The following is a 56,351-nucleotide window of genomic DNA, read 5'->3' as shown; positions in this document are numbered from 1 at the left end:
ATGGCATAATCCATGGCAGATGAACCTTTTACCAGTGAAGCTGTCTCACGCGAGTTCATGAAACAACCACAACCAATCCAGAGGTGCCTGATGGGTATTGTCCGATCTCTTGCCGCCGGCATGATTGCCGCCACTGTCGCGTTTTCCGCTTCCGCCCAGGAGCAGTGGGTAGAGGGTCAGCATTACGAGCGCCTGCCAACGGAAGTCTCGGCCTCCAACGATGAGGGCATCGAGGTGGCAGAGGTCTTCTGGTATGGCTGCGGCTACTGCAATGAATTCGAGCCGTTCCTGCAGTCCTGGAAGAAGGATATCGCTGACGACGTCAACGTGGTGCTGTTGCCAGCCCCCATGAACAAGGCGGCGGCCCAGCATGCTTACGCCTATTACGCGACCAAGGCGATTGGTGCCACCGACAAGACCCATGATGCCTTCTATACGGCTCTTTCCGGGGAGCGCCGGGATCTGTCCAGCGCATCTGACCTGGCCGATTTCGTGGAAACCCAGGGCGTCGACCGCGAGGCGTTCATGAAGGCGTTCAACAGTTTCGGGGTCAAGGCCCAGGTTCAGCGTTCCATGTCCATACTTCGTGGTGCCCGGGTGGGTGGCACGCCCACCATGCTGGTGGCGGGCAAATACAAGACCGGGCCCGGTATGGCCGGTGGCTACGAGGAAGTCCTGGAAGTTGTCGACTATCTTGTTGAAAAGGAGCGTAGCGAGCGCGCCGAGTAGAGATTCGGGGCGGGCCTGACGTCTGCCTGTCAGGCGCTTGGTCCGGTGCCACCATGTTTCCGGAGCCTTATTGATGTATCGAAGGTTGAAACAGGGGTTCAGCAACATTTCCGGCGGGGCATCGCCCTCGCGAGGAGCCTGTTCCGGTACGGATCACGTTCCGGACTTCGAGCCCCGCCATCATATCCGGCTGTTGACCTTCAACATCCAGGTGGGCATCAACACCGCGTCCTACCATCATTACCTCACCCGGAGCTGGCAGCATGTGCTGCCGCACCGGGGTCGTATCGAAAATCTCGACCGTATCGCCACGCTGATCCGTAACTATGATGTGGTCGCTCTGCAGGAGTGTGATGGCGGCAGTTTGCGTAGCGACTATATCAATCAGGTCCAGTACCTGGCTGAGGCGAGTGGCATTCCCTACTGGCGTCAGCAACTGAACCGCAACCTGGGGCCGTTGGCCCAGCACAGCAACGGTCTGCTAAGCCGGTTCCGGCCGCTGGATGTGACCGAGCACCGCCTGCCGGGCCTGTTGCCGGGGCGGGGCGCGATCATTGCCCGTTTTGGTGACATCGAGGACCCACTGGTGCTGGTCATCATGCACCTTTCGCTGAGCAAGGCAGGCCAGACCCGCCAGCTGGCCTATGTTAATGAGCTGATTGCGGATTATCAGCACGTGGTGCTGATGGGGGATCTCAACAATCATGCGGACGAGCTCCTGACCAATACGCCACTGAAGCATGCCAACCTGATTCCATTGCCGGACACGGCCCACAGCTTCCCCAGCTGGCGGCCCGAGCGGGCGCTGGACCATATCCTGGTCAGCCCCAGCCTGGAGATCCGCAATTCCGAGGTGGTAAGCTATCCGCTGTCCGACCACCTGCCCATCGCCATGGATATCGCCCTGCCCAAAGGCTATCTGGAAACCTTCTGAGCGTGTTTGTCCGGTGGAATCCGGGTTTCAGGCATAAAAAAACCCGGCCGGAGCCGGGTTTTTCGGTAAGCAAAGACCTTACTTGATCTTGGCTTCCTTGTACGCAACGTGCTTGCGGACAACCGGATCGTACTTTTTGATCTCGATCTTTTCCGGCGTGTTACGCTTGTTCTTCTTGGTCGTGTAGAAGTGACCAGTACCTGCTGATGAAACCAGTTTGATTTTTTCGCGCATGATGCGGCTCCTTATGCTTTCTCGCCGCGGGCACGAATATCGGCCAGCACAGCGTCAATGCCTTTCTTGTCGATGATGCGCATGCCCTTGGTGGATACGCGCAGCTTCACGAAGCGCTTCTCGGACTCAACCCAGAAGCGGTGATTCTGCAGGTTGGGCAGAAAACGACGCTTGTTGTGGTTCATCGCGTGAGAAACGTTGTTACCGGATACCGGTCGCTTACCGGTTACCTGACAGACTCTGGACATGTTTGCCTCCGACCTGAGCGTTGGTCCTGAATACGAAATCGTTTTTAAAAGTAAAGGAGCCTCTGGAAAGGGCAGATCCCCTTTTCGGGGGCTCCTTACTATCGGGTCTCTGGTTGCTCTACGTGTCTGCAGATTGCACGGTGCTCGCCAGACGCCGCCAGAAAGGGACGCTTTTATACCAGAACAGGCCCCCTAACGCAAAAAATTGTTGGGAAATTGTGCAGCCGCCGGACGCTCACATCAGGCCTCGTTCGGCCAAAGAGATGACCTCGCCATGGCCTACAACCATATGATCCAGCACGCGAATGTCCACCAGCCCAAGGGCTTCCTTCAGGCGCCGGGTGAGCGAAATATCCGCCTGGCTGGGTTCGGCAATCCCTGATGGGTGGTTGTGGGCAAAGATCACTGCCGCCGCATTGAAGTCCAGGGCGTGTCGCACCACTTCCCGCGGATAGACTGCCGCGCCGTCAATGGTGCCGCGAAACAGTTCCTGATAGCGGATGACCCGGTGACGGTTATCCAGGAACAGCCCGGCAAATACCTCGTGGTGCTGGGTGCCCAGGCGGCTGCGAAGGTAGCGCCGGGTCTCTTCCGGCGATATCAGCGGGTCGCCCTGGCGTACTGGTTCATCCATCACCCGGCGAGCCATTTCCATGGCGGCCTGGACCTGGGCGTACTTGGCCGTGCCCAGGCCTTTTACCCGGCAGAATCCGTTGTGAGACGTGGTCATCAGGCCGCGCAGGCTGCCGAACTCATCCAGCAGGTGGCGCGCCAGGGCCATGACCGGCATGCCGGTGGTTCCGGTACGCAGGAAGATGGCCAGCAATTCGGTGTCCGAGAGGATTTCCGGGCCGTGGGCGAGCAGTCGTTCCCGGGGGCGTTCATCCCGGGGCCATTGGGTCGTTGTCATGACATTCCCTGTGTAATGTGTCGATGCGTCCTGCATTAGTGTTCCGTTTGGTTAATTCGCAGTAGGTCAGCGAATTAACCAAACGGAACACTCGTCTATTCTAACATGAGCGCCGCACTGTCGGGGAGATTCCGGCAATGCTATCTTATAGCCCCTCGAAGGGGCTCGTAATCGGGCCCGGGCAGCGGTAAACGATGGAGACGCTATGGTCAGCCAGAAGATCCTGCTTGGCATTACCGGTGGCATTGCCGCCTACAAGACCGCGGAACTGGTCCGGCTGCTGAAAAAGGCCGGCCACGAGGTGCGGGTTGTCATGACCCGGGGCGCGGAAGCCTTTATCACGCCGATGACCTTCCAGGCCCTCAGTGGCGAGGCGGTACGTACGTCACTGCTGGATCCGGAGGCAGAAGCCGGCATGGGGCATATCGAGCTGGCCAAGTGGGCGGATCAGGTGGTGGTGGCGCCGGCGTCGGCCGATTTCATGGCGCGGCTGGCCCACGGCCTGGCCGACGACCTGCTGGCCACGGTCTGCTGTGCCACCGAAGCACCGATCGCACTGGCCCCGGCCATGAACCAGGCCATGTGGGGCAACCACCGGACCCGGCGGAACGTTCGCCTGTTGCAGGACGATCCCCAGATCAGCCTGTGGGGGCCGGATCAGGGCAGTCAGGCCTGTGGTGATGTGGGGGCAGGGCGGATGCTGGAGCCGGAAACCCTGTTTGGTCTCATCGAGCAGGCCGCAACACCGGAAGTGGCCGCGAACACCCGGCTGGCGGGCCGCCGTGTGGTTATTACCGCCGGCCCTACCCGCGAGCCCATCGACCCGGTCCGCTATATCACCAACCACAGCTCCGGCAAGATGGGCTATGCCCTTGCCGAGGCAGCCCGCGCGGCCGGGGCGACCGTGACCCTGGTCAGCGGTCCGGTCAACCTGGCGGCCCCGGTGGGGGTGGATGTGGTTCCGGTAGAGACCGCCGAAGACATGCTGCAGGCCGCCTCGGCAGAAGTGGACAGGGGTGCCGACCTGTTTATCGCCACCGCCGCCGTGGCGGATTACCGGCCCGCCTCCCGGGCTGACCAGAAGATGAAAAAATCCCGTGAATCCCTGTCTCTGGACCTGGTGCGCAATCCCGATACCCTGGCGGCCATTGCCGCTCGCGAGGATGCGCCCTTTACCGTGGGTTTCGCGGCGGAGACCACCGATGTGGAGCATTACGCCACAGACAAGATGAAGCGGAAGAAGCTGGGAATGATCGTTGCCAACGACGTCTCCGCCCCGGGTATCGGTTTCAACAGCGACGACAATGCCGTGACCGTGTTCTGGCCCGGTGGACAGCAGGCCATCGGCCCCGCCGCCAAACGGGAGATAGCCGCCTCGTTGATCGGGCTGATTGCTGATCGCATGGCCTGAAGAACCCTCTGTATGGATTCCTGGCGTCCGGCGCTCAGGGTCCGTTAACCTCCGACATGCCCAAAAAGGACGCATTATGAGTCAACAGCCAGTGCAGCTGAGAGTTCTGGATGCACGAATCGGGGATGAGATCCCCATGCCCGCCTATGCCACTGACGGTTCCGCCGGCCTTGACCTGCGGGCCTGCCTGAAGTCGCCGCTGACCCTGGCGCCGGGGGAGTCGACCCTGATTCCCACCGGCCTGTCCATTTATATCGAGGACGCCTCCCTGGCGGGGATGATCCTGCCCCGCAGCGGATTGGGGCACAAACACGGCATTGTCCTGGGAAATCTGGTGGGGCTGATCGATTCCGACTACCAGGGTGAGCTGATGGTGTCCTGCTGGAACCGGGGCACCAGCACCTTTACGGTCAATGTAGGCGAGCGCCTTGCGCAACTGGTCCTGGTGCCTGTGGTGCAGGCCCGCTTCGAGGTGGTGGACGAATTCCAGGCCACTGGCCGTGGCGATGGTGGCTTCGGGTCAACCGGGCAGCACTGAGAGTCTGCTGCGCAGACTTCGGGAAAGTTGCCAATACGCCGAATGTGTCATTATCCGATTCATGTAAACATCTATACTGACAGCACATTAACGAACTGACTGTCAGCGCAAATAACAACGAAGCAGCCGTCAAGACGGAGCCGACTATGAAATTTGGCAAGAAAAAGGGGAGTTCCGGATCCGAAGAGGCCCCGGTGGAGGCGTCCCCCGAAAACAAGAAAGCCGTCGGTAAGTCCGACAAGGGGAAGGCCGGGAAAGACGCCGGCAGCAAGGTGCGCAAACTGTCCACCGTCGCGGCAACACAGGCGTTGGTGGTGCTTCTGATCGGGGTGGCTGTTGCCGTGGTGCTGCAGGTGGGTGTTTTCCAGTCGGCAGAAAGCGAACGCCGTCAGCAGGCTGCCGAGGCCGGCGCCGAATCGGCAGCCGCCAGGCTGGAGAATCGCGTGGAACTGCTGCAGACGCTGACCAAAGGCCTGGGTACCCAGGCCACCGTGCGGGAGGCTCTGGAAGAGCTTGGTGGAGAGCGCCAGCTGGCGGAAGAGCTTCAGACCCTGATGCCCGGTATTCGCAAGGTGTTCCTGTTCCCCTATCGCAGCATACCGCGCCGGGCCGACGACGAGGCCGGTCTGGGGTTTGCGACCCTGGATCTGGCACGGCGGGCCGAGTCCGGCCGTGACGTCAACCCCGACGCCTTCCCCCGCGATGGTCAGTGGCTGGTGCAGACAGCCACCCGCGTGCGCAACCCGTCCAGCCAGGTGATCGAGGGAACGCTGGTAATACAGTTCGATGCCAGTGTGCTGGCCCCCGTACTGAGCGGCACCGGTGGCCGTGGCACCCTGGTACAGACTGTTGGTGGCCAGGCGCGGGATGTGATTAGTGGCGGGCAGGGCAACGGGCCGGAAGTATCCCGCGCGCTCTCCATTCCGGGCTGGAGCCTGAGCTATCGCCCGCAGGTGCCATCACCCACCCTTGATCCCATGATCATCCTGGCCCTGGTGGTGGCCGGCTTCCTGGTGGCGGCCGTCATTGTCTGGCTGATGCTGTCGTCGGCCCAGAGCGCCCTGCGCAAGGAGACCACCCGTCTGGTGCAATGGGCCCACAAGGCGTTTGCCGGTGAACGTATCGCTCCACCTGAATTGCGCTGGGAAATTCCGTCGGTCATTGCCGACGTACTGCATCGCATCAGCAAGGTGGTGGAAAAACGGCTTGAGGGCAATGGCCGCAAGGCGGCGGCGAGCACCAAACGCCCCGCTCCGGAGCCCGAAGCAGACGAGCCGCTGTTCCAGGATCGGGACATACCGGATATCGACATGCTGGACGGTGATGAAGACGTGCTCGGCTTCGGTGAGAGCCCCGCCGGGGCAACGCCTGAAGTAGGCGAGACCCGGGCACCGGCGGCGATGTCGCCCACCATTTTCCGGGCCTACGATATCCGCGGCATTGTCGGCGAGACGCTGACCCCGGACATTGTCCGGGTGATTGGCCAGGCCATCGGGTCGGAAGCCCTGGATCGCAGCCAGGACACCCTGTGCATCGGCTACGATGGCCGTCATTCCAGCCCGGAACTGTCGGAAGCCCTGGCCGCGGGCATCATGGCGACCGGCTGTAATGTGGTCAGTGTCGGGGCGGTGCCGACACCGGTGCTGTATTTTGCCACTCACCACCTGGGTACTGGCTCCGGGGTCATGGTTACCGGCAGCCATAACCCGTCCAACTATAACGGCCTGAAAATCATGCTGGGCGGCGAGACCCTGTCGGAAGACAGTATCCAGAAGCTGCACCAGCGCATCCGGAACGGCGACCTGCACCAGGGTCAGGGCAGTGCCTCCAGTGAAGACGTGCGCCGGGATTACCTGGACCGGATCGTGGGCGATATCGCCGTGGCTGCGCCTCTCAGGGTGGTGGTGGATGCCGGCAACGGCATTGCCGGCGAGCTGGGCCCGCTGCTGCTGGAAGAACTAGGCTGTGAGGTCATCCCCCTTTACTGCGAAGTGGACGGCAACTTCCCCAACCATCACCCGGACCCGGGCAAGCCGGAGAACCTGCAGGATCTGATTGACCGGGTCCAGCAGGAGGGGGCGGACCTGGGGATCGCCTTCGACGGCGACGGTGACCGCCTTGGCGTGGTGACCAATGAGGGCAAGATCATCTGGCCCGACCGACTGATGATGCTGTTTGCCCGGGACGTGGTGTCCCGCAATCCCGGGGCGGATGTGCTGTTTGATGTGAAATGCAGCCGCCGCCTCAGTGGCATCATTTCCTCGGCCGGTGGCCGACCGGTGATGTGGAAGACCGGACACTCGCTGATGAAGGCAAAGATGAAGGAAACCGGCGCGTTGCTGGCGGGGGAGATGAGCGGTCACATCTTCTTCAGTGAGCGCTGGTACGGCTTTGACGATGGCCTGTACTCCGCCGCCCGGTTACTGGAAATTCTGGGCATCGAGGACCGGCAGACCAGCGAGGTATTTGCCGACTTCCCGGAAGACATCAGTACACCGGAGCTGAACCTGGAGGTAACCGACGAGGGCAAGTTCCGTATTATCCAGCGGCTGGCGGAGCTGGCGGATTTCGGAGAGGCCAATATCACCACCATCGATGGTGTGCGGGTGGATTATCCGGACGGCTGGGGCCTGTGCCGGGCATCCAATACCACGCCGGTGCTGGTGCTGCGGTTCGAGGCCGAGAACGAAGCCGCCCTGGAGCGTATCAAGCAGATTTTCCGTGGCCAGCTCAAGGCTCTGGCCCCGGACGTGAACATCACTTTCTGACCAAGGCCCGGGCGTGACCGGGCGACAACTGTAAAGGCAGGTTGAATGGCACTGGATCGTAATACAGCAATGCAGGTGGCAGACGTACTGAGCAAGGGGCTGCCCTATATCCAACGGTTTACCGGCAAGACCGTGGTGATCAAGTATGGCGGCAACGCCATGGAGAACGAGGACCTCAAGAGCAGCTTCGCCCGCGACATGGTGCTGATGAAGCTGGTGGGCATCAACCCCATCGTGGTCCACGGCGGTGGTCCGCAGATTGGTGATCTGCTTGACCGCCTGAACATCAAGTCCCACTTCGTCAACGGCATGCGGGTCACCGACTCGGAAACCATGGATGTGGTGGAGATGGTGCTCGGCGGCCAGGTGAACAAGGAAATCGTCTCGCTGATCAATTCCCACGGCGGCACCGCGATGGGTCTGACCGGCAAGGACGGCAACCTGATCCGGGCCCGCAAGCTCGAGGTAATGGGCCAGAACGATGAGCTGAACCGGCCGGAAATCATCGATATCGGCCACGTGGGGGAAGTGGAGCAGGTCAACACCAAGGTGATCGACATGCTCACCCACAGCGACGTGATTCCGGTGATTGCGCCCATCGGAGTGGGGCCGGATGGTGCTTCCTATAACATCAATGCGGATCTGGTGGCGGGCAAGGTGGCCGAGGCGGTCAATGCCGAAAAGCTGATCCTGCTGACCAACGTGTCCGGGCTCAAGAGCCGGGACGACAAGGTGCTCACCGGGCTGACCGCGACCCAGGTGAACGATCTGATTGAAGACGGCACCATTCATGGCGGCATGCTGCCGAAAATCCGTTGTGCTCTGAGCGCGGTGGAAAACGGTGTCAGAACCGCTCATATCATCGACGGCCGGGTTGCCCACGCCACCCTTCTGGAAATATTCACCGACGAAGGTGTGGGCACACTGATTTCCCGCGACTGAAGCGGCCCGGAGCACCAGGCTACCAGTGCGGAGATAGATAGGCAGGGAGAGGGAACCTTGAAAAAACTGTTGTCGCTTATCATCATCCTGGCCCTGGTGGCCTGGGGAAGTTACAAGGGCGCCGTGTGGTGGCTTGCCGATCAGACCCTGACCGAGGTGCGCCGCTCGCTGTCCGACCATGGCGCGCTGGAGCGGGGCGAGATTGCGTCCACCATTGGTGGCGAGCTGGTATTGAGCGGAGCCCGCTTCCAGTCCTTCCAGCTGACCCAGCCACTGGATATCGAGCGTCTGACCTACCGCGCCGGGTCTGCCATGGCCCTGCTGACCAGCCTCTATGGTGGCCACGACCTGCCGCGGAGCTGGCGGCTGGATGTGGCCGGCTGGCGCTTGCCGCTGGACTCGGCCATGTTGCGCAACTGGGTTACCGATACCGATGAACAGGCGCCCCGACCTCTGTTCGCCCCGGTTTGTGGTCCAGACGCCCGCCAGCAACTGGGCAGTGGTGACCTGATCCGCATGGGCATGACCGAGCTCGCCGGCGACGCCCGGCTCCGGCAGACCTCCGGTGGTGTCGGTCTGGAACTGTTCACCACCGAATCCGGCAGTGTTGAGGTCGAGTGGGACAACGCCCGCCTGCGATTCGACGGTGACAGCGTCAGCCTGACGCCAGGCGCCGACAGCGTGAAGGTGGTGGTGCGCGATGGCGGCCTGATGCGGCGCGTGACCGCCTACTGCGCCCGGGAAACCAGCGTATCGGAATCGGCCTGGGCCGATCTGGTGATCACGGCCTTCAGCGAGGGGCTGGCCAGTCGTGGTCTTGAGGCGTCGCCCCAGTTGCTGGCGCTGTACCGCCAGTGGCTGACGGAGGGGGGTGAAGTGTCGGTGACCCTGGATCCCTCCGCCGGCTGGCCGTGGCTGCCGGTGCGGGAAGGCGGTGCCGGTGACGAAGAACCTGCTGAAGACGGTGCCCCGGCTGGAGGGTCACTGGCGGTGTCCTACAACGGCTCGACCGTACCGGATATCTATCTGAGCCGGGTTGAAGCAGCCTCCCCGGAAGTGCCCGAGGAGGCGCTGGAGCCGCTGGTAAGCCCCCAGCAGGCGCAAGTCATTGCCGGCTGGCAGCAGGTGGCGCTGGACCAGGCGGAAGGCTGGCTCGAGCACACGGTGCGGGTTACCCTGAGCAATGGTCGCACCGTGGAGGGCCGGCTCACCCGCGTCGATGAGAAGCAGGTGGAAGTGGCCCGCCCCGTCGATGGCGGTGAGGTGGCCTACCCCATGGCACGTCGCGCCGTTGACCGGCTTGAGGTGTGGCGCCGGGGTGCCCGGTCACAGGAGTAATCATCAGGAGGCTGCGCGGCGGATTACCGGGCAACATCTTCCTACAAGCGTTTTCAGCAGGAGCCCGTCACCATGACCGATCAACAGACCAATGCTTCAGGGGCCGGCAAGGCACCACCGGATGTCCGCACCATGATGTCGCAACTGGTGGCCATCCCGTCCATCAGCAGCGCCTCCCCGGACTGGGATCACAGCAACGAGGCCGTGGTCCGTTTGCTGGCGGAATGGCTGGAGCCCCTGGGCTTCCGCAACGAGATCCTGCCGGTACCGGGCATGCCCGGCAAGGTCAACCTGGTGGCCACTCTCGGGACCGGCTCCGGCGGTCTGGTGCTGTCCGGTCATACCGATACCGTGCCCTATGACGACAAGCGCTGGCAGAGCGATCCCTTCACCCTGACCGAAAAGGACAACCGCCTTTACGGTCTGGGCACCTGTGACATGAAAGGTTTTTTTGCCCTTGCCATTGAGGCAGCCCGGGAAGCGGCGCAACAACCGCTGAAGCAGCCACTGATCATCCTGGCCACCGCCGACGAGGAAAGCTCCATGAACGGCGCCCGGGCCCTGGCCGAGGCCGGTTACCCGAAGGCGCGTTATGCGGTGATTGGTGAGCCCACCACCCTCAAGCCCATCCGCATGCACAAGGGCATCATGATGGAGCGGCTGGTGTTCGAGGGGCAGTCGGGGCATTCGTCGGACCCGTCCCTGGGCCGCAATGCCCTCGAGGGTATGAACGAGGCCATGAATGAATTGCTGGCGCTGCGGGCACAGTGGCAGGAAAAGCACCGCAATCCGCATTTCGCCGTGCAGTATCCGACCCTGAACCTGGGCTGCATCCACGGCGGTGACAACCCCAACCGTATCTGTGCCCGCTGCGAGCTGCACTTCGACCTGCGTCCGCTGCCCGGCATGGATATGGCCGAGTTGAGGCAGACCATACTCACGCGCCTGCAGCCCCTGGCCAGCCGCCGCGAACTGTCACTGGAATTCCAGCCCCTGTTCGATGGCGTGCCGCCCTTCGAGACTTCAGCCGAGGCTGAGCTGGTGAAGGTGTGCGAAAAACTCACCGGCCAGCAGGCCGATGCCGTGGCCTTTGCCACCGAGGCACCGTGGTTGCAGCAGCTGGGCCTGGAAACCCTGGTGATGGGGCCGGGGTCCATCGATCAGGCGCACCAGCCGGATGAGTACCTGGACCTGTCACAGATCGACCCCACCATCACACTATTCAAACAACTGATCAGGCATTTCTGTTTATGAGCGTCTCCGACTGGCTGCACAGCTTTCGCCACTCGTCCCCCTACATCAATACTCACCGGGGCAGCACCGTGGTGCTGGTGCTCGGTGGTGAGGCGCTGGCCAGCGATAACCTGCTGAACATCATCCATGACATTGCCCTGCTCAGCAGCCTGGGCATCCGCCTGGTGGTCACCTTCGGCGCCCGTCCCCAGATCCAGCAGCGGCTTGACCAGGCCGGACACCCTTCCGGGTTTGAAGGCGGGCTGCGCATTACCCAGGAGCAGGATCTGCCGCTGATCATGGAGTCCGTGGGCGGGCTTCGCAGCTGGCTGGAGAGCCGCCTGTCCATGGGGCTGGTGAACTCACCCATGCACGGAGCAAAGATTCGGGTCAGCAGTGGCAACTTCGTCGCCGCACGCCCGGTCGGGGTGCTGGAGGGCGTGGATTTCGGTTACACCGGGCGCGTGCGCCGGGTGGATACCGACGGTATCGAGCGCCTGCTGGAGCTGGGGCATATCGTACTGATGCCGCCCCAGGGCTATTCGCCCACCGGTGATATCTTTAATCTTTCCTATGAAGATGTGGGGAGTCAGGTGTCTTCCGCCCTGAAGGCGGACAAGCTGATCGTGTTCACGGATGACCAGGGGGTGCTGGACGAAGATGGCTCACTGATCCGCGAGCTGACCGTGCGCCAGGCGATGCAGAAGGTATCGGATCATGTGGTCTCCGGCCACGATGCCGATTTGCTGCGGGCGGCCTGTGATGCCTGTACCTGGGGCGTCCGCCGGGCTCACATCATCAGTTACCTGCGCGACGGTGCCATTCTTGAAGAACTGTTTACCCGTGACGGCTCCGGCACCCTGGTCAGCGACGACAACTATGAGCAGATCCGCCGCGCCCGGGTGGAGGATATCGGCGGTGTGCTGGAACTGATCCAGCCCCTGGAGGAGCAGGGTATCCTGGTGCGTCGCTCACGGGAGATGCTGGAGACGGAAATCGATCAGTTCGTGGTGGCGGAACGGGATGGTATGATCATTGGTTGTGCCGCCCTTTACGTGTATCCCGAGGAGCAGGCCGGTGAACTGTCCTGCTTTGCCGTGAATCCCGATTATCGTCGGGGCGGGCGCGGCGACGATATCCTCTCGATGGTGGAGCACAGGGCACGGGCCCAGGGCCTGGCAAGGCTGTTCGTGCTGACCACCCAGACCGAGCACTGGTTCCTGGAGCGGGGCTTCGAACCGTCGTCTGTGCAGTCGCTGCCGGGGCCAAAGCTGGCCTCCTACAACACGCGTCGCAACTCCAAGGTATTCGTCAAGCAGCTTTAGCGGCGTGCTGACGGGCACCTGGCGATGCCTGCACTATCCGGCGCCGATTGAGCGCGCCGGTTTTGCGAGCAATCGTTCGAAAATTCCTTGACGAACCGTCGCCAACGTAGTCATATTAAGCGAGTGTCCCGACCGCCGGGGCGTCCTTTGTGCCAGCTTTCACTCTTGCTGACAGTGTATTACGGCGCATCGCGGCTATACTGCCGGGTACAGGTCGTCTTGTGGTGCTTCGCCGGTCCGTTTTTTGCGGGGCGTTGCGGGTACCAGCGGGACGCTCGCTTGAAAGGGAATCGCCCCGCCGTCCCCGACCGGACGTCGGGCTATATGATCGATCAGGTAGTTAATGGATCCGAAGGAACGACGCTCCAGTCCCCGCCGCCCCATCAAACTGGCCGCCCAGGTGGATCTGGGAGAGTCAGGGGTATGGCCCTGTCAGATCGCAGACTTTTGCGCCGAAGGTCTCTTCGTTCGCTATTCCGGCGACACTTCCGAAAAAATCCGTGGTTATCTGCAGAATCATCCGGGCCAGGACCTGGGCATCTTCTTCCGTACAGAAGATGGCCGTGACCGTCACCAGCTCAAGGCTCGGCCGGTGCGCCTGATTGATGGCGCCATGGGTGTCGAGTTCACCCGCTCCAGCCCCCAGGCAGTGGACGCCATGCTCAGCCAGTGCAGCGCTGATGGCGAGGCCCAGGAACGTTCGGCCCTGAAGCCGCCCAGCGAACGGGTCCAGTTTGTTCTGCGTCAGTGTGCCAGGGCGGTGTCCCAGCGCATTGAGCCGTTGATGACCGACTGCTTCGGAGCCATGGCCGACAACCTCCGTCAGACAGCGCTGAAGGCCTCGAACGACCAGCAGGCCAATGAGTACATGGATGCGGCCGCCCAGGTGGAAAGCCGGCAGCGCTCCGTCTGGCTGTTGATGTCCCGCTCCCTGGATTCCCCCCTGAAGCCGGCCCGGGACAACCAGAACACGGCCAGTCTGTCACTGGTGGACAAGGGGGAGTTCGAGGACTGGCTGGCCATCAAGGTAATGGTGACCAAGGCCGATACCCAGTATCGGGCGGAACTGCTGCAGTTGCGCATGCGCCTGGACCGGCTGGGGGTGACCAATGCCACCGGGCATCAGAATCCGTTGGGGCCATCGCTGGTCTGTGAGGCCTTTTATAGTGGTCTGGAAAGTCTGCGCGCCGGTCGGGCGGTGGAAAAGGTCTGCCTCAGGACCTTCGAGACCCAGGTGCTGCAGAAGATCGGTCCGCTCTACGAAGAGCTCAACCAGATCCTCATTCGCCACGGCATCCTGCCCGACCTGGACCTGAGCCGCTACCTGAGTGAACGCAAATCCCGCACCGAATCCGCCAGTCCGGAGAAGCCGGCCCGGAAGGAGCCTCCGGCGAAAGCCCCGGCGACCGCACAGGACAAGGCCGGACAACCGGATCAGACCGACGCACCATCGCGCCCGACAGATGCCCGAGGCGGGGGCCCGGCAACTGCCGGGCCCCCTGCGACCAGCCCCTCCGATGCCCGCAGCCAGGGTTTCCAGGAGCAGATGACGCTGGCCCGCTCGGCCTTTGCTACCGTACGCAACCTGATCGGCACCCTGAAGACAGCGGGCATTGCCACAGAACAGCCAGTACCGTTTACCGAAGGGGCCCGCCCGCTATCCCAGGGGGAGTTCCACAAGGAGTTGCAGTCGCTGCAGCAGGCGCCGGTCGCGGACAATGAAGAGACTCCGCTGCGGGACCGGGTCATCGAGCAGGTAAAAACCTCCGGGGATAACAGTCTTGACGAGGAGCAGCAGGCTACCCTCGATGTGGTGGATCGCTTCTTCCGCAGCGTGGTGGAAAGCCCGAAAATTTCCGACCACACCCGGCGCCAGATGCGCCAGCTGGAAGTGCCCGTACTGAAAGTGGTGCTGCGGGATCCGGCCTTTTTCGATGACATTGAAAGCCCGGTCCGCGGGGTGATGAACCGCCTGGCCCAATTGGGCGCCCGTGGCAGTCGCAGTAATCCCGTGGTGCAGCGGCGGGTGGATGACCTGATTGGCCGTATTGCCAGCGAGTTCGAGCAGGATACCCGGATGTTCGATGGCGCCATGGAGGAACTGGATACCCTCATTGACCGCCAGAACCTGATCTACCGCCGTAACGTGGAGCGGGTGACCGCCGCCGCCGAGGGTGCCCAGAAAGTGGCCGAGTCCAAGGCGGCGGTCAGTCGTGCCCTGGATGAGCGACTGGGCGGCCGGGAGGTCCCCCGGGCGATTATCAGTCTGCTCAACGCTGGCTGGCGTGACCTGCTGTCACTGACCTGGATCCGCCAGGGCCCGGACAGCCAACTGTGGCAGGACTACCTGTCCGTGATCGACACCCTGATGACCTTCGCCGATGACCCGGATACCGAGATCAACCTGTCGGAGCTGCTGAGGCTGATTCAGGATGGGCTGGGGTCCATTTCCAGCAATCATCTGCCGGCGACCCAGGTCCGCGAGGAGCTCAAGCAGTTCCTGGTGCGTCAGCCGGAGAAGCCGGTGGAGCGGGTGACCATGCCCCGGGCCGAGCCAGAGGAGGACGTGGCCCGCAAGCAGCATGAGCGTCTGCAGAAGCGCCTTCAGCGCTGGATTGCCCGGGCCCAGAGGCTGCGTACCGGCGACTGGCTGAAGGACCAGACCAACCCCGACCAGCCCCAGTACGTGCGGCTGGTGTGGATAGCCCGCGGCTTCAACCGTTTTGTGTTCGTCAACCATCAGGGTATGCGGGTGGTGGAACTGGACCTGACGGAGCTGGCGGATCGCATGCAGAAAGGCATCATCGTGCCGGATTCCCAGTACGAGAGGCCACTGGTGGACGAGAGTCTCGACCGCATGGTGCGTAAGGTCTACGACCAGCTGTCGTGGGCCTCGACCCACGATGAGCTGACCGGCCTGCTGGAGCGGCGGGAGTTCGAGCGGGTGCTGGAGCAGCAACTGAGCCGCCACGAGGACGAGCGCACCCTGGTCAGGCTGGACCTGAGCCAGTTCCGCTTGTTGAATGATACCGCCGGGCGTGCCGCGGGGGATGAAGCCCTGCGCCGGGTAGCGGGCATACTGACCAGCCAGGTGGGCGATGGCATGCCCCTGGCTCGCCTGGGTGGCGATGAATTCGGTTTCCTGTTGCCATCGGAGGATGCCGGCAGCACGGTGCTAGCTATTATCCGCGCCGTGGAAGCCCTGGACCTGAACTGGAAGGGGCGTCGTTACCGGCTGTCCGCCAGCGCCGGCCTGGCCCCCCAGCTGCCGGCCCTGACTACTGCCGAGCGTTGGCTGAGGGCCACGGAAGAGGCCTGCAAGGTCGCCAGGGCCCGGGGACCCGGCAAGTATGTGGTCTACCATCTGGACCAGGAGCACTACGACCAGCAGGAGCAGATCGCCGCCAAGGTCGCAACCCTCGGCGATCTCGACGAGGAGCGCATGCTGTTGCGCTGCCAGAAGATCATTCCGCTGCACAAGCACGCCCGCCTGGGCACCCAGTTCGAAGTGCTGATCAGCATGTACGATGATCAGGGCAACCTGATTACGGCGGCGGATTTCGTGCGCATGGCCGAGCGCTACAACCGGATGCAGTCCGTGGATCGCTGGGTGGTCGGCTATATGCTGGACTGGTTGCGGGATAACAGCGAACGCCCAGGGGTAGCAGGTAACGAGAGCCAGCCAGGGTACTGCATCAACCTGTCTGGTTACTCCCTGAACGATGAAAGTCTGCTGGAGTTCATCTACAGCAAGCTGAGCGAAAAGGATGCCCCCATCGAACGGCTGTGGTTCGAAATCACCGAAGCGGCGGCGATACGGGACGTTGACTCGGTGGCCGAGTTCATCGGCGAGATGCAGGAACTGGGCTGCCGTTTCTGCCTGGGTAACTTCGGCGCCGGGCCTACCTCCTACCAGTACATGCGCAGCCTGCCAGTGGATATGATCAAGCTCGACGGTGCTTTCGTCGGCCAGATCAGCAACAGCGAAACCGACCAGGCCATGGTGCGCTCCATGGTGGAAATGGCCCACTACCTGAACCGCGAAGTCATGGCCACCCACATCGAAAGCCGGGAAGTGCTGGATATGCTGCGCAAGCTGGGTGTGGACTACGGTCAGGGCTATGTGATCGAAAAGCCCAGGCTGCTGGAAAGCCTGGGCGCGCCCTGATCAGGCTGTCAGTTTGCCTGCCTGGTAATCCTGCAGGGTCTGCTCGATCTGCTCCCGGCTGTTCATTACGAATGGGCCGTATTGCACCACCGGCTCGCCCAGCGGGCGTCCGGCAATCAACAGTAGCTGCGCTCCTTCCGGGCCGGCGTTGAGCGTCAGCTGATCGCCCTCGTCCAGAACCGTGACGGCACTGGACTGAACGTCCTGCCCGCCAATGCCGGCGGTTCCCTCGTAAAGATAGACGAAGGCATTCAGGTGCCCGGCCACCGGCAGGGTGACTGTGCCGCCCGGCGACAAGTGAATGTCCGCGTACAGGGGCTCGGTGGTGCCGCCGGTCACCGCGCCATGGTGGACCTGCCCGTCCAGCCCGATGGTGCCGGCAATCAGCCTGACCACCGCCCCGTCGGCGTTGATGGCGGGAATGTCCTCCGGCTGGATGTCGCGATAGCCGGCCTGCTTCATCTTTTCCGCCGCCGGCAGGTTCAGCCAGAGCTGGAAGCCCCGCATCATGCCTTCTTCCTGCTGGGGCATCTCTGAATGGATAATGCCGCGCCCGGCGGTCATCCACTGCACGCCGCCATTGCGCAGGTCTCCCCGGTTGCCCAGGTGGTCCTCGTGCAGCATGTGTCCTTCGATCATATAGGTGACCGTCTCGAAGCCACGGTGAGGATGGGACGGAAAGCCCGCCAGATAATCCTGCGGCTGGTCAGATCCGAATTCGTCCAGCATCAGGAAGGGGTCGAGGCGAACCCGCTGGGTCTGGCCCAGGGAGCGGCGGATGCGTACACCGGCGCCGTCCGATGTCTCCATGGAGGGGATTACGCGTTTGATGGCACGGTCAGTCATGGTGGCCTCCGCCGTCTTATGGATGAGACCTCTATTAAAGAACGATGGAAGGCAGGAAGAAACCGGAAAATTCCGGCGGCACCGTTCAGGAAAACTGAACGAGCTGATGGCACGTCCGACCGCCCGTCCCTGGGCCGGCGAGGGGGTTATTCCACGTTGCGGGAATAAAAAATCTCCAGCATTTCCCGTTTCAGGCGCTGCTCGATGGAGCTGGCTTCCTCTTCGCCCAGATCCCGGGCATTGACCCCGAACACATAGTTGTCCAGATTGAAGTTCTTGAGCATCATCTTGGTGTGGAACAGGTTTTCCTGATACACGTTGACGTCGATCATCTGGTACGCGTTGCGGGTATCCTCGGTGAGGTAGTTCTGGATCGAATTGATATCGTGGTCGATGTAGTGCTTGGTGCCGTCCACGTCACGGGTGAACCCGCGCACCCGGTAGTCCACCGTCACCACGTCCGAGTCGAAGCTGTGGATTAGGTAGTTGAGGACCTTCAGGGGTGAAATCAGGCCACAGGTGGATACGTCGATATCGGCCCGGAAAGTGCTGATGCCCTCGTAGGGGTGGCTTTCCGGATAGGTGTGCACGGTCACATGGCTCTTGTCCAGGTGCGCCACGATGGTGTCCGGCAGCGGACCCGGAGACTCTTCATTGTCCGCCTCACCATCGGTCAGCTCATGCTCGGCAATCAGCATGGTGACGGAGGCGCCATGGGGCTCGTAGTCCTGGCGGGCGATATTGAGAACATTGGCGCCAATGATCTTCACCACATCCGTCAGAATCTGGGTCAGCCGCTCGGCGTTGTACATCTCGTCGATGTAATCGATATAGGCTTTCCGCTGCTCTTCGGTCTGCGCGTAACAGATATCGTAGATATTGAAGCTCAGGGATTTGGTCAGGTTGTTGAAGCCGTGCAGCTGGAGTTTCGGTTCCATGTTCAGCTCCTCCGGATAATGGAGATGAGTTATTGCAGACACGTCCACGGGTCACGGATGGTCCGGTCTGACGAGACAGCCACCGACTAGCTGGCTGTATACCTTTTGCGCAGACCGGCGGAGAAGGGTGCGTATTATGCACACCGCCCTGTCAATTGAATAGAGGTTTTGCCGCACATTTTAGCACGGCTGCCCGTTCGGTTTGGCCGGCAGCGGGAAACCGGTCCGGCCCCGCCTTCCCGGAGGCTGTGGTGCATTCAGCCCTCGAGGATCTCGTGGCTGTGGGTGATCTCCACACCGGCCTGTTCCAGCATGATGGAGGCAGAGCAGTATTTCTCCGCGGACAGGCTGACCGCCCGCTTCACCATGTTCTCTTTCAGGTTGTGGCCGGTAATTACGAAGTGCAGGTGGATCTTCGTGAATACCGCGGGTACGGCATCGGCCCGTTCCGCTTCCAGCTCCGCATGGCATGCCGTGACATCCTGCCGGCTCTTCTGCAGAATGCTCATGACGTCAAAGGATGAACAGCCGCCCAGTCCCATCAACAGCATTTCCATGGGCCGGGGACCACCGTCCTCACCGCCGTGATCGGGAGGGCCGTCCATCTGTACCTGATGACCGCTGCCACTGGTGGCCCGGAAGCTGGCCTTGCCGGTCCAGTCTATGGTTGCTTTCATGATTCTTTCCCGTTGTATAGATTAGGGTGCAGAATCCTATCATAGAGTGGTAAAAAGCTGTGACATGGGTCTCTATTGAGAGTTGCGTTATGGACGATTTTGCAGGCACGGCTTAAGATCGTGAGTCGTAGTATCGTTTCGTCTAAAAAAGCGACATACCTGACACCGGTATGCGGGCGGGAAGCCCCTGTAAGGTCCCGCCAAAAAACAAATGCCTGCGGGAAAGCAGGTCACTCATGAAAAAAACGTCCACGGATGGCGACAGTTGAGGAGGCACGACACTTACCATGGCTACTATCGTCCGGCCCGTTGAGCAGAAAACCAAGCATCTGGACTATTTCCTGTCCCAATGTCACCGTCGTCGTTACCCGGCCAAGAGCACCATTATTTATGCCGGTGACAAGAGCGACTCCCTTTTCTTTATTGTCAAAGGTTCCGTTACCGTTATCATCGAGGATGAAGACGGTCGCGAAATGATCATGGCCTACCTGAATGCCGGCGACTTCTTCGGCGAGATGGGGCTGTTCGACAACATGGATTCCCGCAGTGCCTGGGTGAAGGCGAAAACGGAATGCGAAGTGGCTGAGATCAGCTACACCAAGTTCCGGGAAATTGCCCAGCAGGATCCCCGTGTGCTTTACTTCATCGGTGAGCAGATGGCAACGCGTCTGCGCCAGACCACACGCAAGGTGGGCGATCTGGCCTTCCTGGATGTTACCGGTCGCGTGGCCCGCACCCTGCTTGATCTTTGCAAGGAGCCGGATGCCATGACGCACCCCGACGGCATGCAGATCAAGATTACTCGCCAGGAGATCGGTCGCATTGTCGGGTGTTCCCGTGAAATGGTTGGCCGTGTCCTGAAAACCCTGGAAGAGCAGGGGCTGGTGCAGGTAAAAGGCAAAACCATGGTGGTTTACGGTACGCGCTAGAATCCATCCGGCCAGGTCATTGTCCGAGTGCATACGCCTGTGGACCCGGGTTGCCATGATGCCAGTGCCAGTCTGGCCGGAATCAGAGGAAACTATGAAGAAGGTCCATCCGGGATGGCCGGTAGTGGTTCTGTTCGCCATATTGCTGGCCGGATGTTCCCGCCATGATATGTATCGCTGGATTATCGATTATGAGCGCGGCCAGGGAGGGCTTGAGTCGCATGAAGTCGAGGTCGGCGAACATTCCATCGCCTATCTGGGCAATGAGGTACAGAACCCCGATCGTACCCTGCTGATGGTTCATGGCTTTGGCGGCAACAAGGATAACTGGGTGCGTATGGCCCCGTACCTGCCGGAGAACTACCGTCTGCTGATCCCGGACCTGGTTGGCCATGGTGACAGCAGTATCGGCTCGTCGGAGGACTACACGATTGAAGCCCAGGCGGCCATGCTGGAGGCCTTTCTCGACAGGCTCGGTGTGGACCAGGTGGATATGGCCGGCAATTCCATGGGGGGCGGCATCACCGTTTACTTCGCCAGTCGCTACCCGGACCGTGTCCGCACGATTGCCCTGTATGATCCGGCGGGATCGGATCGCTTTCCATCACAGCTGGATGAAGCACTGGCCCGGGGTGAAAATCCACTGGTTGTTGAAGAGCCCGGCGATATGGACCGCCTGATGGACTTCGTGCTGGAAAAACGCCCCTTCACGCCATGGCCGGTGCCCTCCGTGATGGAAGACAAGGCCATGGCCCGTCAGAATGTGAACAGGAAGATCTTCAACGCTATCCTGTCGTCCGGTGAGATGGTCTCCCTGGAAAATGTGCTGTCGTCCATAGAGGCCCCTGCACTGATCGTCTGGGGGAAGGAAGACCGGGTGCTGGCACCGGAGAACGCCGCTGTGTTCGCCGATGGCATCGAAACCTCCAGGGTGGAGCTACTGGACGGCGTCGGGCATGTTCCCATGCTGGAAGTGCCGGAAAAATCCGCGAATCTCTGGCATGAGTTCCTGCAACAGCACCCCGGGCAGTGAAGGCGCGAGGAGTCGCCACTGTTACCTCAGCGGTTTTCTTTGTAAATCTTCGCCACCGGGGCCAGTAGCTTGTCGTTGTCCCGGGTCCACGTCTTGAGGTCACCGGGAAGCCGGTCCGGTTTCGGCCAGGGCACCGGGTACTGCGGTGGCATGAACAAAGGGGCAAACAGGGCCCCAGCGGTCAGATCCGCCCGGCTGAATTGGTCACCCGCCAGAAACCGGCCATTGCGGTAGACTTCCCCGATTTCTTCCAGCAGCTTCTCTATCGTCTCCCGGGCACGGTCTGCGGTCTTCTGATTGATGGCCATGGTTTCCCGTATGATCTCGTCCACGCGGCTGAATCCGAGCCGCAGCAGATACTGGTTCCAGAAGGGTGTCTTCGCCGCCAGCAGCGGCGCCACAATCTTCGGGCGTTGCAGCAGGTTATGGTAGGCGAAGGTGCGCACCGCCGGACCGGCCTCATCGTCCAGTCGCTTTTCCCAGGCCAGGGCAGACGCCTGGGCATTGGGCTCCTCCGGCAGCAGCGGTTTTTCCGGGAAAGCGGCATCCAGGTGGTCCAGAATCGCTGCTGACCCCTGCACGGCGTGACCGTTGTCCACCAGGACCGGCACCGAGGTGATCTTCTGGCCGGTAAGACCACGAACCGTTCTGGCGTGCATGCCCGGAAGCAGGAATTCCGGCTTGTAGGCGATACCCTTGTAATCCAGCGCCCAACGTACCTTTTCCGAGTAATGGGAGATAGCGAACTGGTAGAGCTGAATGGCCATGATCCGGGTTACTCCTGGCGATAGGTCGGAATGTGTGAATCTTAGCAGGTCATTGCGGGCCAGCCGAAATGATCGAAGACCTGTTGGAAAGCCTCAGGCACCGGCGCCTGCAGGTGCATTTGTTGCCCACTGGCCGGGTGAGGCATGCTCAGTCCGCTGGCATGGAGGTAGAGCCGGCTGTCACCGAATGAGTCGGCAAAGGCCCGGTTGTGGGGCCCCTTGCCATAGGTACTGTCGCCAATAATCGGATGGCTGATGTGCTTCAGGTGCCGCCTCAGCTGGTGGCGTCGACCTGTGGCAGGCCGGCAGCGGAGCAGAGCGTAGCGGCTGGTGGGGTAACGACCGTCCACCGGCCAGTCCACGGTGACCCGGGCCAGCCTGTGGTAAAGGGTAAGGGCTTCCTGGGCTTCGCCGGCAATGGTACGGCGGGACTGGCGATCATCCTTGAGCGTCAGGGCATGCCGGATGATGCCGCCCAGGGGTGGGTGGCCCCGGACGACGGCCAGATAATCCTTGCGTACCCGCCGCTCTTCGAAGGCGGTGGCCAGAGCGCGGGCGATATCCCGGTTCAGGGCGAACACCAGCAGGCCCGAGGTGGGGCGGTCCAGGCGGTGCACGGGATAGACCCACTGCTCCAGCTGATCCCGAAGGATCATCATCGCGGAACGGGTCTCCCGGCGGTCGATCTCGCTGGGGTGCACCAGCAGGTTGGCGGGCTTGTCTACCACCACAAGGTGCTGGTCCCGGTAGATCAGTGGCAGGGTTTCCTGGAGCATGGGCGAGCCGGCATCACAAATGTAGCGGGCATGATACCGGCTCGCGGCACCGCCGCCTATGGTTCTGTTTGCCGGCTGGCGCTGGTTTGGGTATGGTTCTGCTTTCTTCCTGACCTCTTCCCGGAACGATGTAATCACCATGAGCAAGACACGAGTACTGACGGGTATCACCACCACAGGCATTCCGCATCTGGGCAACTACGCCGGTGCCATTCGTCCGGCGATTCAGGCCAGCCAGAACGCGGACACCGAGTCCTTTCTGTTCCTGGCGGACTACCACGCCCTGATCAAGTGCCAGGAGCCGGCCCGGGTACAGGAATCCGTGCGCGCCATTGCCGCCACCTGGCTGGCCTGTGGTCTGGACCCGGACCGGGTCACCTTCTACCGTCAGACCGACGTGCCGGAAATTACCGAACTCAGCTGGGTGCTGACCACGGTTACCGCCAAGGGGCTGATGAACCGGGCCCACGCCTACAAGGCGGCGGTGCAGGAAAACGAGGAGACCGAAGGTGCCGACCCGGACCGCGGTATTACCATGGGGCTGTTCTGCTACCCCATCCTGATGGCGGCGGATATCCTCATGTTCAATGGCGAAAAGATCCCGGTGGGCCGCGACCAGACCCAGCACATCGAAATGGCCCGGGACATCGCCCAGCGCTTCAACTACCTGTTCGGCGACACCTTTACCCTGCCGGAAGCGGTCATCGAGGAATCCGGCATGGTGCTGCCGGGGCTCGACGGGCGCAAGATGTCCAAGAGCTACAACAACACCATTCCGCTGTTTGAAGGCGAGAAGAAGTTCCGCAAGCTGATCAACAAGATCAAGACCAACCTGCTGGAACCGGGGGAACCCAAAGACCCGGACGACTCGGCCCTGTTCGATATCTACTCGGCCTTCGCCACACCGGCACAGATCGAGGACATGCGCCGGGAATACGCTAACGGCATTGCCTGGGGCGAGATGAAGAAGCGCCTGTTCGAGTTCCTGAACGAGGAGCTGGCCCCGATGCGGGAGGAGTACAACACCCTGATGGACGACCCCGCCCAGCTCGACCGTATCCTGCAGCAGGGCGCCGAGAAGGCCCGTGACTATGCCACGCCGCTGATGGGTGACGTACGCCGCAGGGTGGGTATTGGTCCTATTGCGGGCTAGGATTCTACGGGTGCGCTTTTGACCCGTCGCCTCCCCGGGCCTTCATAAAACTGTCGTAAACATCGGTCACGCTGGAGCTCTGCGACAGCGACGGACTTCAGCATGGCCGAACTCAAGAGCATTACCCCCCACCTTTCCATAGCGGCAGAGCAGGCCGGCCGTGACAGCGGCCAGCGCCGCCGGTTGCGTACCTTCATCCCCGAGCTGGTCCAGCTTGAACGGTTGCTGGCGGAGGCGCCTGAATCGGTGCAGAGCCGGGTGCTTACCCGGATTCCCGTCAAGGGTATGTCAGTGCCCATCTATCGCACGGATATTGGTTCCAGAGCCAGTGATGCTCCGGTTGTACTGCTGGTGGGCGGTGTACACGGTCTGGAGCGCATCGGCGCCCAGGTGGTCATTGCCTGGCTGGCCAGCCTGATTTCCCGGTTGCGCTGGGACGATCAGCTCAACGATCTGTTGCAGAAAGTCCGCATTGTGGCGCTGCCGATCATGAACCCCGGCGGTATGTTCCTGAACCAGCGGGCCAACCCCGCCGGCGTCGACCTGATGCGCAATGCCCCGATCATGGCCCAGGGGGACAGTGCCTTCCTGTTGGGCGGGCAGCGGTTATCGCCGAGGCTGCCCTGGTACACGGGGGAGCAGGGCATGGAGCCGGAGAACGAGGCGCTGAAGTCGGTGATCGACGAGTTGTTGCCCAACAGTCGTTTCAGCCTGGCCCTGGACTGCCACTCCGGCTTCGGCTGGCAGGACCAGATCTGGTTTCCCTACGCCTATCGCCGCCGCCCCATGCGCCGGATTGATTCGATGATGGCCCTGAAGCTGCTCTGGGAGCAGGCCTATCCCAACCACCATTACGTCTTCGAGCCCCAGTCCGCCCACTATCTGACCCATGGCGACCTGTGGGACTATTTCTACAAGCAGGTGAACAAGCGCGGCAAGGGTGCCTTCCTGCCTCTCACCCTGGAGATGGGCTCCTGGCGCTGGCTCAGGAAACGACCCCGGCAGCTGTTCCGCCTTGATGGCTTCTTCAATCCACTGGCACCCCACAGGCACCAGCGGGTACTGCGTACGCATCTGTTGTTGATCGACTTCCTGATACACGCCGCCGTCAGTCACGAGAACTGGCTACCCGCCGGTGACCAGGCTCGCATGCTGCGTGAAGCCGCCATCATGCACTGGTACCGGGAAGCATGATGGACCCGACCCCGGCGCCGGCACAATGAACTGGATACTGTTGCGAGGGCTCACGCGGGAACAGGGCCATTGGGGCGACTTTCCCCGGCAGCTGAGCCTGCGGTTCCCTGGCCACCGCTTTCATTGCCTTGACCTGCCCGGAACTGGCACTCATCTGAAGGATCCCTCCCCATCGACCATTGCCGGTATACGCCAGTGTGTGCAGGACTATGCCGCCCACATACCGGGACCCGTGGGGCTGCTTGGTCTCTCCATGGGCGGCATGGTGGCCCTGGACTGGGCCCAGGCGGACCCTGCCCGGGTGGCCAACCTGGTACTGATCAATACCAGCAGCGGGCTCAGCCCTCCCTGGCGCCGTATGCGCCCCGCGGCCTTCGGCGAGGCACTGGGCATGGCGTTACGCCGGAATGTGGAGGAGCGGGAGCGGGGCATCCTGCAACTGACCTCCAACCGCCCGGTTGGCCAGGCGCTGGAAACAAACTGGCTGGTTGTCCAGCGCCAGCGACCGGTGACCCGGCGAACCGCCCTGGCCCAGATGCGGGCGGCGGCTACCTACCGGCCTCATGCTGCAGCTCCCGCGGTCAATGGGCTGCTGCTTGCCAGCGCAGGCGATCGCATTGTTCACTGGCATTGCAGCCGTGCCCTGGGACAACGATGGCACTGGCCGCTGCGCATCCATCCGGATGCCGGTCACGACCTGCCACTTGACGCGCCGGACTGGGTGCTCGAACAGTTCCGCACAGTTGCTTGACGCAACCCCGTTTGCGCGCCAGTCTGTTGTCCTCTGATGATTCCGATCAAGGTGTACAACAATGAAAATCTTCGAGACCAAGACCGCCCCCAATCCCCGCCGTGTCCGTATGTTCCTGGCCGAGAAAGGCCTGCTCGACAAGGTGGAATTCGTTCAGGTGGACCTGCCCAAGGGCGAGAACCTGACGCCGGAATTCCAGGCCATGAATCCCATGAAAAAAGTGCCGGTCATGCAGCTGGATGACGGCAACTGCGTGGCGGAAACCATGGCCATCTGCCGGTACTTCGAGGAGCTGTATCCTGAGAAGCCACTGATGGGGACCACACCGCTGGAAAAGGCCCAGCTAGAGCAGTGGCAGCGGTGGCTGGACTACTATTTCTTCATGCCCACCGGCATGTGTTTCCAGCATACCAGTGGCTATTTCAAGGATCGCATGAATCCGATCAAGGAATGGGGAGAGGAGGCCGGGCGCCAGACCGAGTCGTTCTTCGGGTTCCTGGACCAGCACCTGGAAGGGCGCGAGTTTATCCATGGCGACGACGTGACTGCCGCCGATATCACGGCCTTTTGCACGGTGGATTTTGCCAAGGTGGTCGATATCCGCATTACCCCTGAGCAGAAGAACCTGCAGGCCTGGTACGATCGCATGAAAGCACGTCCCTCGGCCAAGGCATAAGCGCCTGCCGGTCAAAGTATAAGCGCCCGTCGGCGAAGGTATAGAAGGACAGATCGGACCATGAGCAACGAGCAACAACTCGGATGTGCACTGGATACCATTGATGAGGCCAACTGCCAGGACCCCAATGTGGAACGGGTGGATGGCCAGTCATTACCCCGGGAGTACGCCTACAGCCTGCATATGACCCGCTGGCTGTACGCCCTGGAGGCGGCACCCTCGGACCGCATGCAGATCGCCTGCCGCGCCCAGCACATCGAACGCTGGACCCGGCCACGGGCAGACTACCCCGAGGGCCGTAAGGGCTATTACCAGTGGCGCCAGGACTGTGGCAAGTTCCATGGTGAGCGTGCCGCCGAGATCATGGCGGGCTGTGGCTACCCGGACGAAGAATGCCAGAAGGTGGCCACCATCCTCACCAAGCGTGAACTGCGCAATGATCCGGACACGCAGTTACTGGAAGACGTGGCCTGCATGGTGTTCCTGGAGCGCTATTTCGCGGATTTCTACGAGAAGACCGACTACGACAAGGACAAGTGGCTGCGAATCGTGCGCCGCACCTGGGGCAAGATGTCCCCCCGGGGCCATGAGGCCGCGCTGCAACTGGCGGGTACCATGCCTGATCATCTGCAGGCCCTGTTGCAGGAAGCCCTGGCAGAGCCGCAGTGATACCCGTTACCTGATCGGGGGCAGCCGCCAGGCTGCCCCCGGTTTCCTACCCGAACAGTTCCTGCAGCTTTTCCCCGGGCTCCGGTGCCCGCATGAAGGACTCGCCTACCAGAAACCCGTAGATGCCCTGGCCCGTCATGGCCTCCACATCCTCCCGCGTCACAATACCGCTTTCGGTAATCGTCAGGCGATCGTCAGGAATACGCTGGTGCAGGTCGAACGTGGTGTCCAGGGACACCTCGAAGGTGTGCAGGTTGCGGTTGTTGATGCCCACCAGGGGTGTTGTCAGCGTCAGGGCATCGTCCATTTCCTCGCCATTGTGCACTTCCACCAGCACGTCCAGGCCGATCTCGTGGGCAATGCCCTCCAGCTCCTGCATCTGACCCCGGGTCAGGCAGGCGGCGATCAGCAGGATGCAATCGGCGCCGATGGCCCGACTTTCGTAGACCTGATAGGGCGCCACCATGAAGTCCTTGCGGATGACTGGCAGGCTGCAGGCCGCGCGGCCTTCTTTCAGGTAATCCTCATGGCCCTGGAAGAAGTCCCGGTCGGTGAGTATCGACAGGCAGGTGGCGCCGCCTTTTTCGTAGCTTTCGGCAATGGCTGGCGGGCTGAAGGGATCCCGCAGGATGCCCTTGCTGGGAGACGCTTTCTTGATCTCGGCGATCACTGCCGGCTTCCCTGACCCGATACGTTCGCCCATGGCGCGGGCAAAGCCCCGGGCCTCGGGCTGGTCGCCGGCCATGGCCCGGAGGTCGGCCAGGGGCAGGCTACGCTTGCGTTCGTCGATCTCTTCCCACTTCCGGTCCACGATCTTGCGGAGGATCGTGGGGGTGCGATCATTATGTCGGTCAGTCATCGTTATGCTTGCTCAGTCAAAACAGTGGGAGAAGTCAGCCAGTTCGGACATCTTGCCGGCGGCCAGGCCGCTGCCCATGGCGTCCAGGGCCATATCCACGCCCATTGTCGGTGTTGTGGCAAGCCCGGCCACGTAGATGGCGGCGCCGGCATTGAGGGCGATGATGTCGCGGGCCTTTTCGGCCATTTCATCGTGGCCCCGGCCAAAGGCGGCGCGTATCAGGTTGAGGGAGTCCTCGGAGGTGTCCACGCTCAGTCCCATCAGCGACTGGCTCTTGATGCCCAGGTCCTCTGGGGTAATCTCGTACTCGGTAATCTTGCCGTCTTTCAGTTCGGCCACGTAGGTGGGGCTGGCCAGGCTGATTTCATCAAGCCCGTCTTTCGAACACACCACCATGATGTGCTCGCTGCCCAGCTTTTGCAGCACTTCGGCCATGGGGCGGCACAGCGCCGGGGTGAATACGCCGAGCAGCTGACGTTTGACGCCGGCGGGGTTGGTCATGGGACCAAGGATATTGAAAATGGTGCGGCAGCCCAGTTCCTTGCGGGGCCCGATGGCGTGTTTCATGGCACCGTGATGGGCGGGTGCAAACATGAAGCCGACACCGATCTGTTCCACGCAGCGTGCGACGTGTTCCGGGGTCAGGTCGAGGTTGACGCCGGCTTTTTCCAGCAGGTCCGCCGAGCCACTCTTGGATGACACGGCGCGGTTGCCGTGTTTGGCGACGAAGCCCCCGGCGGCAGCCACCACGAAGGCGGATGCGGACGAGACGTTGAACAGGTTGGATCCGTCGCCGCCGGTGCCGACTATGTCCACCAGCGGTTCGGCGCTGATCGTCACGTTCATTGCCAGCTCTCGCATGACTTCTGTGGCGCCGGTAATTTCGTCGATGGTTTCGCTCTTGATCCGCAGGCCCATCAGGAAGGCGCCAACCTGGGCATCGGTGGCCTCACCGTTCATGACGATGCGCATGACCTCTTTCATTTCTTCCCGGCTCAGGTCCAGGTTGGAGGCGATTCGGTTCAGGGCTTCTTTCATGTCCATGTTTGGTGGGCCTCTCGTTTTGGATGCTTTGGTTCTGTAAGAATTCGGGTTCTGGCTTGGGTGCCTGGCCGGTAGGTGGAGGGGGTATTTTCTCCGCCGCAATTCAGGGGCCGTCCCTGGCAACCCGCCTTGCTCCGCGCCATCCCTGGCGCTGCTACAAAAATACCCCCTCCACCCACCGTCCGACGAGCAACGGTGATAACTCAATCCTTGATCCTGGAGTGTGGTCAAGCTTTTCGACCAGGGCACTCCTTGGAGGATCGCACAGAGGCCGGGGTGGGGGATTGCTTTCCCAGACCGTCGGCAGCCAGGGATGGCTGCCGTCGAGCCCTACAGGGACGTACTTGCGGGGCGTGTCTGGGAAAGCGATACTGCTCCCCGGCCGGTCCTTATCTCAGGCACTAATCTTAAAGGCGTTCAGTACCGCAAAAAGTTGCGAAGTAACTCATGCCCTTCCTCAGTCATAATAGACTCAGGATGGAACTGCACCCCCTCGATAGGCAATGTCTTGTGCCGGACCCCCATGATTTCCTCCATGGAACCGTCGTCGTTGCGGGTCCAGGCAGTCACTTCCAGACAGTCCGGCAGGCTTTCCTTCTCAATGACCAGACTGTGGTAGCGGGTCGCTTGCACCGGATTGTTCAGCCCCCTGAACACCCCCGAATCCGAGTGGTACACAGGCGACACCTTGCCATGCATCACCCGACCCGCACGGATCACGTTGCCACCGTATACCTGCCCGATAGCCTGATGCCCGAGACAAACGCCCAGGATCGGCAACTTGCCGGCAAAATGGCGGATCGCCTCCATGGAAATACCCGCCTCGTTGGGCGTGCAGGGCCCCGGCGAGATAACCAGGCGCTCGGGCTTCAGGGCCTCGATTTCCTCAATCGTGATCTCGTCGTTGCGGTGGACGTGAACGTCCGCCCCCAACTCTGCCAGATACTGCACCACGTTGTAGGTGAAGGAGTCGTAGTTATCGATCATTAACAGCATGTTGGTTCTCCTCCGCCTCAGTGGTCGAAATCGTTGTAGGTCATGGCAACGGCCCGGAAAATCGCCCGGCCCTTGTTCATGGTTTCCTTCCACTCCTGGCGTGGCACCGAATCCGCTACGATGCCGGCCCCGGCCTGTATGTGCAGGGTCTGGTCCTTGATCACCGCCGTGCGGATGGCAATGGCGGTATCCATATTGCCGTTGAACGACAGGTAACCCACCGCACCACCGTAGACGCCGCGTTTTACCGGTTCCAGCTCGTCGATGATCTCCATGGCGCGGATCTTTGGCGCGCCGCTCAGGGTGCCGGCGGGCAGGGTGGCCCGCAGTACGTCAAGGCAGGAGGTGTTTTCCTTCAGGCGGCCGGTCACGTTGGAAACAATGTGCATCACGTGGGAGTAGCGCTCCACGATCATCTTGTCAGTGAGCTTCACCGTGCCGGTCTCCGACACCCGGCCGGCGTCATTGCGACCCAGGTCGATGAGCATCAGATGCTCGGCAATTTCCTTGGGATCGGCCAGCAGCTCCTTTTCCAGCGCCTTGTCCTCGGCCTCGGTGGCGCCGCGTTTGCGGGTGCCGGCGATGGGGCGCACGGTGACCTCATCGTCTTCCACCCGGGCCAGGATTTCCGGTGACGAGCCGACGATATGGAAATCATCCAGATCCAGGAAATACATGTACGGCGACGGGTTGAGCACACGCAGCGAGCGGTAGAGGTTCAGCGGTGGCGCCTCGAAAGGGATCGACATGCGCTGGGATATCACCGTCTGCATCACGTCGCCGTCCAGTACGTAACCCTTGATGCGGTCCACGGCTTCCTCGTAGCGGTCCTGGCTGAAGCCGGAGACGAAGTCGCTCTCGTCCACGGTCTTGCCGCGCAGGTGCTCCGGGGTGCGCAGGGCGTCGGCGGTCTGCCGGTGCAGGCGGCCTTCCAGTTCGCCGATGCGGGCCATGGCCTGTTCGTAGGCGCCTTCCGTCGACGGGTCCACGTGCACGATCAGGTGCAGTTTGCCCCGCAGGTTGTCGAACACCACGATTTCATCGGACACCATCAGCAGGACATCCGGCGTGCCGATCTGGTCCGGCGGGCAGGTGTCGCGCAGGCGCTTCTCGATGTAGCGCACGGTGTCGTAACCAAAGTAGCCCACCAGGCCGCCGTTGAAGCGGGGCAGCTCGTCCAGGTCCGGGGCGTTGAAGCGGGCCTGGTATTCCTCGACGAAGGTGAGGGGATCGTCGCGTTCGGTTTCCTCGATCACCTGGCCGTCACGGGTGATGGAGATTTTCTCGCCATACACCTTCAGGATTTCGCGGCTGGGCAGGCCGATGATGGAGTAACGGCCCCACTTTTCACCGCCCTGAACAGATTCAAACAGGTAGGAATAGGGGCCGCTGGCGAGCTTGAGGTAGGTGCTCAGGGGCGTATCGAGATCCGCCAGAACCTCGCGGTAGACGGGAATGCGGTTGAAGCCGGCCTCGGCCAGCCGGTCGAATTGCTCGGGTGTCATGACATCTTCCTGAAATCTGATCTGCGTTTGCCGCCGGGGTTACCCCTGTCGGCAGCATTGTTATTGTGGCGCGCGGGTTGGTTGCGTCGCCGGGCTGTCAGCCGGTCCGCCATCGCCACCATCGTGTTGCGCGGGTGGTCAGTACACCGCGCGATGCAGTCAGATTCAGTCCCTGCACGGCAGGAATCCCCCGATGTGAAAGGTTCACGTTGAAATTGATCCTGTGAGGTTACAAAAGCTCCGTCAGCGAATCAACAACCACGTCCGCTCCCAGTTCGTCCACCGACGAACCGTAGTTGTACCCGTAGCGCACCAATACCGACGGCAGGCCAGCATTCCGGGCGGCCGTGGCGTCGGCGGCGGAGTCGCCGATCATCACCGTGGTGCCGGGGTTGCCATCCAGTTTCTGCATGGCCGTCAGCAGTGGTTCGGCATCAGGCTTTTTTACCGGCAGGGTGTCGCCACCGACGATGGTTTCGAACCAGTGCTCCAGGCCCATGGATTCCAGCAGTGGGCGCACAAATCGTTCCGGCTTGTTGGTAACCACCGCCATGCGGCAGCCGTTCTCGAAGAGCCTTTGCAGGCAGGCTTCGACGCCGTCGAAGACCGTGGAATGGCTGCCGTTCAGGCTTTCGTAGGACTGGTAGAACCGGCTGCTGGCGTCGTTGAACAGCACCTCGTCCAGTGGGGCGGCGCTTTCCCATTCCACTTGCCCGGTGAGTGCACGACGAACCAGCACCTGGGCACCGTTGCCTACCCACTGGCGAACCCTGTCCGGCCCCGCAGGCGGTCTGCCCAGGGACTCCAGCATCTGGTCCACGGCGGCGGCCAGATCCGGCGCGCTGTCGACCAGTGTGCCGTCCAGGTCGAACAGCGCCACGCCGGGCCAGAGAGAAGTAAAGTTGCGCCTGGGTTCGTCCACGATAGTTGTCCGGTTATCCCGCTTTGGCAATCTCGGCGCGCATGGCGTCGATGGTTGCCTTGTAGTCGTCGGTTTTGAAGATGGCGGAGCCTGCCACGAAGGTGTCGGCACCGGCTGCGGCGATCTCGCGGATGTTGTCGGTCTTTACCCCGCCATCGATTTCCAGGCGGATATCAAGCCCGCTGTCATCAATGCGCCTGCGGGCTTCCCGTAGCTTGTCGAGGGTGCCGGGAATGAACGTCTGGCCGCCGAAACCGGGGTTCACCGACATCAGCAGGATCATGTCCACCTTGTCCATGACATAGTCCAGGTAGCTCAGCGGAGTGGCGGGGTTGAACACCAGCCCGGCCTTGCACCCGCCATCGCGGATCAGCTGCAGCGAACGGTCTATATGATTCGACGCTTCCGGATGGAAGGTAATGTAGCTGGCGCCGGCATCGCTGAACATGCTGATCAGGTCGTCCACCGGGGAGACCATCAGGTGCACGTCGATGGGCGCGGTCACGCCATGCTTGCGCAGGGCTTCACAGACCATGGGGCCAATGGTGAGGTTGGGCACATAGTGATTGTCCATGACATCGAAGTGGACAATGTCGGCACCAGCGGCCAGTACGTTGTCGACTTCCTCGCCCAGGCGGGCGAAATCGGCGGACAGGATGGAGGGTGCGATCAGTTCAGGCTGTTTCATGATGGTCTCGTCATACGGCTGTGTTCAGCGTGAAAGAGGCGCGGAGCTCCCTGTGTTAGGATCCCTGGCAGGGGCTCGGGAAGCCCATTCCGGAAGCGTGTGATTCTACCAGTTCTGAGCGGGGATTGTCCGTGGCGACAGCGGAAAAGACAGTGAGTGCAGCTCTTCACCGGACCGGCGCCATTCTGGCTGCCTTGTTGCTGACGGTCTGCCCACTGGCAGCAGCCCAGGATCAGGTGGCGGACGATGAAGCCGCGGCAGCGGGCGAGGCAGAAACACCGGTCGATGCCCCGGTACAGCGGGTGTTTATACGCTCGGCGGCGGACTCCGGTGCGCTGGCTCAGCAATACCCACATCTGGCGGTGTGGCTGGAGCCGGAAGACGCACCCAGGGTGCTGGGGCTGGTGGAGCGGGAAACCACCGCCCGACCGTCCGGCGCCCTGTTGATCCTGGCCGGGGAGGGGCAGTCGGCCAATGACGGGTTGCTCGAGGGCTTACGCTCCCGGCTCAGCAAGGCGGGGTGGGCGGTCATGACCCTGGGGCTGGAGCAGCCGTCTCCTTCCCTCCAGATAGCCCGCGAGCGTCGGGCCAGTGAGCCCGCCTCCGGGGAGGAAGACACAGAGGCCGTGGAGCCGGTGATGATCGATGTCAACGATCAGGCCGCCAGGGATCTGCTGGAGGCCCACCGCGAGGCGCTTGACGGGCGGCTGGCTGCCGCCGTGGCCTGGTTCACCGAGCGGGAGTACCAGCAGGTGGTTCTGGTGGGCGTCGGGCGCGGTGCCGATGACGTCAGGGCGTTCCTGCCGGAGGCGCCGGCCGCGGTGCGGCGGGCGGCCTGGATAGCCGCCGATTTCGGTGGCCAGTCGCCGGCGGATATTGTTGGGGCTGCAGAAGACGGCCAGGGGGTGCCTGTTCTGGACCTGTATTCTTCGCGGGGGGCGTCGCCACCCGCACGCCTGGCGGCTTTCCGGCGCTCCGGGGTGAGGTCCTATGAGGCACAGGCAGTGCCGGTGCCGGAGCGGCCGGCGGGCCGGGATGCGGGTATCATCGCCAACCGGTTGCTGGGCTGGCTGTCGCCCGACTGACCAACCTGGCTGCTACCGGGTCACCCGCTCTCGCCGCTTGACCACTTCCCAGGCCTGTTGCAGTCGTAGCAGCTGGTCGCGGGCCCGGGCCTGTTCGGCCGGGGTCAGGTTGTCGCCCAGCTTGTCGGGGTGATAGCGGGACACTTCGCGACGGTAGGCACGTTTGATGTCGGTAAAGCTGACCGAGGCGCTGATCCCGATAATGCGGTAGGCATCCTGGAGGGTTTCCGGTTTCGGCGGTGGTTCGGCCACCCACACATCTTTCCGGTAAACCCTGAAGATTCGGTCCATCGCGGCCAGCGGAAGTCCCAGACGACAGAAGGCGTCCTCGCAGCGGTATCGTCGCGGGCGTTCCGGTGTGCCCTGAAGCTGGGCGCCGTGGCACAGGCACAGGCCGATCAGCAGGTTGGTGCGCTGGCGCCAGGGGGCGTTCAACCGTAACCAGATCAGCCTGAGCGGCGACAGCTGGGCACTGTTCCGGCCCTGGTGAAAACGGCGGATGGCCTTGCGCCGGGCCCGGGGTGTCAGCCGCAGGCTGCTCATCAGGTTTTCGGCGTACCGGATATCACTCTCGGTGACCCGGCCATCCGCCTTGGCGATGTATCCGAGGCAATAAAACAGCGCCTGCCTGGCGCCACGCCCCATGGTGTGGCGGGCAATCATTTTCGTGGGCTGATGACCGCTGGCAATAAAGTCGGACAGCAGTTCTTCAAGGTCTGCCCGGGTCCGGGCTGGCAGGCTTTGCTGATCACTTCCGCTCATGATGTGATGCCAGGTTCAGGAATGCAGGGGGTGTGTTAGCAGCCTGTCCAGCGTTGCCAGGCGCTCGGGCGTGCCGATGTCCATCCATTGACCGCGATGGTGCAGCCCGCTGACTTCGCCACGGGCCATGGCTTCGCGCAGGATCGGGGCCAGCTTGAGTTTGCCCCGGGGGAGCCCGGCGAACAGTGACCGGTGCAACAGGCTGATACCGGTAAAGGTCAGTTTCGGGGCGCCGTCACTGCTGACAAGCCCGTCTTCCGCCAGGGCAAAATCGCCCTCCGGGTGATGGACCGGGTTGTCGGTCAGCACCAGCAGGGCCTTGCCCCGGGCCGGGGGAGTCAGCTCCGTCAGGTCGAAATCGTGCCAGATATCGCCATTGATGACTGCGAACCAGCCCGCTTTACCATCCAGCAGTGGTAGTGCCTGCCGGATGCCCCCGGCGGTTTCCAGGGGCTCCTCCTCCGGCGAGTAGGTGATGGTCACGCCGTGCTTGTTGCCGTCACCAAGCGCCTGTTCAATCTGTTCTCCCAGCCAGGCATGGTTGATGACCAGCTCGGTGAAACCGGCATCCCGAAGCTTGCGGATATGGTGCACGATCAACGGGGTGCCCCCCGCCAGCAGCAGCGGCTTGGGCGTGGTCAGGGTGAGGGGGCGCATGCGCTCACCCTTGCCAGCTGCAAGAATCATGGCCTTCACGGGCGCGGGGCCTCATTCAGGTCGTCAGGGGGCGTGCCCAGTTTGTGGTGAATGGCTGGTAACACGTTGTCCTGCAGCCACTGATGGAAGTGTCGCAGCGCCGGCAAGGGCCGGCTGGCCTCCGCCAGGTAGTTGACCGTGCGGGGAATGTCGGCCAGGTATCCGCTCTTGCCGTCCCGCAGGTAAAGCCTGGCGAAGATGCCGGCGGCCTTGAGGTGGCGCTGCATACCCATGAGTTCGAACCACTGCCGGAAAGTGTCGCTGTCAGCCTGGTGCAGGCCGGCCTCGCGGCTCATCAGCCGGAAATCTTCCAGCCAGGCGTTGCGGCGGGCAGCGGGCCAGTCGATGTAGCAGTCCTTGAGCAGCGACGCGATGTCGTAGGTGATCGGACCATTGACCGCATCCTGGAAGTCGATCACCCCGGGCACCGGGGTGTCGGGCCGCACCAGCAGATTGCGCGAGTGGTAGTCGCGGTGCACGGTCACCCTGGGCTGGGCCAGTGCGCTTTCCCGCAGGAAGGCAAAGGTGGTTTCCAGCATGCAGCGTTCGCCGTCCGTCAGGTTCATCTGCAGCAAACCCTCCAGCAGCCAGTCCGGAAACAGGTTCATTTCCCGGTCCAGCAGTGCCTCGTCGTAGGGCGGCAAGGGGTAGTCGTCGCCTTCGGGTACCTGCTGGATGCGGATCAGTTCCGCCATGGCCTCGTCGTACAGGTCGTCCGCAGTGACCCCGTTCAGGCGCCCGAGCATCAGCTGGTCACCGAAATCTTCCAGCAACAGAAAACCCTGCCCCGGGTCTTCCGCGAAGATCTGCGGTACGGCGACCCCGTGCTCGCGCCAGTGATGGGCCAGCGCCACAAAGGGGTGGCAGTCTTCCCTTTCCGGTGGCGCGTCCATGGCAATGGCGGTAATGGTCTTGCCGGCGCTGTCTTTGCCGGTGGCCCGGAAATACCGTCGAAAGCTGGCATCTCCGCTTACCGGGGTCAGGCGGGCACGGTCGAAGCCGGGATGCTGATGAACCCAGTAGCTGAGTTTTTCCAGGCGGGTATCCATGGTTTTGCTGCCTCTCAGTCAGGTAGTTGCCGGGTCAGAGTATAACGTCACCGTGGCGGAAACGTCTTCCCGGGCTGGTAACGGCGTATCCTGGTATGGAACCATCGGAAACGCGCGTTAACAAGCCTCTCCCAGCCGTGTAAACTACCCCGCGTCTGACGGGCGGATCGCTGCGCCCGCACACCGATCACCAACAGGGTCCGGATCCGGTGCCACCAGAATATTACGTCAGGCCATCAGGCCGCCAACAGTTTGTTGTTGAGGCACAACGCCCGCGGGCTGCCGTCGTGCTGGCCGGTATCTGCCTGCTGTCGCTCGGTTTACCGGCGGCTGCGCAATCATCCGACGCAGCAAGTATCGACTGGCGGCCGCGGGCCGAGTTGCCGCCGGAGCAGCAGTCCCGTTTGCCGCTATACTGCCGTGGCGGCTATGTATCTCCGCAAGCCGGTGAGGCCGTTGCCGTCCCCGGCGAGGGTGAACCGGTCAATGCCAGCGCCCTGTCGGCCCGCTACGAAATGGAAACCCGTCTGCTCCTGGAAGGCGATGTGCGCCTGACCCAGGCCGGTACCGCCCTGACCGGTGAGCGCGCCGTGTATGAACAGGCCAGCGGCCAGGTGGATATTACCGGGCCCATGACCAGCCGCAGCCCGGGCATGCTGCTGGCCGGCGAGCAGGCGACCTACAACGTCAACTCCGGTTTCTTCAGTATTGATGATGCCAGCTTCCTTTTTCATCAGTCGGAGATGCGCGGGCAGGCCTCTTCCATCAGTCGCCCTGAAGAGCAGGTTATCCGCATCAACCAGGGTTACCTGACCACCTGCGCCCCGGATCGTAACGACTGGTCGCTGGTAGCTTCAGATATTCGCCTGAACCGGGCCGAGGGTTTCGGCACCGCAAAACATGTGCGGCTGCAGGTGAAGGATGTGCCGGTGTTCTACTGGCCCTGGGCCAGCTTTCCCATCGACGACCGCCGCAAAACCGGTTTCCTGTATCCCGCCTTCGGAACGTCCAATACCGGCAGTGGCATGTATCTGTCGACACCCTACTATCTGAACCTGGCGCCCCACTACGACGCCACTCTGACGCCCCAGTACATGCACGGTCGCGGCCTGTTCAGCGAGGTGGAAGGGCGCTATCTGAGCCGTTTCGGGGAGTCCATCCTGCAGGTGGGCTATATCGATGAGGATGAGGAATACCGGAAGGAGTTTCCGGGCGAATCCGGCGAGCGCTGGGGGCTCGACTTCCAGAGCCAGGCCAGTTTCGGTGGCGGCTGGAGTGGTTACGCGGACTACTCGGCGGTGTCGGACAATGACTACCTCAGCGATCTGAACCAGACCCTGGACATCAGTAACGCCACCCAGTTGTTGCGCCGTGGCGGTGTCCGCTACCAGGACGACTGGCAGATGTTCGAGGCCTATGTTGCCGGGTATCAGGTGCTCACCGACAGAAACAGCGAACCCTATTCCCAGCTGCCGGAGGTGATCTATGGGGCTACCGTGCCGGCAGGTATTTTTGAACTGGGGCTCGAGAGTCAGTACACCCGCTTTGACCGCGACAACGAAGGCCTGACGGGCCTGAATCGGGCCGTCGGCCAGCGCACCCGGGCCATTCCCGAGGTAGCGTTACCACTGCGGGCCATCTGGGGCTATACCCGCCCCTCCGTGAGCCTGGATCAGACCTGGTACAACCTGGAAGACTACGAGCTGGGCGATCCCGACTTTGAACGGACCGTACCCGTGGCGGAGTGGGACAGCGGCATATACCTTGACCGTAAGACCTCCCTGCTCGGTAGTGAGTACAACCAGTCGCTGGAACCACGGTTGTATTATGTCTACTCGGACGCCGAAGAGGACCAGGGGCATATTCCCAACTTCGATGCGGGCCTGCGCTCGTTCCGTTTCGACAACCTGTTTCAGCCCAATCGCTTCGTGGGCGGTGACCGTGTGGGTGACGCCAATCAGGCGACGGTGGCACTGACCAGCCGCTTCAACAATATGGCCACGGGTGCCGAGACTGCCCGCTTCAGCCTGGGGCAGGTATTCTATTACGAAGACCGGGATGTCACCCTGAATGGCCGTGGTGGCGGCACCCTCAGTGAGTCGTCCTACGCTGGTGAGGCCGTGCTCAGACCCCTGGACACTCTGGACATCCGGGTATCGGGCCTGTGGGACCCGCGCGAAAACGTAACCGAGGAAGGTCGCAGCGTGCTGGCCTATCACTCGCCGGACTATCGTTACCTGGTCAGTGCGGGTCACACTTACAGTCGGGGCACCAACCCCGACAATCGTTTCGAGCAGATGGATATCGGGGGCATTGTTCCGGTCACAGACAATATCAGTCTGATCGGCCGCTGGGTCTTCGATTCACAGCTGGATAACACGGTCGGTACACTGGCGGGCCTGGAATACAACAACTGTTGCTGGAGCTTCCAGCTGGTCCAGCAGCGCTACCAGACCGACGACGAAGAGGTGGAGCACCGGGTTGTGTTCCAGGTCCAGCTCAAGGGACTTGGCGGCTCGGGTGGTACCGGGAGTACGCTCTCTGACGCCTTCTACGGGTACGATCAACGCGAACGCCGCCGCTTCGGCGCGCGACCCTGACATCCATTATTGACACCACGAACGAGGTACGTATGCAGGCAAACCATAGCCTGACGGGTTTGAAAACATTGCTGGTGACACTGCTTATGGTGGTGGCATCGGTTGCCCAGGCGGAACGTCAGCCACTGGACCGGGTAATCGCCATCGTGGATGACGGTGTCATCCTGCAGTCCGAGCTTGATGCCCGCGTTGGCACCATCCGCTCGCGGCTGCAGGCCCAGGGTACTGGTCTGCCGCCGAGGCAGGTGCTGGAAGAGCGCGTTCTGGACCAGTTGATCACCGAAAATATCCAGCTGCAGATGGCCGAGCAGATGGGCATGCGGGTCAGCGACAACGAGCTGAACGAAACCATCAACCGTATTGCCAGCAGCAATAACCTGACCGTTGAGGAGTTCGAGGAACAGCTGGCGGTGGAAGGCGTGTCCTATCAGGAGGCCCGTGAGCAGATCCGCCGGGAGATGCTGGTCAGCCGTGTGCAGCAGCGCCGGGTTGACAGCCGGGTGCGGGTCACCGACAGGGAAGTGGACAATTACCTGGAGCAGACCTCGGGCCAGACCGAGACCAATACCGAGTACCTGCTGGCCCATATCCTGGTGGCCGTGGATAATTTCTCCGATCAGGAAGCGGTTGCCAGCGCCCGTCAGAAGGCCCGTCGCCTGCGGGACGAGATTGCCGAAGGCCGCGACTTCCAGTCTGCGGCGGTCGCCGAATCCGATGCCAGTAATGCCCTGGAAGGCGGGGTGATGGGCTGGCGCAGCCGGGCCGACCTGCCGTCCCTGGTCACTGACATCGTGCCGGACCTGCCCCTCAATCAGCCCTCCGAAGTGCTTCAGAGTGGCAGTGGTTTCCATATCGTGCAGGTCCTGGACCGCCGTGGTGGTGAGGCCCGCAACGTCGTGGAGCAGGCCCGGGTCCGGCATATCCTGATCCGCACCACCGATGTGGTCTCGGATGCCAAGGCGGAACAGCGCATCAATAACCTTTACCTGCAGCTGCAGAACGGCGCTGATTTTGCCGAACTGGCGCGGGAGCACTCCGATGATCCGGGCTCCGGTTCCGCCGGTGGCGACCTGGGCTGGGTCAGCCCGGGGCAGATGGTGCCAGCGTTCGAGGAAACCATGATGAATGCCCCCGTGGGTGAGTTTACCCGTCCGTTCCGCTCACGCTTCGGCTGGCACATCCTTGAGGTGCAGGAACGTCGCAACGAGGATATCAGCGATCAGGTGCGTTCCTCCGAGGCGCGCCAGGCTCTCTATCGCCGCAAGTACGAGACTGAGCTGCAGAACTGGCTGCAGGAAATCCGCGACGAGGCCTATGTGGAGATCAAGGAATCATGACCGCACCGGTCACCCTGGCACTGACCGCGGGCGAGCCTGCCGGTATCGGCCCCGAGCTGTGCCTGCAGCTGGCCATGGAGGAGCGGGCCCAGCGCCTGGTAGTGATCGCCAGCCGCGAGCTGCTGCAGGCCCGCCAGGCCCTGCTGGGGCTGTCCGTTGAGTTGCAGCCCTGGCAGCCCGGTGACCAGGCGGTCACGGCGGCCGGCCAGCTCTCGGTACTGGACGTGCCCGGCATCTACGATACCGCTGCGGGCACCACCAGCCCCGGCAACAGCCAGTATGTGCTGGATACCCTGACCACCGCCGCCCGGGGATGCCTGGACGGTACCTTCGACGGCATGGTCACGGCTCCGGTTCACAAGGGCGTTATCAACGAGGCCGGTATTGCTTTCAGCGGCCATACCGAATTCCTCCAGGAACTCTGCGGTGTTGAGCGGGTGGTGATGATGCTGGCTACCGAGGAGTTGCGGGTGGCCCTGGTCACCACGCATCTGCCTCTGAAAGACGTGCCCGCCGCCATCACCCCGGAGCGGATTACCCAGGTGGCCCGCATACTGGATCAGGACCTGAAAATTTACTTCGGCGTTCATCATCCTCGTATCCTGGTGGCGGGCCTGAATCCCCATGCCGGTGAGGGCGGTCACCTGGGCCGGGAGGAAATCGAGGTGATCGAACCTACTCTTGAGAGGTTGCGGCACGAGGGTATCCAGCTTACCGGCCCGTTGCCGGCGGATACCCTGTTTACCCCCCACTGGCTGGACAACGCGGATGCGGTGCTGGCCATGTACCACGACCAGGGGCTGCCGGTACTCAAGTTCCAGGGCTTTGGGCGCGCCGTCAATATCACTCTGGGCCTGCCCATTGTGCGGACCTCCGTGGACCACGGCACCGCCCTGGACCTGGCCGGCACCGGCCGGGCGAATGCGGGCAGCCTGCATACCGCCATTCGCGTGGCGGACCAGATGGCGACGCATCGACGCGAACACAGGCCGCAGGCGGGAGAATCCTCTTGAGCAAGAAGGCCGGTCACCAGGCCCGCAAGCGGTTCGGACAGAATTTCCTCCATGATCCCGGGGTCATCGAGCGCATCGTGCGTTCCATCAACCCGAAAGCCGAAGACATCATGGTGGAAATCGGCCCCGGACTGGGTGCGCTGACCGAGGAGCTGCTGGCAGTTAACCCGCGGCTGCACGTGGTGGAGCTGGACCGGGATCTGATTCCGGTGTTGCGGACCCGGTTTTTCAATTACCCGCAGCTTCAGATTCATGAGGCCGACGCCCTCAGGTTCGATTTCAGTCAACTCGCCACGGACGGCCCGCTGCGGGTTGTGGGGAACCTGCCCTACAATATTTCCACGCCCCTGATCTTCCATCTGCTGGAACAGTCCGGCGTGGTGAAAGACATGCATTTCATGTTGCAGAAGGAAGTGGTGCAGCGGATGGCTGCCGGCCCCGGCGACAACAACTACGGCAGACTGGGCATCATGACCCAGTACTTCTGCCAGGTGCAGCCGCTGTTCGAGGTGGGGCCCGGCGCTTTCAAGCCGTCACCCAGGGTGGATTCCGCCATCGTGCGCCTGATTCCCCATGAGACGCTGCCTCACCCGGCCCGGGACCTGTCGATGTTACAGCAGGTGGTGCGTACGGCGTTCAATGCCCGGCGCAAGACCCTGCGCAAGGGCCTGGGCAGTCTGATTTCCGCGGAGGAACTGCAGACTCTGGGCATTAATGATGGCCTGCGGCCGGAGAACCTGACGCTGCCGGAATACGTAGCCATTGCTGACTACCTGACCGGGAACCGGCCACAGGCCAATACCGCGAACGAGGCTGACCATGACTGACTATGCCATTGGCGACATTCAGGGCTGTTACGAGCGGTTGCTGGATGTGCTGGACAAGGTCGACTTTTCTCCCTCCCGGGACCGTCTCTGGGTCGCCGGAGACATTATCAACCGGGGCCCGTCTTCACTGGAAAGCCTGCGCTACGTAAAGAACCTGGGCAGCTCTGCCGTGGTCGTTCTGGGCAACCATGACCTGCATCTGCTGGCGGTGGCGCTGGGCGGCCATAGCGTCAAGAGGAAGGATACCCTGGATGATATTCTGGGCGCCCCGGACCACCAGGAACTGCTGCAATGGCTGTTGCAACAGAATATCTGCATCCACGACACCCGGCGCAACCTGGTCATGTCCCACGCCGGCCTGCCCCATATCTGGACGGTCGAAAAGGGCGCGGCCCTGGCCCGGGAACTGGAAACCGTGCTTCGCAGTCCCAACGTAGAAGACTATTTCCGTGAGATGTACGGCAACTATCCCGAATGCTGGCGGGATGACCTCCAGGGCATGGACCGCTGGCGCATGATCACCAACTACTTTACCCGCATGCGGTTTATTGCCGAAGACGGCACCCTGGAACTGGCTGCCAAGGAGACCGCAGACAACGCGCCCGCGGGTTTCGCGCCCTGGTTCCGTTTCCAGAGACCCGATGATGTGCGGGTTGTCTTCGGCCATTGGGCGGCCCTGGAAGGGGAAACCGGCAGTGAGCGTTACATCGGCCTGGATACCGGCTGCGTGTGGGGTGGCCAGCTGACCGTCATGAACCTGGATACCGACGAGAAGATCCATTGTGACTGCTGAGCGGATGGTCGCCACCATTCATCGACCCTGGCTTGCCGCCGGTGCGTTGATTGCCATGCTGGCGGTGATGGCCGGTGCCTTTGGCGCCCATGGCCTGCGGGGCATGGTCAGTGAACGGGCCCTTGAAGTTTTCCAGACTGCCGTCACCTATCAGATATACCACGCGATTGCGCTGGTACTGGTGGCGTTGCTCTCAGCCACCGGATTGTCGCGCCGCTTGCTGGGCGTTGCCGGTGGTTTCTTTCTGGCCGGCATCATCCTGTTCAGCGGCAGCCTGTACCTGCTGGTGTTGACCGATATCCGATGGGTCGGGCCCATAACCCCGCTCGGTGGTGTCTGTTTCATGGTGGGATGGGCCGTGCTGGTGGCAGCGGCACTGCGCCGCTCTGTTTGAATGTGAGGTCGTTATGAATGTAATACTCAATGGCGATCACCGGGAACTTCCGGATCAGGCGACCCTGCAATGGCTGATCGAGGACCTCGGTCTTGCCGGCAAGCGGCTGGCGATCGAGGTCAATGAAGAGATTGTACCCCGCAGCCAGTACGGCGATTATCGCCTGAAAGACGGCGATCGTGTCGAGGTCGTCCACGCTATTGGTGGTGGCTGATCCGCCTTTACCCTCGTTACGCCGGTTTACTGACCGATACCCGCTGTTTACTGACCAACACCGCAAAGGAAACCCATGACTGATCAGAGCCAGATACCGCTGCCGGAAGACAAGCCACTTGAATTCGCCGGCCGGGTCTACCAGTCCCGCCTGCTGGTAGGTACCGGCAAGTACCGTGACATGACGGAAACCGGCGATGCCATCAAGGCCAGCGGTGCGGAGATCGTCACCGTGGCGGTACGCCGCACCAACCTGGGCCAGAACCCCGACGAGCCCAATCTGCTGGACGTGGTGTCGCCGAAGGATTACACCATCCTGCCCAACACTGCGGGCTGTTTCACCGCCAAGGATGCGGTGCGTACCTGCAAGCTGGCCCGGGAACTGCTGGATGGCCATAACCTGGTGAAGCTGGAAGTGCTCGGTGAGGAAAAGACCCTCTACCCGAACATGACCGAGACTCTGGTGGCGGCCGAACAGCTGATCAGCGACGGTTTCCAGGTGATGGTCTATTGCTCCGATGATCCCCTGCTGGCCAAGCGTCTGGAAGAGATGGGCTGTATCGCCATCATGCCTCTGGGCGCCCCCATCGGCTCCGGCCTGGGCATTCAGAACCGATACAACATCCGGCTGATTGTCGAGAACGCCAATGTTCCGGTGCTGGTGGATGCCGGCGTGGGCACCGCGTCGGACGCCACCATTGCCATGGAGCTGGGCTGTGACGGTGTCCTCATGAACACTGCCATCGCTTCGGCCCGGGACCCTGTCCGCATGGCCCGCGCCATGAAGCTGGCCATCGAATCCGGCCGCGAGGCCTACCTGTCGGGCCGTATGGCCAAAAAAGCGTATGCCAGCGCCTCTTCGCCCATTGACGGCACCTTTTTCTGAGAGTGTTGAGGCGTTCTCTGAAGTTTTCTGAGCTTCAGGGGGCAGCGGCGAACATTCCCTCTCCCCAACGAGGGAGAGGGCCAGGGTGAGGGGGAGCGCCCAAAGGGCGCCAGAGATCAAGCTGCAGAGTCAGCCGCCTTCCCCCTCCCCAACCCCTCTCCCGCGGAGGGGAGAGGGGCTAAAGCCCTCATTGATGTGCCAGCTTCCTCCCCGCATTCGACCACAATCCCCTCCAATCCCTGTAGAATCTCCCCAATACCTACATCAACCAGATCAATAACCTAACAAACAGAGCGCTGTAGTCCTGTCATGAGCAACCAGAAACCCAGCCGTCGCGATGCCATCCTTCAGTCCCTGGTAGAAATCCTGGAGACGGATCCCGGTGCCCGCATCACCACCGCCGGCCTGGCCCGCGCCGTGGGCGTCACCGAGGCGGCCCTTTACCGTCACTTTCCCAGCAAGCGCAAGATGTTCGAGGCACTGATCGAGTTTGCCGAGGACACCGTTTTCACCCGCTGCCAGCGCATCCTGCAGGAGCAGGACGACGCCCGGATTCGCCTGCAGCAACTTGCCCAGTTGGTACTGGTCTTCGCCGAGCGCAACCCGGGCCTGTGCCGCGTCCTCAACGGTGAAGCGCTAAGCGGCGAGAACGAAGCCCTGCGCAAGCGCGCCAGCCAGTTCTTCGACCGCCTGGAAACCCAGATCCGGCAAATCCTCAAGGAGGGGGAGATCCGCCAGGGCCTGCGCCCGCACCCCAGCGCTCCCCGCGGTGCCGACTGGGTCATGACCTTCATGGAAGGCCGCATACAGCGCTTCGTCCGCTCCGGCTTCAGCCGATTGCCTTCGGCGGAGTTTGACGACCAGTGGCAGATGCTGACTCAGGGTCTCTGGACCTCTGCCTGACACCCTCTTCGTCGATTTGGTTGCAGAACTAACTGGTATTTCCCACCCGTTTTAAGGCATTATCCTGAAATAAAACAAGCGTTCGGAAATCTCCCCCGAACCGGGCGCCATAGCAGAACAAGATCAATCCAGGAGACAGTATGGAACGGCAGACTCTCACAGGTACCAATGGCATCCAGCTGGCGGTGGACGTAGCCGGTGATCCCGCCGGCCAGCCGGTGGTGATGTTTCACGGTGGTGGCCAGACCCGGCATTCCTGGGGCGTTCTGGCGCAGGTGCTTGGTGATAACGGTTACTACGCCCTCAACGTGGACATGCGTGGCCATGGTGAGAGCGAGTGGTGCCCGGAAGGGGACTACACCCTGGACCGCTTCGTGGAGGATGTGCACGCCATCCTGGAAACCCTCGACAAGCCACCGGTGCTGGTGGGTGCCTCCCTCGGTGGCATCAGCTCCATGATTGCGGCCGCCGCCCGCGAGGCGGATCATATCCGCGGCCTGGTGCTGGTGGACATCGTGCCCAAGATGGAGGTGGAGGGTATCCAGCGTATCCGCGATTTCATGCTGTCGCATCTGGACGGGTTTGATTCCATGGACGAAGTGGTCGAAGCGGTCGCTGCCTACATGCCCCACCGCAAGCGTGGCAGCGCCGGCTCTGCCGGCCTGCGTAAAAATCTGCGGGAAGGGGAAGACGGCCGCCTGTACTGGCACTGGGACCCGGCCCTGATGGTGGGCGAGCGCACCCCGAATTCAGTACGGAATGTCGACCGCCTGCGTGAAGCGGCAAAGCAGATTCAGGTTCCGACACTGCTGGTTCGGGGCAAGATGAGTGATGTGGTCAGCGAAGAGGGCGTCAAGGACTTCCTGGAACTGATCCCCGGCTCCCGGGCGATTGATGTCAGTGGTGCCGGTCACATGGTTTCCGGCGACCAGAACGACGTCTTCAATGACGCCATCCTGGATTTCCTGGCGGAGTTACGGCAGGACAGCGCTACGACGGCCTGATTCGCTATTGGCCGACCCTTCGCCAAAAGGCTGGCGAAGGGTCGGCTTTCGGACATTGCCGGTTTACCCAATCCGGTATTTGGCAATCACCGTGTTCAGCTCCGTCGCCATTGAATCGATCTTGCGAATGCCCTCCACCAGCTTGTCGGTTTCCTCGGCATTGTCGTCGGACAGGTCGCTGATACGGACCACATTCTGGTTCATGTCCTCGGCCACCCGGGATTGCTCTTCACTGGTGGTGGCGATCTGCTGATTCATGGATGAAATATCGCTGACCGCGTCCAGAATCTGCGACAGACTCTCGCCGATGTGAGTCACGGTTTCAGCGCTGCGAGTCACCACTTCAACACCGGAGCGGGCCGAGTCGGAGGTGGCGTTGCCCTGTTTCTGCAGGGACGCGATGACCTTTTCAATCTGCTGGGTGGATTCGGCAGTCTTGCGTGACAGGCTGCGTACTTCGTCAGCCACGACCGCAAACCCTCGGCCCTGGTCACCGGCCCGGGCTGCTTCAATGGCGGCATTCAGGGCCAGCAGGTTGGTCTGTTCGGCGATGTCATTAATGGTGCTGACCACCATGGAAATAGAATTGGTCTGCTCGTTGAGTGAGGCAATGTCTTCCGCCAGGGAATTCATCTGTTCACTCATCTGACGGCTGGACTCGATAGCCTCGCTGATTTCCTGGCGGGATCCATCAGCCTGACGGTTGGCTTCCTGTGCTCGTTGCGCCGTGTGTTCCGCATTTTCCGCCACCTCGCGGATAGTGGCGGACATTTCCGTCATCGCGGTCGCCACCTGGTGGGTTTCGCCGGACTGGTTACGCGCCCGCTCGGAATAGTTGGTACTGGCGCGGCTGAACTCGCCGGAAAGGGTGTGAAGGGTGCCGGCCAGCTGCGACACGTAGCCGATGGTTTCCGCCAGTCCGCCGGCCAGCGCATTGAAGTGCCTGGCGAGCTGGCCGAATTCGTCCTTGCGCTTGTCATCAGCCCGGGTGGAGAGGTCACCGTCGGCTACCTGCTGGAATGACTCAAGCAGGCTGTCGATGCCTTTACGCAGGTTCCGGCCCAGGCTTGTGGCCACCACCACAAAGAGAATGACCGACACAATGCCAACCGCGGCAACCACCTGCATGATGGTGCCCAGGGTGTCGTTGATCTTGGTGCTGACAATCTCGATGATCCGGGAAATCACGAAGTCAGCAGTCCCGGTATTGGCGTCCCAGGCATCAAATGTGGCTTCCAGCTCTTCGCTGATCGGACTTCCCGGATCGTAGGCCTCTACAGCAGTAATCAACTGCTCCATTTTGGCCACAGTCTGACGGATGCCCTGCTTGACCTGTTGGTCCCGGGCGATCGGACTATCCTCGTCGCCAGTGCCGGTCGTGGCCAGAAATTGCAGCGATTGGCGGGCGTTGGCGAGGGTTTCGTCCAGCGTGTCAAAGTCCTGTTGGTAGACATGAAGCTTCAGCTTTTCAGCGGAAACCCGCAAATCCCCGTAATTGGTGACACCGGGTACCAGGCCTGTCGCGTAGTAATTGGCGAGGCTGCCGACCACCCGGCTACCCATAAACCCGGCCACGCCGACCAGAACCAACAATAACAACAAGGCGCCAAGGGAGAGGCGCACTCTATTCTGTATGGTCATTCAAACTGTCCTTTCCGTTCAGATTAATTGCAAACTTCCGCCATGCTGCCGCCCTGAAAACAAGGTCGGAATACCTGGCCCCGAAGCGCGAGGTCCACGGTATCGAGTCAAATCCTCACCGTCAGGCCATGCAGCGGTGTGGCAGGAGCTGTTGTTTGTCTTTCTGAACCCTTGGCACAGTATTTTCTGGCCGGAGGTCGCCCCATGAAGTTAACGGCCAGAATGCCGGCAAGCTTAATAGATAATCCGAATGAGTTTGGGGCGAAACGCTGGGCGACACTATGGATCGCTCATGAGGAGAAGCGGGAAGGGGCGTGGCCCTCGCTGAACGCGTGCACAAGGCGGTGGACACCATGGAGCTGACATCCGGGCGAACGCGCTGCGGTTACAGCTCCAATACCAGGTTCCTGCCCCCGAAGACGAGTACCCAGGCCGTCACCGTCGCCCAGTGAATCACAACGGGAACCCAGATAGACCGGGAGACAACATAGCTGTAACCGCAGGTGATCCCGAGAGCGCACACCATCACGAGAAACCAGGGGTCCAGGAACAGCGGAATGGCTGAATGGTTAAATGCCAGTGCATTGAACGGGTGCCATGCGACAAATACGGCCGTGCTGATGGCGACGGCCCCGGTAGCCCGGGCTGCCCCAGATTCGAGTATATCTCGCGGAACAAGGACACCCCTGAAGAAGGCTTCTTCGAGCAACGACGGAAAAACAAACAAGGTAAGGGGCAGCAGGGCCGCCATCGTCGACGTCATGGGTTCGACGCTTAACAGCCCGGTAGTGAAACCCACTGACACCGATACAATGACGAACACCGGCACCAGTGCCCAGGCTCTCAGAGGGGCCCGGAAGGGTGATGTCCGGAAACTTCTGCCAAGGTTTCTGCGAAGATAGTCCATCATCGATTGCTTACCTGAGGTCTCTGTGCCACCGCTCCGATTTCATCGTAGTTACTGAAGGGCGTCCCTTTGCGCAGGGTCCCGCTTGAAATTCCTGGTCAGCATGTGCGGATCAACCTGTGCCCGATGCATCATGGGATGCCTGGGCCACCCGTCCAGCCGGTCGGGTGGTCGAAAGAGCTGCCTCAGAATTCCAGGCAGATTTTTCCGAAATGTCTGCCCGCTTCTTCATGGCGGAACGCCTCGGCAATGTCGTCCAGCGCAAATGAGCGGTCGATTACCGGATGCAGGTCGTTGGCCTCAATGGCGCGGATCATGTCCTGTTGCTGGGCCCGGCTGCCAACGATGAGCCCCTGCAGTCTTGCCTGCTTTGCCATCAGTCTGGCGGTTGGCACGTCGCCGGCGCGCCCGGTCAGCACGCCGATCAGCGAGATGTGGCCGCCGATGCTCACGGCAGTGATGGATTCCGGCAGGGTTCCCGGGCCGCCCACTTCGATGACATGGTCCACGCCGCGGCCGCCGGTCAGCTCAAGTACCCGCTGGCCCCAGTCGGGTGTGGTCCTGTAATTGATGGTGTGATCGGCACCCATGGCGGTTAGTCGCTCCAGCTTTTCATCGGAGGATGACGTGGATATCACCTTCGCCCCCATCATTTTGGCGAACTGCAAGGCAAAAATGGACACGCCCCCGGTGCCAAGGGTGAGCACGGTGTTTCCAGCCTTCAAGCCGCCATTGACGACAAGCGCACGCCAGGCGGTCAGGCCGGCGGTGGTCAGGGTTGCCGCTTCCGCGTGGCTGAAGCCACTCGGTGCGTGGGAGAATCCCCGTGCAGGCGCGACGACGTACTCTCGGGCGTAGCCGTCGATACCGTCGCCCGGGGTAGTGCTGAAATTGTCGATGGGAGCCGGGCCGTTCTCCCACTGAGGGAAAAACGTGGAGACCACATGGTCGCCCGCCTCGAATTCGCTCACGTTGGCGCCCACGGCTTCGACCACGCCGGCCCCGTCGGCCATGGGGATTCGGTCATCGTCGGTGGGTATGGTGCCGGTGACGACACCATAGTCGTGAAAGTTGAGAGAGCAGGCGTGAATTCGAACCCGCAGCTCCCCGGGGCCTGGTTCGCCAGGCTCGGGGCCATCGACGATTCGCAGTTGGTCCAGTCCGCCGGGTTTGGAGAGAGTGGCGAGTTTCATTTCGTAGCCTCCGCGGTTTCGCTGGTCAGATTGGCAAGAACAGTCGGTCAACATTAGGGAATGGCCCGTGAATGTCAATGACAGCGCTCTTTGACGATTCTATTGATTCAATTGACGGGTGCTTTGTGGTGCCCCAGGGGGTGGTTTCAGGATCGTAACCCCGATTCAAGTACGTGGCGATCCGATCATATTGCGCAGAAAAGAGAGGAACACCTGATCTCTCGGCAATTCTCCCCTGGTTGAGCCTTGCAGCGCCAGGCCGGACCAGAGTGCGTAGAGACCTCTTGCCAGATCAGGGGTGGTGATGGCTGGGTTCAGGTTGTAACGCTTGATCAGATCCTCCAGCAAAGCGGTGAACTCATTCAGACTCGCCGCTTTCACTTTGTCACCGCGCGCAGCAAAGTCCGGGTCGCGTCGGGCGTGAAGCTGCAATTCGGCGGAGAGAAGCGACCAGTGTGGATCCCGCGCAATCTTCGCCAGGCGATTCGCCAGCCGATCCAGCGCGTCGTCGAGGTCCTCGCGATCTGAACCGGATACCAACCCTTGCATGAAGGCGACCTCTTGCTGGATATGGCGTTCCAGCACGCATAGCAGGAGATCCTCTTTGCTGGCAAAGTTGGAATAAAACGCCCCCTGCGAAAACCCTGCGCGTTCGCAGAGGCTGCGCAGAGAGGCGGCCTTGATGCCACCTTCTGCGAACATGCGATCTGCAGTTTCGATGAGACGGAGGCGGGTCTGTGCTTGTTGTTCATGCCGGGTCAGCCGGCGCGCCGTCTGTGTCATTCTTGAAACCTTTCAAAAGGCGTGCCCAGCAGGCACGCCGAAGCTATGGCTCGGTTTACTTGTCCTTGCCGTTGAAGTTGTCCCGGAACCTGGAAATCCAGGAACCGAACCCTTTGAGGGCTTCGCCCCCCTTGCCCAGAATCTCTCCGACTTCCTGGGCAAACATCTCGTGTCTGGCGCTCTCGGGCTCGGGTAGGGGCGGCAGGATATGAGCAAAATAGGTTTTGTCCAAAACCCGGTGTAACAAGCGTTCGCCTATAAAGGGATTGTCGCTGTTCAGTGCCCGCGCGCCTTTGATTATGTTGCGGATGTCATATTGCGTTGGGCTGATGTCAGGCACCTGTTTCGGAATATTGAGGAGCTTGTAAACACCGATCCGCGCGGTACGGATGGAGGATTCCATCGTGAAGATGATGTCATTACGAGTTTCGACGAACTGCCCGATCAGGCCCAGATTGGTACAGCCCTCTGGCACCGGGTGAGGTCGGTCACCGCCGGCGCGTCTCATGAATTGCGCCGTGATATAAGGCATGAGCGCGGTACGCACTTTTGTCCTGGCCGCAATTTCTTCAAGTTCGCTTTCGATGCCGAGGTGATGGCACAGCTCCGCGAGAATTTCTTTGCCGGTGCATTGCGGCATCGGTTTTTCCACAAAGTTCCCGTCCTTGTCCATCAGCAGGCCGTAAACCCAAATCACCAGCGTATCCTCCGGCTGGTCCGGGAAATGCGGCTGACGGTTGATGGTGACACTCAGGAACCAGTTGGAATCCGTGAAGGTGATGATCCCGCCCGTCGCAGTTCGGCCAGAATAGGGATCGTTGACAGACAGTTCTGCCAATTTATCCACCAGAGGAGAGGGCTTGCAGGTCAGCGTGGCGGATTCCCACATCGACTGATCGACGTCGCCGTAGAATTTCTCTGGCTTGCCAAAGACCGGGGATTTCCGGGCTAGATTTTTCCAGAGTTCCCAACCGCTGTTCTCCCCGGGTTCATGGAGGCCTACCGTCAACTCCGGTACGTTATTCATGTCACCATAGGCGGTGTTTTCCGTCATTGAACCTGTGAGGGCAAAGACCAGATCGCCGTCGGCCACATCGATGCGCTGCTCTTCACCTGCCACGACACAGTGCAGGCCGGTGACAGTCTTCTGGCCGCCGGAAGGTGTCATATCGAGATCATACACGCGAGTTTCAAGCTGAACCCTCACACCCTTGTCGCGTAGCATATTGGCAAGCGGTTTGATGAAGGTATCGAACTGGTTGTATTTTGGAAATACAAGCACTGACATGTCACCAAACCCGTCAATGGAGTCGAGAAAACGGTGCATGTAGAGCTTGGCTTCCAACAGGCTGTGACAGTTTTTGAAAGCGAACATGCTGCGGAACAGCGACCAGAAGTTGCTCTCAAGAAAGCCCGTACTGAAGTACTCCTCAATAGTGACGTCGTCGAGATCTTCTTTGCGTTTGAGGATCAGCCGCATCATTTCCCATTGCTGATATTTTGACAGGCCGAAATCGGTGAAATCCTTGATTTCACCGCAATTGTGCATCAAACGAGCTTTGGAATAATTCGGGTCGTTGTCATTGACCATGCGGTACTCATCCAGCACCGAATACCCTTCGGGCAATTCGCTGGCAGGTACGTCCTGAAACATGTCCCACAACGTGTCGTAGTTCCAGTTCATCTCGCGGCCACCACGGACGATATAGCCGTCCTCCGGGTTGCCTGCGCCATCCATGGAGCCCCCCTCAATAGCCATCTCTTCCAGGATGGTGATGTTTTCGGGTGGCATGTGGGCATCCCGGATCAGGTAAAAGGCAGCGGCAAGACCACCGATACCGCCGCCAATGATATGGGCTTTTCGGTTTTCGACGCCCGGGGTCGGCAGAGGCCTGTGCCGCGAATAAGGCGCGATGAAATCAGCGGGGGGCAGGGTATTTTGCGGCCGATGGTGCCAGTAGCCGGAGGTGGCGTCGGGCTCGTGTTCAAATCCGTCAGGCGCCGTTGTCTGGATCTCGAAACCGGGGATATCTGGGGTAGCCATGGGTTGCATCCTTTTCTGTTTGCATTGACTCTGAATTGATTCCCTAAACCTTCATCCAAGATATCAATCGAAATCCGGATGTCAAATGAACTCTCAATGACTGCCGACGGTATCGGGGCACAAATGGGGTAGTGACCAGTTGATCAAGAATCGGCGTTCCGGATCCATCGTTTCGTCCGACTGCGCACAACTGCCCAAAAGATGGTGGCCAGAAAGCCGCGTGCGGTGGCCCGGCAGACGATATAGAAAGGCTCCGGTCATAACAGGCAATCCAGATCGAATAAGCCGTTCAGATCTGTTTGGTCAGATCGTTGAGTCACTCAAACCACTCAAACCACCCGAACCAACTCCCCTTTTCCCCAGCCAAGCCGTCCGGTATCCACCACCTGCCGACGCATTCCCGGCACCGGGTGGATCATGAACAGGTCGCCGTTGCGGCCGAGCAGGGTCTTGGGAGCGCCGCACTCCCGCGCCAGGCTGGCGTGGGTGTCCATGTGTTCGGCTTCGCCGTGGATCGGGCCACGTTGGCCAGGGTGTGCAGCCGGGCGATGTTACTGCCGAAGCAGGCGACGATAACCCGCCCCGGCGCGTCCTCGATGGCGGCCAGCAGTCCCTTCTCCAGCGCCGACTCGGACACGGAGTGCCCCGCCACCGTGGCGTTGGTGGAGTCGCACACCATGGCTGTCACGCCTTCGTCCGCCAGGGCTTTAAACGTGCCGGGCGTGTAGCCGTGGCCCACCAGTGGTTCTTCGTCCAGTTTCCAGTCGCCACTGTGGAAGATCCGGCCCGCCGGGGTGCGGATCATGAGGGCGTTGGGATCGGGGATGGAGTGTGTCAGCGCCAGCCACTGCACCTCGAACGGGCCGATGGTGCGGCGCTCATCCACGTCCACCACATGGATCGGCACTCGGTGCAACAGGTCGAACTCCGCCAGCTTGCGGCGCAGGATCTCGGCGGTAAAGCGGCTGGTGTAGACCGGGCATTGCAGCAGCGGCCACAGGTAGGCATGGCACCGATATGGTCCTCGTGGGCGTGGGTGATGACCAGCCCGGCAAGCTGCTCGAGGCGGTGTTCTAAATGGTTGTGCTCCGGTTTCTCCGGATTTGTTATGGCTGTGAACCCCTGGCTGGCAGAGGGTCTGACGGCGTACAGGCTCTCACACACCGGTTTGGAGCGGGGGAGTGGCGGAAAACCGGTCGTTGTGCAGCCGATTGTTAAACCCTCTGGCGTACGGTATTCTGACCATGGACAAAATCCTGTACAGGAGAAGCATTATGGATGCCATTAGCTACACAGCCGCCAGAACCAATCTGGCAAAAACCATGGAGCAGGTCTGTGAAGACCATTCCCCTGTGATCATCACCCGGAGCAAGTCGCAATCCGTGGTCATGATCTCTCTTGAGGACTATGAGGCGTTGCAAGAAACCGCGTACCTCCTGCGCGCACCAAGGAACGCCCGTCGTTTGCTGGAATCCGTTGCCGAGCTGGAGCAAGGTGGTGGTCAGGAAAAGGAACTTCCTGAATGAAACTCATCTTCTCCGAGAACGCCTGGGAAGACTATCTGTACTGGCAAAAAACTGACAAAAAAATCCTTAACCGAATCAATAAGCTGATCAAGGAAACCAAGCGCGAACCGTTCGAAGGTGTCGGTAAACCGGAACCGCTCAAACATAGCCTCGCTGGTTACTGGTCCCGCCGAATTAACGAAGAGCACCGTATGGTCTACAAAGTCACGGATGACGCTCTGCTCATCGCCCAGCTTCGGTACCACTACTGATTTAACGCCCGGCACACGTGCCGGTTTGTAGCCGCGGAGCGGCGGAGAACCGGTCACCGTGCTGCCGCTGGTTAGGCCTTGCTGCTTTGTGGAACATAGGCGGCCTCGAATTGAGGCAGATCGTCGTTGATGGGCCACCAATTGGCTTTGGAGCCTGTGTAGAAATGGGCCACCGGCTTTGATGACAACGGCTCATTTATCAGCCCTGCGCGAATTCGAAGCACACCAGGCAGAGCGTCTTTTTTGCTGTAGATCGGCGATCCGCAATTACTGCAAAAAAACCGCTGCTTGCCAGGTGATGCCTCAAAAGATCTAAGCAATTCAGCCCCGCGATTTAACTGGAAAGCAGCTTCTTTGACAGGTGTATTTGTTGCAAACGGAGAGCCCTGCGCCTTGCGGCATTGGGAGCAATGACACACCTGAATTGGTTCTAGCTCGCCCTGAATCTGGAAGTGGACCCCGCCGCATAAGCAATTACCTGTATACACAATGAACCCTTTTTTGCCTAACACAGAGCGCACCGGCGACCTTGACGCAGCGAAGCGGAGACAAGGGCGTCCGAGCGCCGCGTTTTGTTAACTGGTTTGTTCGATATCGGCGCGGTGCTTCCGCTCCTGCTCAGTCATTTGTTACTGGCGCTCCTCGATGGAGTTCAGCCCAAGACGCGCACGGCGTTCATTAACCGTAGCAGAATCCTCAATAGGAAACGGTGTTGGCCAACCGTTTTCATCAACATCAAACTGGGTGCCGTAGTATTGAGGCTTGCCAGATAGCGTACGCACCCGATCCTGGAGGAATGCCAACTGCCAGCCCGCTATATCCTCTCTCGCAACGCCATCTTCTAGTAGGGAGGCACACCCACCCATGAACTCGGGATCTGAAACAGAATGCTGAACAACCAGCCATGCAGCTTTGGCAGCCTCTTCTCCAACTAACGAAACGCCGGGCCAGCCGTGAGCACCAATAATCTCTTTCAGGCGAGCAGCATTCTGCTCATGCAGCGCTTTCATCCGGGGATGATAAGATTCAGATGGCAGTTCTCCGGAATCGAAGAGTTGCTGCAACAACCGCTGGTCTCCTGTCATCATCGTGACCAGCTCATCCGCAAGATTCTGATTCATGGGCTCGTTCCCAGTTAACGAGGCTGTAGAAAAACCCGGTTCCGGGCCATTCCCACCGCCTGACTGCTAAATTTTTTGACCCGCCCGTCAACGGAACGGTTCTCCAGATTCTGGTGCATAGG

The 56,351-nt window shown here is 61.3% G+C and carries 54 protein-coding genes and 1 pseudogene; 30 read left to right on the top strand and 25 right to left on the bottom strand.

The window, feature by feature from the left end:
• The first annotated feature begins 90 nt into the window (after positions 1–90).
• Both IE079_RS00275 and IE079_RS00270 read left to right on the top strand, forming a co-directional pair.
• Positions 91–729, top strand: a complete 639-nt coding sequence (locus IE079_RS00275; protein WP_189571135.1) for a thiol:disulfide interchange protein DsbA/DsbL — start codon at positions 91–93, stop codon at positions 727–729.
• A gap of 73 nt (positions 730–802) precedes the next feature.
• Positions 803–1,663: an endonuclease/exonuclease/phosphatase family protein gene (locus tag IE079_RS00270; RefSeq protein WP_189571132.1), complete on the top strand. Its 861-nt coding sequence runs from the start codon at positions 803–805 to the stop codon at positions 1,661–1,663.
• Between the two features lie 78 nt (positions 1,664–1,741).
• On the opposite strand, the gene rpmG is transcribed toward IE079_RS00270, so the two are convergent.
• The 3 genes from rpmG to radC all read right to left on the bottom strand — a co-directional run bounded on the left by rpmG (position 1,742) and on the right by radC (position 3,055).
• Entirely contained in the window at positions 1,742–1,897 is a 156-nt protein-coding gene (rpmG, locus tag IE079_RS00265) for a 50S ribosomal protein L33 (protein WP_008173465.1), read from the bottom strand.
• An 11-nt stretch (positions 1,898–1,908) separates the two neighbouring features.
• Positions 1,909–2,145: a 50S ribosomal protein L28 gene (gene rpmB, locus IE079_RS00260; protein WP_189571129.1), complete on the bottom strand. Its 237-nt coding sequence runs from the start codon at positions 2,143–2,145 to the stop codon at positions 1,909–1,911.
• Between the two features lie 235 nt (positions 2,146–2,380).
• Positions 2,381–3,055, bottom strand: a complete 675-nt coding sequence (radC, locus tag IE079_RS00255) for a RadC family protein (protein WP_189571126.1) — start codon at positions 3,053–3,055, stop codon at positions 2,381–2,383.
• A gap of 205 nt (positions 3,056–3,260) precedes the next feature.
• On the opposite strand from radC, the gene coaBC reads away from it, so the two are divergent.
• From coaBC to IE079_RS00215, 8 genes are all read left to right on the top strand, one after another.
• Complete coding sequence (gene coaBC, locus IE079_RS00250) at positions 3,261–4,466, top strand: bifunctional phosphopantothenoylcysteine decarboxylase/phosphopantothenate--cysteine ligase CoaBC (protein WP_189571123.1); 1,206 nt, start codon at positions 3,261–3,263, stop codon at positions 4,464–4,466.
• Positions 4,467–4,482: 16 nt separating this feature from the next.
• A complete protein-coding gene (gene dut, locus IE079_RS00245; protein WP_373296168.1) occupies positions 4,483–5,004 on the top strand; it encodes a dUTP diphosphatase in 522 nt (173 codons plus the stop codon).
• A gap of 146 nt (positions 5,005–5,150) precedes the next feature.
• Positions 5,151–7,772, top strand: coding sequence for a phosphomannomutase/phosphoglucomutase (locus IE079_RS19000; RefSeq protein ID WP_189571118.1), 2,622 nt, complete (start codon positions 5,151–5,153; stop codon positions 7,770–7,772).
• Between the two features lie 45 nt (positions 7,773–7,817).
• Positions 7,818–8,714 carry an acetylglutamate kinase gene (argB, locus tag IE079_RS00235; RefSeq protein ID WP_189571115.1) on the top strand — a complete coding sequence of 299 codons (897 nt, stop codon included), beginning with the start codon at positions 7,818–7,820 and terminating at the stop codon, positions 8,712–8,714.
• 57 nt (positions 8,715–8,771) lie between these two features.
• Entirely contained in the window at positions 8,772–10,052 is a 1,281-nt protein-coding gene (locus IE079_RS00230; protein ID WP_189571112.1) for an acetylornithine deacetylase, read from the top strand.
• Positions 10,053–10,184: 132 nt separating this feature from the next.
• Positions 10,185–11,306, top strand: coding sequence for an acetylornithine deacetylase (gene argE, locus IE079_RS00225; RefSeq protein WP_227712282.1), 1,122 nt, complete (start codon positions 10,185–10,187; stop codon positions 11,304–11,306).
• The gene (argA, locus tag IE079_RS00220; protein ID WP_189571106.1) at positions 11,303–12,610 is read left to right on the top strand and encodes an amino-acid N-acetyltransferase; all 1,308 of its coding nucleotides are present in this window, start codon (positions 11,303–11,305) and stop codon (positions 12,608–12,610) included. Before argE ends, argA begins: the two co-directional genes overlap by 4 nt.
• Before the next feature lie 343 nt (positions 12,611–12,953).
• Entirely contained in the window at positions 12,954–16,778 is a 3,825-nt protein-coding gene (locus IE079_RS00215) for a DUF1631 family protein (protein ID WP_189571103.1), read from the top strand.
• On the opposite strand, the gene IE079_RS00210 is transcribed toward IE079_RS00215, so the two are convergent.
• The 3 genes from IE079_RS00210 to IE079_RS00200 all read right to left on the bottom strand — a co-directional run bounded on the left by IE079_RS00210 (position 16,779) and on the right by IE079_RS00200 (position 19,239).
• Positions 16,779–17,624, bottom strand: a complete 846-nt coding sequence (locus tag IE079_RS00210) for a pirin family protein (RefSeq protein ID WP_189571100.1) — start codon at positions 17,622–17,624, stop codon at positions 16,779–16,781.
• A 146-nt stretch (positions 17,625–17,770) separates the two neighbouring features.
• Positions 17,771–18,562 carry an adenosylmethionine decarboxylase gene (speD, locus tag IE079_RS00205; RefSeq protein ID WP_189571097.1) on the bottom strand — a complete coding sequence of 264 codons (792 nt, stop codon included), beginning with the start codon at positions 18,560–18,562 and terminating at the stop codon, positions 17,771–17,773.
• Between the two features lie 257 nt (positions 18,563–18,819).
• On the bottom strand, positions 18,820–19,239 hold the full coding sequence (locus IE079_RS00200; RefSeq protein ID WP_189571094.1) for an OsmC family protein: 420 nt from the start codon (positions 19,237–19,239) through the stop codon (positions 18,820–18,822).
• A gap of 287 nt (positions 19,240–19,526) precedes the next feature.
• Between IE079_RS00200 and crp the strand changes: the two genes are divergently transcribed.
• Positions 19,527–20,168: a cAMP-activated global transcriptional regulator CRP gene (gene crp, locus IE079_RS00195; RefSeq protein ID WP_092015555.1), complete on the top strand. Its 642-nt coding sequence runs from the start codon at positions 19,527–19,529 to the stop codon at positions 20,166–20,168.
• 94 nt (positions 20,169–20,262) lie between these two features.
• Positions 20,263–21,201 carry an alpha/beta fold hydrolase gene (locus tag IE079_RS00190; protein ID WP_189571091.1) on the top strand — a complete coding sequence of 313 codons (939 nt, stop codon included), beginning with the start codon at positions 20,263–20,265 and terminating at the stop codon, positions 21,199–21,201.
• 26 nt (positions 21,202–21,227) lie between these two features.
• Here IE079_RS00190 and IE079_RS00185 read toward each other — a convergent pair whose 3' ends face one another.
• Positions 21,228–21,968: a glutathione S-transferase family protein gene (locus IE079_RS00185; RefSeq protein WP_189571088.1), complete on the bottom strand. Its 741-nt coding sequence runs from the start codon at positions 21,966–21,968 to the stop codon at positions 21,228–21,230.
• A 41-nt stretch (positions 21,969–22,009) separates the two neighbouring features.
• On the bottom strand, positions 22,010–22,744 hold the full coding sequence (locus IE079_RS00180) for a pseudouridine synthase (protein WP_189571085.1): 735 nt from the start codon (positions 22,742–22,744) through the stop codon (positions 22,010–22,012).
• Positions 22,745–22,883: 139 nt separating this feature from the next.
• Between IE079_RS00180 and IE079_RS00175 the strand changes: the two are divergent.
• The 5 genes and pseudogenes from IE079_RS00175 to IE079_RS00155 form a co-directional block, all read left to right on the top strand.
• Positions 22,884–23,879 (top strand): annotated as a pseudogene (locus tag IE079_RS00175) (tryptophan--tRNA ligase); the annotation flags it as partial.
• Positions 23,880–23,999: 120 nt separating this feature from the next.
• Positions 24,000–25,091, top strand: coding sequence for a M14 family zinc carboxypeptidase (locus IE079_RS00170; RefSeq protein ID WP_189571079.1), 1,092 nt, complete (start codon positions 24,000–24,002; stop codon positions 25,089–25,091).
• A 25-nt stretch (positions 25,092–25,116) separates the two neighbouring features.
• The gene (locus IE079_RS00165) at positions 25,117–25,842 is read left to right on the top strand and encodes an alpha/beta fold hydrolase (protein WP_189571076.1); all 726 of its coding nucleotides are present in this window, start codon (positions 25,117–25,119) and stop codon (positions 25,840–25,842) included.
• 61 nt (positions 25,843–25,903) lie between these two features.
• The gene (locus tag IE079_RS00160) at positions 25,904–26,518 is read left to right on the top strand and encodes a glutathione S-transferase family protein (protein ID WP_189571073.1); all 615 of its coding nucleotides are present in this window, start codon (positions 25,904–25,906) and stop codon (positions 26,516–26,518) included.
• Between the two features lie 60 nt (positions 26,519–26,578).
• Positions 26,579–27,187, top strand: a complete 609-nt coding sequence (locus IE079_RS00155) for a DUF4202 domain-containing protein (RefSeq protein WP_189571070.1) — start codon at positions 26,579–26,581, stop codon at positions 27,185–27,187.
• A gap of 46 nt (positions 27,188–27,233) precedes the next feature.
• Here the strand turns inward: IE079_RS00155 and trpC are convergent, their stop codons facing one another.
• From trpC to rpe, 6 genes are all read right to left on the bottom strand, one after another.
• A complete protein-coding gene (trpC, locus tag IE079_RS00150) occupies positions 27,234–28,046 on the bottom strand; it encodes an indole-3-glycerol phosphate synthase TrpC (protein ID WP_189571067.1) in 813 nt (270 codons plus the stop codon).
• Positions 28,047–28,058: 12 nt separating this feature from the next.
• The gene (gene trpD, locus IE079_RS00145) at positions 28,059–29,090 is read right to left on the bottom strand and encodes an anthranilate phosphoribosyltransferase (RefSeq protein WP_189571064.1); all 1,032 of its coding nucleotides are present in this window, start codon (positions 29,088–29,090) and stop codon (positions 28,059–28,061) included.
• A gap of 417 nt (positions 29,091–29,507) precedes the next feature.
• Positions 29,508–30,086, bottom strand: a complete 579-nt coding sequence (locus IE079_RS00140) for an anthranilate synthase component II (protein ID WP_189571062.1) — start codon at positions 30,084–30,086, stop codon at positions 29,508–29,510.
• Between the two features lie 17 nt (positions 30,087–30,103).
• Positions 30,104–31,591: an anthranilate synthase component I gene (gene trpE, locus IE079_RS00135; protein ID WP_189571060.1), complete on the bottom strand. Its 1,488-nt coding sequence runs from the start codon at positions 31,589–31,591 to the stop codon at positions 30,104–30,106.
• A 229-nt stretch (positions 31,592–31,820) separates the two neighbouring features.
• The gene (locus IE079_RS00130) at positions 31,821–32,513 is read right to left on the bottom strand and encodes a phosphoglycolate phosphatase (protein WP_189571058.1); all 693 of its coding nucleotides are present in this window, start codon (positions 32,511–32,513) and stop codon (positions 31,821–31,823) included.
• A 13-nt stretch (positions 32,514–32,526) separates the two neighbouring features.
• Positions 32,527–33,201: a ribulose-phosphate 3-epimerase gene (gene rpe, locus IE079_RS00125; protein WP_189571056.1), complete on the bottom strand. Its 675-nt coding sequence runs from the start codon at positions 33,199–33,201 to the stop codon at positions 32,527–32,529.
• A gap of 152 nt (positions 33,202–33,353) precedes the next feature.
• Between rpe and IE079_RS00120 the strand changes: the two genes are divergently transcribed.
• A complete protein-coding gene (locus IE079_RS00120) occupies positions 33,354–34,286 on the top strand; it encodes a DUF3530 family protein (RefSeq protein ID WP_189571054.1) in 933 nt (310 codons plus the stop codon).
• A gap of 12 nt (positions 34,287–34,298) precedes the next feature.
• Here IE079_RS00120 and IE079_RS00115 read toward each other — a convergent pair whose 3' ends face one another.
• The 3 genes from IE079_RS00115 to IE079_RS00105 are packed head-to-tail and all read right to left on the bottom strand — an operon-like array spanning position 34,299 to position 36,793.
• A complete protein-coding gene (locus tag IE079_RS00115; RefSeq protein WP_189571052.1) occupies positions 34,299–35,048 on the bottom strand; it encodes a DnaJ domain-containing protein in 750 nt (249 codons plus the stop codon).
• Positions 35,049–35,063: 15 nt separating this feature from the next.
• Entirely contained in the window at positions 35,064–35,744 is a 681-nt protein-coding gene (gene murU / locus IE079_RS00110; protein ID WP_189571050.1) for an N-acetylmuramate alpha-1-phosphate uridylyltransferase MurU, read from the bottom strand.
• Entirely contained in the window at positions 35,741–36,793 is a 1,053-nt protein-coding gene (locus IE079_RS00105) for an aminoglycoside phosphotransferase family protein (protein WP_189571048.1), read from the bottom strand. Before IE079_RS00105 ends, murU begins: the two co-directional genes overlap by 4 nt.
• 209 nt (positions 36,794–37,002) lie before the next feature.
• Between IE079_RS00105 and IE079_RS00100 the strand changes: the two genes are divergently transcribed.
• From IE079_RS00100 to IE079_RS00055, 10 genes are all read left to right on the top strand, one after another.
• Positions 37,003–39,393 (top strand): LPS-assembly protein LptD, encoded by a 2,391-nt coding sequence (locus IE079_RS00100; RefSeq protein WP_227712219.1) that lies wholly within the window; start codon positions 37,003–37,005, stop codon positions 39,391–39,393.
• A 32-nt stretch (positions 39,394–39,425) separates the two neighbouring features.
• Positions 39,426–40,730 carry a peptidylprolyl isomerase gene (locus IE079_RS00095; RefSeq protein ID WP_189571045.1) on the top strand — a complete coding sequence of 435 codons (1,305 nt, stop codon included), beginning with the start codon at positions 39,426–39,428 and terminating at the stop codon, positions 40,728–40,730.
• A complete protein-coding gene (gene pdxA, locus IE079_RS00090) occupies positions 40,727–41,743 on the top strand; it encodes a 4-hydroxythreonine-4-phosphate dehydrogenase PdxA (RefSeq protein WP_189571040.1) in 1,017 nt (338 codons plus the stop codon). Before IE079_RS00095 ends, pdxA begins: the two co-directional genes overlap by 4 nt.
• Positions 41,740–42,570, top strand: a complete 831-nt coding sequence (gene rsmA, locus IE079_RS00085) for a 16S rRNA (adenine(1518)-N(6)/adenine(1519)-N(6))-dimethyltransferase RsmA (protein ID WP_189571037.1) — start codon at positions 41,740–41,742, stop codon at positions 42,568–42,570. Before pdxA ends, rsmA begins: the two co-directional genes overlap by 4 nt.
• Positions 42,563–43,363 carry a symmetrical bis(5'-nucleosyl)-tetraphosphatase gene (locus IE079_RS00080; RefSeq protein ID WP_189571034.1) on the top strand — a complete coding sequence of 267 codons (801 nt, stop codon included), beginning with the start codon at positions 42,563–42,565 and terminating at the stop codon, positions 43,361–43,363. Before rsmA ends, IE079_RS00080 begins: the two co-directional genes overlap by 8 nt.
• Positions 43,364–43,367: 4 nt before the next feature.
• Positions 43,368–43,757 carry a DUF423 domain-containing protein gene (locus tag IE079_RS00075; RefSeq protein ID WP_189572831.1) on the top strand — a complete coding sequence of 130 codons (390 nt, stop codon included), beginning with the start codon at positions 43,368–43,370 and terminating at the stop codon, positions 43,755–43,757.
• Between the two features lie 13 nt (positions 43,758–43,770).
• The gene (gene thiS, locus IE079_RS00070; RefSeq protein WP_189571031.1) at positions 43,771–43,971 is read left to right on the top strand and encodes a sulfur carrier protein ThiS; all 201 of its coding nucleotides are present in this window, start codon (positions 43,771–43,773) and stop codon (positions 43,969–43,971) included.
• A 75-nt stretch (positions 43,972–44,046) separates the two neighbouring features.
• Positions 44,047–44,856, top strand: a complete 810-nt coding sequence (locus tag IE079_RS00065) for a thiazole synthase (RefSeq protein WP_189571027.1) — start codon at positions 44,047–44,049, stop codon at positions 44,854–44,856.
• Positions 44,857–45,165: 309 nt separating this feature from the next.
• Positions 45,166–45,759 carry a nucleoid occlusion factor SlmA gene (slmA, locus tag IE079_RS00060; RefSeq protein WP_189571024.1) on the top strand — a complete coding sequence of 198 codons (594 nt, stop codon included), beginning with the start codon at positions 45,166–45,168 and terminating at the stop codon, positions 45,757–45,759.
• Between the two features lie 140 nt (positions 45,760–45,899).
• Positions 45,900–46,763, top strand: a complete 864-nt coding sequence (locus tag IE079_RS00055; RefSeq protein ID WP_189571022.1) for an alpha/beta fold hydrolase — start codon at positions 45,900–45,902, stop codon at positions 46,761–46,763.
• 63 nt (positions 46,764–46,826) lie between these two features.
• On the opposite strand, the gene IE079_RS00050 is transcribed toward IE079_RS00055, so the two are convergent.
• From IE079_RS00050 to IE079_RS00025, 6 genes are all read right to left on the bottom strand, one after another.
• The gene (locus IE079_RS00050; protein ID WP_189571020.1) at positions 46,827–48,404 is read right to left on the bottom strand and encodes a methyl-accepting chemotaxis protein; all 1,578 of its coding nucleotides are present in this window, start codon (positions 48,402–48,404) and stop codon (positions 46,827–46,829) included.
• Between the two features lie 385 nt (positions 48,405–48,789).
• Positions 48,790–49,314 carry a CPBP family glutamic-type intramembrane protease gene (locus tag IE079_RS00045; RefSeq protein WP_227712218.1) on the bottom strand — a complete coding sequence of 175 codons (525 nt, stop codon included), beginning with the start codon at positions 49,312–49,314 and terminating at the stop codon, positions 48,790–48,792.
• Between the two features lie 182 nt (positions 49,315–49,496).
• Positions 49,497–50,504 (bottom strand): zinc-dependent alcohol dehydrogenase family protein, encoded by a 1,008-nt coding sequence (locus tag IE079_RS00040; RefSeq protein ID WP_189571017.1) that lies wholly within the window; start codon positions 50,502–50,504, stop codon positions 49,497–49,499.
• A gap of 165 nt (positions 50,505–50,669) precedes the next feature.
• The gene (locus tag IE079_RS00035) at positions 50,670–51,287 is read right to left on the bottom strand and encodes a TetR/AcrR family transcriptional regulator (RefSeq protein WP_189571016.1); all 618 of its coding nucleotides are present in this window, start codon (positions 51,285–51,287) and stop codon (positions 50,670–50,672) included.
• Positions 51,288–51,342: 55 nt separating this feature from the next.
• Positions 51,343–53,331: an oleate hydratase gene (locus tag IE079_RS00030; protein ID WP_189571014.1), complete on the bottom strand. Its 1,989-nt coding sequence runs from the start codon at positions 53,329–53,331 to the stop codon at positions 51,343–51,345.
• Positions 53,332–53,746: 415 nt separating this feature from the next.
• Positions 53,747–54,247 (bottom strand): ribonuclease J, encoded by a 501-nt coding sequence (locus IE079_RS00025; RefSeq protein WP_227712216.1) that lies wholly within the window; start codon positions 54,245–54,247, stop codon positions 53,747–53,749.
• Positions 54,248–54,605: 358 nt separating this feature from the next.
• Here IE079_RS00025 and IE079_RS00020 point away from each other — a divergent pair, with 358 nt between their 5' ends.
• Together IE079_RS00020 and IE079_RS00015 are read left to right on the top strand one after the other, a co-directional pair.
• Entirely contained in the window at positions 54,606–54,857 is a 252-nt protein-coding gene (locus IE079_RS00020; RefSeq protein ID WP_189571009.1) for a type II toxin-antitoxin system Phd/YefM family antitoxin, read from the top strand.
• Positions 54,854–55,108, top strand: coding sequence for a Txe/YoeB family addiction module toxin (locus tag IE079_RS00015; RefSeq protein ID WP_189571006.1), 255 nt, complete (start codon positions 54,854–54,856; stop codon positions 55,106–55,108). The genes IE079_RS00020 and IE079_RS00015 overlap by 4 nt, the downstream gene beginning before the upstream one ends.
• Before the next feature lie 71 nt (positions 55,109–55,179).
• On the opposite strand, the gene IE079_RS00010 is transcribed toward IE079_RS00015, so the two are convergent.
• Entirely contained in the window at positions 55,180–55,620 is a 441-nt protein-coding gene (locus IE079_RS00010; RefSeq protein ID WP_227712215.1) for a GFA family protein, read from the bottom strand.
• Between the two features lie 117 nt (positions 55,621–55,737).
• Positions 55,738–56,229, bottom strand: a complete 492-nt coding sequence (locus tag IE079_RS00005) for a DUF6624 domain-containing protein (RefSeq protein WP_189571004.1) — start codon at positions 56,227–56,229, stop codon at positions 55,738–55,740.
• Positions 56,230–56,351 lie beyond the last annotated feature (122 nt).

This window comes from Marinobacter zhanjiangensis (assembly GCF_014651935.1).
In the GTDB taxonomy this organism is placed as follows: Bacteria; Pseudomonadota; Gammaproteobacteria; order Pseudomonadales; family Oleiphilaceae; genus Marinobacter; species Marinobacter zhanjiangensis.
This window is presented reverse-complemented; position numbering and strand designations above follow the sequence as displayed.

What these genes read in the sequence shown, in the direction of transcription:
- IE079_RS00140 (WP_189571062.1), bottom strand. Translation starts at nt 30,086, where the DNA reads ATGCTGTTAATGATCGATAACTACGACTCCTTCACCTACAACGTGGTG.
- IE079_RS00275 (WP_189571135.1), top strand. Translation starts at nt 91, where the DNA reads ATGGGTATTGTCCGATCTCTTGCCGCCGGCATGATTGCCGCCACTGTC.
- IE079_RS00005 (WP_189571004.1), bottom strand. Translation starts at nt 56,229, where the DNA reads ATGAATCAGAATCTTGCGGATGAGCTGGTCACGATGATGACAGGAGAC.
- IE079_RS00040 (WP_189571017.1), bottom strand. Translation starts at nt 50,504, where the DNA reads ATGAAACTCGCCACTCTCTCCAAACCCGGCGGACTGGACCAACTGCGA.
- thiS (WP_189571031.1), top strand. Translation starts at nt 43,771, where the DNA reads ATGAATGTAATACTCAATGGCGATCACCGGGAACTTCCGGATCAGGCG.
- rpe (WP_189571056.1), bottom strand. Translation starts at nt 33,201, where the DNA reads ATGAAACAGCCTGAACTGATCGCACCCTCCATCCTGTCCGCCGATTTC.
- IE079_RS00155 (WP_189571070.1), top strand. Translation starts at nt 26,579, where the DNA reads ATGAGCAACGAGCAACAACTCGGATGTGCACTGGATACCATTGATGAG.
- radC (WP_189571126.1), bottom strand. Translation starts at nt 3,055, where the DNA reads ATGACAACGACCCAATGGCCCCGGGATGAACGCCCCCGGGAACGACTG.
- IE079_RS00055 (WP_189571022.1), top strand. Translation starts at nt 45,900, where the DNA reads ATGGAACGGCAGACTCTCACAGGTACCAATGGCATCCAGCTGGCGGTG.
- IE079_RS00095 (WP_189571045.1), top strand. Translation starts at nt 39,426, where the DNA reads ATGCAGGCAAACCATAGCCTGACGGGTTTGAAAACATTGCTGGTGACA.
- pdxA (WP_189571040.1), top strand. Translation starts at nt 40,727, where the DNA reads ATGACCGCACCGGTCACCCTGGCACTGACCGCGGGCGAGCCTGCCGGT.
- rpmB (WP_189571129.1), bottom strand. Translation starts at nt 2,145, where the DNA reads ATGTCCAGAGTCTGTCAGGTAACCGGTAAGCGACCGGTATCCGGTAAC.
- IE079_RS00075 (WP_189572831.1), top strand. Translation starts at nt 43,368, where the DNA reads ATGGTCGCCACCATTCATCGACCCTGGCTTGCCGCCGGTGCGTTGATT.
- argE (WP_227712282.1), top strand. Translation starts at nt 10,185, where the DNA reads ATGATGTCGCAACTGGTGGCCATCCCGTCCATCAGCAGCGCCTCCCCG.
- trpD (WP_189571064.1), bottom strand. Translation starts at nt 29,090, where the DNA reads ATGGACATGAAAGAAGCCCTGAACCGAATCGCCTCCAACCTGGACCTG.
- coaBC (WP_189571123.1), top strand. Translation starts at nt 3,261, where the DNA reads ATGGTCAGCCAGAAGATCCTGCTTGGCATTACCGGTGGCATTGCCGCC.
- slmA (WP_189571024.1), top strand. Translation starts at nt 45,166, where the DNA reads ATGAGCAACCAGAAACCCAGCCGTCGCGATGCCATCCTTCAGTCCCTG.
- IE079_RS00035 (WP_189571016.1), bottom strand. Translation starts at nt 51,287, where the DNA reads ATGACACAGACGGCGCGCCGGCTGACCCGGCATGAACAACAAGCACAG.
- IE079_RS00065 (WP_189571027.1), top strand. Translation starts at nt 44,047, where the DNA reads ATGACTGATCAGAGCCAGATACCGCTGCCGGAAGACAAGCCACTTGAA.
- IE079_RS00020 (WP_189571009.1), top strand. Translation starts at nt 54,606, where the DNA reads ATGGATGCCATTAGCTACACAGCCGCCAGAACCAATCTGGCAAAAACC.
- IE079_RS00200 (WP_189571094.1), bottom strand. Translation starts at nt 19,239, where the DNA reads ATGAAAGCAACCATAGACTGGACCGGCAAGGCCAGCTTCCGGGCCACC.
- rpmG (WP_008173465.1), bottom strand. Translation starts at nt 1,897, where the DNA reads ATGCGCGAAAAAATCAAACTGGTTTCATCAGCAGGTACTGGTCACTTC.
- IE079_RS00185 (WP_189571088.1), bottom strand. Translation starts at nt 21,968, where the DNA reads ATGGCCATTCAGCTCTACCAGTTCGCTATCTCCCATTACTCGGAAAAG.
- IE079_RS00215 (WP_189571103.1), top strand. Translation starts at nt 12,954, where the DNA reads ATGGATCCGAAGGAACGACGCTCCAGTCCCCGCCGCCCCATCAAACTG.
- IE079_RS00080 (WP_189571034.1), top strand. Translation starts at nt 42,563, where the DNA reads ATGACTGACTATGCCATTGGCGACATTCAGGGCTGTTACGAGCGGTTG.
- speD (WP_189571097.1), bottom strand. Translation starts at nt 18,562, where the DNA reads ATGGAACCGAAACTCCAGCTGCACGGCTTCAACAACCTGACCAAATCC.
- IE079_RS00115 (WP_189571052.1), bottom strand. Translation starts at nt 35,048, where the DNA reads ATGAGCGGAAGTGATCAGCAAAGCCTGCCAGCCCGGACCCGGGCAGAC.
- IE079_RS00180 (WP_189571085.1), bottom strand. Translation starts at nt 22,744, where the DNA reads ATGCTCCAGGAAACCCTGCCACTGATCTACCGGGACCAGCACCTTGTG.
- IE079_RS00270 (WP_189571132.1), top strand. Translation starts at nt 803, where the DNA reads ATGTATCGAAGGTTGAAACAGGGGTTCAGCAACATTTCCGGCGGGGCA.
- trpE (WP_189571060.1), bottom strand. Translation starts at nt 31,591, where the DNA reads ATGACACCCGAGCAATTCGACCGGCTGGCCGAGGCCGGCTTCAACCGC.
- argB (WP_189571115.1), top strand. Translation starts at nt 7,818, where the DNA reads ATGGCACTGGATCGTAATACAGCAATGCAGGTGGCAGACGTACTGAGC.
- IE079_RS00030 (WP_189571014.1), bottom strand. Translation starts at nt 53,331, where the DNA reads ATGGCTACCCCAGATATCCCCGGTTTCGAGATCCAGACAACGGCGCCT.
- IE079_RS00210 (WP_189571100.1), bottom strand. Translation starts at nt 17,624, where the DNA reads ATGACTGACCGTGCCATCAAACGCGTAATCCCCTCCATGGAGACATCG.
- trpC (WP_189571067.1), bottom strand. Translation starts at nt 28,046, where the DNA reads ATGACTGACCGACATAATGATCGCACCCCCACGATCCTCCGCAAGATC.
- IE079_RS00160 (WP_189571073.1), top strand. Translation starts at nt 25,904, where the DNA reads ATGAAAATCTTCGAGACCAAGACCGCCCCCAATCCCCGCCGTGTCCGT.
- IE079_RS00015 (WP_189571006.1), top strand. Translation starts at nt 54,854, where the DNA reads ATGAAACTCATCTTCTCCGAGAACGCCTGGGAAGACTATCTGTACTGG.
- IE079_RS00045 (WP_227712218.1), bottom strand. Translation starts at nt 49,314, where the DNA reads ATGATGGACTATCTTCGCAGAAACCTTGGCAGAAGTTTCCGGACATCA.
- IE079_RS00170 (WP_189571079.1), top strand. Translation starts at nt 24,000, where the DNA reads ATGGCCGAACTCAAGAGCATTACCCCCCACCTTTCCATAGCGGCAGAG.
- IE079_RS00165 (WP_189571076.1), top strand. Translation starts at nt 25,117, where the DNA reads ATGAACTGGATACTGTTGCGAGGGCTCACGCGGGAACAGGGCCATTGG.
- IE079_RS00105 (WP_189571048.1), bottom strand. Translation starts at nt 36,793, where the DNA reads ATGGATACCCGCCTGGAAAAACTCAGCTACTGGGTTCATCAGCATCCC.
- IE079_RS00050 (WP_189571020.1), bottom strand. Translation starts at nt 48,404, where the DNA reads ATGACCATACAGAATAGAGTGCGCCTCTCCCTTGGCGCCTTGTTGTTA.
- crp (WP_092015555.1), top strand. Translation starts at nt 19,527, where the DNA reads ATGGCTACTATCGTCCGGCCCGTTGAGCAGAAAACCAAGCATCTGGAC.
- argA (WP_189571106.1), top strand. Translation starts at nt 11,303, where the DNA reads ATGAGCGTCTCCGACTGGCTGCACAGCTTTCGCCACTCGTCCCCCTAC.
- IE079_RS00190 (WP_189571091.1), top strand. Translation starts at nt 20,263, where the DNA reads ATGAAGAAGGTCCATCCGGGATGGCCGGTAGTGGTTCTGTTCGCCATA.
- IE079_RS19000 (WP_189571118.1), top strand. Translation starts at nt 5,151, where the DNA reads ATGAAATTTGGCAAGAAAAAGGGGAGTTCCGGATCCGAAGAGGCCCCG.